This is a genomic window from Faecalibacter sp. (assembly GCF_057177045.1).
This window is the reverse complement of the sequence record NZ_CM169987.1, coordinates 2,941,242-2,998,912: the sequence shown is the minus strand read 5'-3', so window position 1 is coordinate 2,998,912 and position 57,671 is coordinate 2,941,242. Positions and strand designations below refer to the sequence as shown.

Genomic DNA, 57,671 nt, shown 5'->3' with positions numbered 1-57,671 from the left:
AGCGGAGGAAGCTGAATTAAAAATCCTAGATGTTCGTAAACCAGGAGAATTTGCAAACGGACATGTTGAAGGTGCTATTACTGCCCCATTGGATTTTATCAACGAATCCATGAAAGCAATTGATCCAGAAGAAACCTATTTAGTACATTGTGCTGGTGGTTATCGATCAATGATTTTCACTTCGATTTTAAGAGCTCGTGGATATGAAAACTTAATTGATGTTGCCGGAGGTTTTGGAAAAATAAAAGATGTTGAAGGCGTTAAATTAGTGGATGGTACATCTTCTTGTTCATCGACTTCTTGTTCACCTCAATAAAATATAAACTAAAATAATTGGTTTTGAAATAGTATCTCTTCGAGATACTATTTTTTTTATCTTCGCTCAAATTAAACTTCAATGAAAAACTTATTTTTAACGCTTGCACTTGCGATCGGATTTTCGATGTCAACTCAAGCACAAACTACCTTACAGGGCGCTGAATCATTTTCAGTTCAACTTCCTGTTGGATTCCAACGAACGGTTGGAGCAAATGATTTAGCTTCTGTCCAATGGGAAAACACCGAAGAAGAATTATATGGTTACATCATTTTCGAAAATGTAGATGAATTGAAAATGAATGAAATCGGTACCGATATTAAAACCTATGCAACATTGGCTTTGAATGATTTTAATTCTTTAAAAAATTTCAAATTAATCGATACAAAGACCTATAAAACAGATGCTGGGAAAGAAACTTTAGCTCAAGTTTTCTCGTATTATAATGAAGATTTAGAAATGGATATTTATTTACAAATCAATGTCTATAAAACAGATCAATTCATTTATAAGATGATTTCATACGGAGATGAAGCAACCTTTAAACAATCCAGCACTCATATTGACTTTATCACGAAGAAAATTAAATTTCCATCATAATACACAAAAACCTTCTTTAAAAGAAGGTTTTCTTATTTCATAATCATTTTATTTGACTTTTGGTGGGGATTTGATTACCTCAACGGAAGATAGGATTCAATCAGTTTATATAAACTTAACACTTCATGAACTTGATCTTTCTGATCAAATGCTTTCGTTGAATAAATCCCATTTTCATCTTTTATTATTAGAATAGACTTGACGTTTTTCATCATCAATCGTCCCTCTTCTCCCGCACTTGTTTCCTTATAAATGATATAATCATCAATCTTTTTATAATCGATTGATTCAATTTTTTTTAAAATCGAATCCCATTGAGGCTTAGTTAAAGGATAGGTATATACTTCGTTATTTTCTAAAATTTCGTATGTATTCGAAGAAAACTAAAACTCATTTTTTAATCATATTATTTTGTTGATATTCAATAGGCTTAATGTTAATATTTTTATTTAAAATATTGACCTGACAACCAATCACTAATAAATAAAGCAACAGGAATATCAGTCGTTTTAAATGTATCATAAGATTTATTTCTGTTCTTAAATTTACATGATAAAAATCAATCAACCTTATCTCTATGAAGAAATATTTTATTCTCTTATCTTCATTGAGTTTACTCAAATTTGGATACGAATTATAGAATAAGAGATGTACAAACCTTGAATGTTTCCGATTGGAATAAAGAAGTCAACCTTAACATCTACCCAAATCCATCGAATGGAGATTTTAATATTCAAGCAAAGAATTTAAAACAAGATATCATTTCTGTAACCATTTATGAACTTACAGGAAAAATTATCAAAACAGATGTTATTTCTCATAAGGGTGGGGAATTCATTAAAAACTATTCAATGCAATTACCAAGCGGAGTATATATTATCAATTTAGAAGGAGATTCTATCAAAACTTCACGAAAAATCATCGTAAAATAATGATTACAAAAAAAGTTCGGAAAATTATTCCGAACTTTTTTTATTCTTTTGTTCGATCCAAAGCGACATGTATTTGGTCCCTTGATTATAATGATGTTGTAAGATCTGCCCCATAAAATTTTGCTGACGATGCACTTCTAAATACGAAGTAATGGTATTAAAGTATTCTATGAAGTCCTTCTGAAAATTTTGCTTGGCATAATTGTGATTCAATAATGCAATTCCGTTGTGTTGTGCAAAATTCCAAATTTGTTCATTTTGATAGAGTGTTATTGCTTGAGCTATAAATTCTTCATCATCTGAAGCAACAAAACCATTCCATGCTAATCCACATTGCATCGCCTCCGCCCCTACAACAGTCGTAACATTTGGCGTTCCTGATTGCATAGCATCTACAAATTTACCTTTTACACCTGCACCAAACTGAATAGGAGCCAATAAGACTTTATATTGCTCCATCGTACGTTGCGCATCTATAGCACGACCTTTAATAAAAAATCGCTCCTTGGGATGATGCAATTGCTCGACTTTCTGAGACGCATATGCCCCATATATATGAAGTTCAGCTTTAGGCAATTTTTGACGTAAAACTGGCCAAATGACTTTTTTTAAATGTTGTACGCAATTCCAATTCGGGTCATGGATAAAATTACCAATAAACATAAAATGCGCTCGTTCATCAAAAGATTTCCAAGATTCTATTTTTTCTTGGTCTATAGGTTCTTCTAAGAAGGGTACATAATAAAGCAATGCAGGATTGATATTGAACTGCTGCATAAGCATATCCATTTCTTCTCTCGAAATCATCAACGAGACATCACATCGTAAAATGGACGCAATTTCTCGCTTCGCATGATCTGAATATAACATTTGATTAGAGAATGCAACACCTTTTTTAACTGCTTCTTGTCGTGCATAACGCAAAAAATGAAGATCTTCTGTATCCAGTACTTTCACCGCATTTGGACACTCAGCAGAGACGCGCCAACTGTATTGTTCCTCAACCATATAACGATCAAACAACACAACTTCAGGATTTAATTCTTTGATAAATGCATTAAATCGTTCATCATTTAATTGAATTTCAACTTCTTCTACACCCAAATCCCCTAAAGGATAGCTAAATTCAGATTTTGATGCAGCGCTTGCAAAAGTAATATGATAATTTTCCGATTGAAACAGTTGAATCAATTGAATCATTCGTGTTCCAGCAGCAGATGATGTTGGTTCGGGCCATACAAGACCTATAATCAGCATTTTCTTCATGCGGCAAAATTACACTTTCTCAATCTTTATTTTGAATAATAATTCATCAACATTCTTTATCGCTGAATTTCATCTAACTTTGCATTTTAATTTATAAATCATTTTAATGTCTTATCAAGCTGAATTCGAAGAATTCTATGAACAAGTAAAATCGAGTATCCAACAAGGAACTTTTGCGAAATTAACCATGGCAAAAACCATAGGGGATACAGATTTAAAAAATATATTTGTACGATTACGTCTATTAGAAGATCAAACGTATGATTTTGCCTTTACTTTTCGTTACAAAACAGAAGAAGTAGAACGTTTTCATAGTATAGAACAGACCTATTTGATTTTAAGTTCTTACATCCGAAATCCATTTCAAAGCGCACTATTGTTTACAACTGAAAAAGATTTAATTTTTAAAGTCAATAAAAAAGGAACAGGGAGTTTAGCCGAACAATTACCTACTTTCAAACATGCTTCGGATGTTATGTTGGAAATGGTTGAGAAAAAAATCGTATAATTTTTTCGCTTAATTTGTAGTATAATTCCCAATAAATCAATGGTTTTAAAGTTATGAATAAAGATTATCTTTAAAATCAGAATTAAATACATGAAAAACGTTTATCCTTTATTCGTGTTGTCGCTTTTGGCATGCTCTGCAATGGGGCAAATCAAAAAAACGGCTAATCATCAGATTACAGTTCAACCTCAATTTACGGCTGATACCCTTTATCATTACGAATTGTCGCTAAAAAAAGTGGTTCAAAAGGGTGAAGAAACAAGAATTGAAATTGAAAAAAACATTCCGGTTCAATTAACCTTATATAGTGTTGGTGAAGGATTTAATCTGTTTGAATGGGAAAGTCAACCCATGTTATTTTTTAAGAACAACGAAGAAGGCCAGCCGTATACCTTCCCAACTGAAAACATTAAAATTAACTATCGCACAGATGAGAATTATGTATTAGGAGAAGTAAGCAATTACGATGAAGTTATTCAGGATTATGCTACAGCTTATCAAAAACTATACGATGATCCATCGACTAATTATGAAGATTTAGCCTCAAAATCTGCATTGTACTTTGTTCAAATGTTTCATATGTTTTTTGGGCAGGAATTCAGTTCTAAAGAAAAGGAACAAATGATGAATTTGTTTTTCAATCCCATGAAAAATACATTCTCTGCGGCCGAAGATGAAATCAATTATGTTGAAGCGGATGGAAGATCAGGTTTTCAATTTCAACAAAAATACAATGCCGAAATGGACGATAATTCTGCAAAAATGATGAATCATAAAACCATTGATTCCTATCGTAGCAAACAAACGGGTGCTGATTACGAATTAAAAGCTTGGGGCAATCAAATGTTTCAATCCAATGGATTAATCGACCAAATCGAGCGCGTAGTACAAGTCAAACAAAATGACCAAGTCCTTCAATTTGTTTATACACTTACTAAAAAATAAAGGCATAATCGTTAAACATCAGGTAGCGATTCTGAAATGTATTTTTAAAATCCTATTTTTGCAAAAGATAAAAGAGTATAATTCATGTTAGGATTAAAATTATTAACGGATCCTCGTTGGGCCGATATCGCGGAAAGAAATATTGAAGAAATTTTAACTGATCATGCATGGTGCGAGCAAAAAGCCGCTACCAACGCTATTACCATTATTACCTACAATTCTGAACACGAAGAGTTGGTCCATGAAATGACTGCTATAGCAATTGAAGAAATGCAACATTTCCAAATGGTCATTGAAATCATCAAAAAGCGTGGTTATACTTTAGGTCGTGAACGTAAAGATGATTATGTGGGACAATTAATGAAATTCTGTCGCAAAGATGGTTCGCGTAACATGGCATTTATCGATCGCTTATTGTTTGCCGCTATGATTGAGGCTAGAAGTTGTGAGCGTTTTAAAACGTTATCACAAAACATTAAAGATGAAGAATTGGCCCAATTCTATTATGATTTAATGGTTTCTGAAGCCAATCATTATACAACCTTTTTAAATTTTGCTCGTAAATTATCGACGGATGTAGACGTGGATAAACGATGGAAAGAATGGTTGGATTTTGAAGGCCAATTGATACAATCATACGGTAATAAAGAAGCTATTCATGGATAGTAACACCCATAAATAAAAAATGAGTTCAATTTTCGATTGGACTCATTTTTTTTCTCAAATCTTATCATTCGAAATGTAGTTTCAGTGATCTAAAAAAATCTTTTGATTACGATTAATTCATTATTAATCCATATACTTATCATGTTGAACTTGTTTCAACATTTCATCCGATGACATGCAATCCTGGAAATGAATTCAGGAGGACTAGAAATAGTTAATTTGAACCTTTCGAAATATCTCTTCTAACAATCAATACCATACATCAATTAATTTCATATCAAAACATTGTAACTTTGTGTAAACAAATAAGATAATACTATGGAATTAGGAATCGGAATGTTCGGAGATGTACGCATCGATGAAAAAACAGGATATATTCAATCACCACAACAACGTCTTGCTGAAATTATCGAGGAGGTTAAATTAATGGATGAGGTTGGAATTGATTTCTTCGGCATTGGAGAACATCATCGTCCGGACTATGCCGTATCTTCTCCAGAAATTGTATTAGCTGCTGCTGCTGCTGTAACCAAAAACATCAAATTAGGAAGTTCAGTTTCAGTGATTAGTTCAGCAGACCCCGTGAAATTATTTCAAGATTTTTCGATGGTGGATAATCTATCCAATGGACGTGCAGAAATTATGGCGGGACGTGGTTCATTTATTGAGTCCTTTCCTTTGTATGGATTTGATTTAAAGGATTATGAAGCCTTATATGATGAGAAATTAAAACTCTTAATCACTTTAAATAAAAATGAAGTCGTGAACTGGAGAGGCCAATTTAGACCATCCTTACAAAAACAAACCATTTTTCCACGTCCAGTTCAAAATGAAATCCCATTATGGGTCGCTGTGGGAGGAACCACTTCTTCTGTTATTCGAGCAGGAAAATTGGGATTACCCATTATTTTTGCTATAATTGGTGGAGATCCGGCCAACTTTACACCACTTTTTGAAGTGTACAAACAAGCCTATGTGGATAATGGACATGACATTACCAAAATGCAAATTGGTGTGCATATGCATTCATTCTTTGGAGAAGATAATCAACACGTTGCAGATGATTATTTCCCTATCTACGCTGCTCAAATGGATCGTATCGGTAAATCAAGAAATTGGCCACCTTATCAACGTTCACAATACGATTTCGGACGAGGTGAAAATGGAAATTTGATCATTGGTGATGCCTCTTTAGCGGTTGATCGCATTTTAAAATACCAAGAAATGTTTGGTTTAACACGATTTTCTGCACACATGGATGTAGGAGCTCCAAATCACCTTGATATGATGAAATCCATTGAAATTTTTGGGACAAAAATCCTACCCAAAGTAAAAGACGCATTAAAATAACATTAAGTTTACATAAGATTCTCTTCATCAAAGAGAATCTTTTTTATTTTAGGCGGTCAAACAAATGAAATGAGGAAATTAGTAGGATGGATCGCCTTGTGTACAAGTCTATATGCACAAGCACAGGAGAAAGATTTTAGAACTTGGAGCATTTTAAATGTGAACCAAACGTTGAATGAGGATTGGACATTTAATTCGGATATTCAATATCGGATGTACGAAGATTGGAATCAATTGAACCAACTTTTAGTGCGTGGAGGTATAGGTTATCATATGAGTCCGAATAATAACACCATTTTATTAGGATATGCGTATGTCCTGACTCGTGTTCCTGTTGGAGAACATTAGTATTCGACGTTTAATGAGCATCGCATTTATCAACAATTCAACACCAAACATCTGATTAGTAAAGTCAATGTAAATCATCGTTTTCATTTGGAAGAACGTTTGATGAATGATGATATCTTTTATCGTTTCCGCTATCAACTCAATGCGACTTTACCCCTGAACAAACCCAATTTGCAAAAAGATGCTTGGTTTATAAAAGCTTCAAACGAATTGTTTTTAAACGCGATTAAAACCAACGAATTTGATCGAAACCGATTAAATTTTAATTTGGGCTATGTCCTATCCCCTATGCTAACTCTAGAGGCTGGGCTATATGAAACAACATGTTAAACATCTACAAACCGACCATTTGATGGTTGGATTGACCATAAATAATCCACGTACAAAAAAGCCAAGTTAAATTCTTGGCTTTTTTTATTTAGTGTGATGAAACTGCTTTTAATCCGACGATAGATCCAATTAAAGTAATGACGAAGAATAAACGCCAAAATGTTACGGGTTCTTTGAAGACAAAAATTCCCATTAAAACAGTTCCCACTGCTCCAATTCCTGTCCATACTGCATATGCTGTTCCTAAAGGTAAGGTTTGTGTAGCTTTCATTAACAATAGCATACTTACGGTTAAAAACAATAAGAAACCACCGTACCAACCGTACATTTCCATTCCTGTCGTTTCTTTTGCCTTACCCAAACAAGAGGCAAATCCTACTTCGCATAATCCTGCGATGATTAAGATAATCCAATTCATGATGTATTATTTTTTTACAAATGTAAGAGCGTTTTAACGACAATTATTTTACCTATGTTAAATTTTTGCACGAATTCGGCTCAACGATACTTGAGTAATTCCCAAATATGAAGCAATGTACTTTAAAGGAATACGCTGAATAATTTCGGGATAAGTGTCGATTAATTTGAGATAACGTGCAGTGGCAGATAATGACAAACGATCGATGAAACGTTGTTCCGTAAAATGTGCAAATTGATCGGATAAAGCACGTCCAAAATTAGCCAATTCTAAATCTGTGGTATACAACACCTTTAAAGCTTCTGTATTTAGTTCATACAAAACCGAATCTTCGAGCAATTCAATGTATTCATACGATGGTTTCTGATACAAATATCCGTCAAATGACAAGAGGTAATCCTTTTCTAAAAATAAAATATACGAAATTTCATTGCCTTCGTCATCAATGATGTAAACACGTGCACTTCCTTTGGCAATAAAATAGAATTTTGGTTCATATTGTTTGGGATCAAAGACAATGGATTTCTTGGGCATTTCGACTCGGGTAACCAAGGCATTTAGTTTCTGAAATGCGGTTTCGGATAATGGATAATAATGTTGAATAATTTCGCGAAACGAATACATATAAGGCTTTCGATTAGTTCAGCAATTTACGATTTTATCGAAAAAGAAAAACCCACTCGTTTGAGTGGGTTTGGAAATTATAAGATCCTAGTTATTGTATAATGAATTCTGAGAAAATGAACTAATTTATATATGATAAATAAAGATAATACTACATCACTAACTACGGTTAAAATTGGAATGTATAAGTTATACTTATTGACAAAATCAAACAATTTTAAACTTTTTAAAGTCTCATCTGAAGAAAAATAAAGAAAGTTTAAAACTCAAAATACACTTATTAATATTACACGAATAATTTTTTCATCTAATTTATCAATTAATCCATTCATTAAAATTAAGATTCACAAGAAGAACAAGAAACTAAGTTCGTTACTAATTCTTTGGATACCGACTGAGAACGTTGGTAGTATAATGTTTTAACTCCTAATTGCCACGCTTCGATCATTAAGCGGTTGACGTCTTTCACCGGTAAATCGGCCGGAATATTTAAGTTTAAAGACTGTGATTGATCCACAAATTTTTGACGAATTGCCGCTTGCTGAACAATCTCTAATTGAGATAATTCTTTAAATGTTTTGAACACGTCTTTTTCTTCTTTCGTTAACTCTGTCATGTGTTGTACCGATCCACCATTTAACATGATTCCACGCCATACATCCTCGTTATCTAACCCTTTTTCTTGTAATAACTTCGTTAAATACTTGTTTTTACGCATAAAGTTACCCTTCGATAAACCTGCTTTATAGTAATTCGAAGCAAATGGTTCGATTCCTGGCGATGTTTGCCCTAAAATAGCTGAAGATGATGTTGTTGGCGCAATAGCTAAAGTTGTGGTATTACGACGTCCATATCCTTTTAACACTTCTGGTTCACCATATATACGTGCTAATTCTTCAGTTGCACGATCGGCTTTTTCTTGAATGTATTTGAAAATTTCAGTTGTACGTAATTTAGCTTCCATCCCTTCAAAAGGAATCATATTACGTTGTAAATACGAATGCCATCCCAATACTCCTAATCCAAGTGCACGGTGGCGTTTCGCAAAACGGTTGGCAGATGCTAAATAGTGATTTCCTTCAGTTTTTTCAATAAACTCTTGTAATACAGCATCCAAGAAGAAAATCGCTAATTTCACCGCTTCTGTATCCTTCCATTCATCATATAATTCCAAGTTCATTGATGATAGACAGCAGATAAAGGATTCATCTTCTGAAGAAGGCAACATGATCTCCGAACATAAGTTAGATGCATTAATGCGCATTCCTAAGTCTTTATATACTTGAGGTTTGTTCTTGTTGACATTATCAGAGAAGAAAATATAAGGTAATCCTTTTTCTTGACGAGACTCTAAAACTTTAGCCCAAATTTGGCGTTTTTCAACATCCCCATCAATCATTTCTTGCATCCAATAATCCGGTACACATACCCCATAGAAAAGATTTTGAATTGGGTTACCAATTGATTTGATTTTTAAGAACTCTTCAATATCGGGATGATCGATATCTAAATATGCCGCAAATGCCCCACGACGCGTTGACCCTTGGCTCACCACATTCATTGCAGAATTAAATAATTCCATAAAAGAAACAGCACCACTACTCTTTCCATTATCTGTGATTGCCGCACCACGCTCGCGTAATTCACCAAAATAACCAGAAGTACCACCACCAATTTTGGTTTGCATGATCACCTCTCCTAATTTGTGTGTAATTCCTTCAATACTATCTGGAATATGGACATTGAAACAAGAAATAGGTAATCCTCGTTCTGTTCCCATATTCGCCCAAATTGGTGAGGATAAACTCATCCAACCTCTTTCAATCATTTCTTTAAACGATTCTTGTAATTCAGGTTTGTATAAACGTTTAGCTGCTGCTGCTGTAATACGATCGATTGCGCCTTCAACTGTTTCTCCTTTTAAAAGGTATCCACGGTTTAAAATTTGCTCTGACTCTGAATTTTTCCACCATAATTTAGGTGCTGTTCCGTCAAAAAAAGTGAATTCTTCGTGTTGTGGTGTATTTTCCATCCGTTTGGGGTTTAAAATTTTTAGGTACTAATTCGTTAAATTTTCTAGGTCTTCGATTGATTCTATGGTTTAGAATAAATCGTCTGCAGAAATACTCTTATCGTGTTTCGTATAATCTACAGGGCGTTTTGCGAAGAAATCATCTAAAGTATTCGCAAAAACTTCTTCTTCGAACCACGCCATTGGGCGGTACTGTTCTTGGCTGATGTGAAATACCTTTTGATAACCAATTTTTACAATGGCTTCATCTAAACGGTATTTCATGTAGTTTAATAAATCTTCTTTGGAATAATGTTCTAATTCACCTTTCTCAAAAATCCAATCCAACATCAATTGTTCTTGTTCGATGTATCCCGTAACTGCTGTATTGACCCAATTTTGATCTAAAGCTTCTGGTAACAATCCTTCTTCTTTAATCTTATTGATCAAGAAAATACCTGCATTGGCATGAATTTGCTCATCTACAGAAGTCCATGCAATAATGTTCGCCGTATTTTTCATTAATCCTTCGAATCGCGTAAAAGATAAAATGTTGGCAAATTTTGAAAATAAGGAACTATCCTCAATGACTAAAGCAAAGAATAATAATTTCTCAACAATGCTTTTCTCTTCGTCTTTTAAAATATTCGTTACGAAATTATTGTAGCTTTTGAATACTGGATTCTCTAAGGCAACCGTAAATTCGTCCAAATATCCATTAACTTCTAAGATGCGAGAATAAGCTTCACTGTGTCTAAATTCACTTTCTGCGAATGTAGCACCTAAACCATTCAATTCTGGTTTTGGGAAATAACGGTATAAGTCACCCCAAAAGTTCTTGACACATACTTCGATCTGAGCAATTGATAAAATAGATCGCTTATGAATTTCTCTTTTTACATCATCCAAATTCGCTCTGTAATCTTGGACGTCTGATGTAAAATCGACTTCACTGTGTACCCAATATGCTTTTTGTATTGCTTCCGTAAAAGTTAATACTTCAGGATATTCAAATGGTTTATAATTGATCCTTTTATCAAAGATAGACATAATGAAAAGTGTTTTATTTTATATTAATAATTTAGAAATAGGGAAACTCGATGGTAAAAAAATGGCTCAAGCCTTTAGTATAAAGCGATTAAAAAATGGAGCATTTTCCACATCGATTTTTTCAAATTTAGGATAAGATTTTACAAATTAAAATTATTGAATCTTAAAAATTAAAAAGGTTATCAACAAGTTGTTAATTATTTCATTTTCATGGTTTTATTAAAATTCATCTGCTTCAAAATTAGGAGTAAACATCACCTATAAAAAGGTGCACATTTTTAGCATAAAAACAAAAAAAAGGACCAACTTTCGTTGATCCTTCTTCTATATTGGATGAATAATTATCTCGCAATATTAACAGCACGCGTTTCGCGGATTACTGTTACACGAACCTGACCTGGATAAGTCATTTCGTTTTGAATTTTGTCTGAAATTAAGAAAGATAATTCAGCTGCTTTAGCATCATCTACTTTATCACTTTCAACAATCACACGTAATTCTCTTCCGGCTTGGATAGCGTAAGCTTTTTCAACACCATCAAAATTTAATGCCGTACTTTCTAAATCTTTTAAACGTTGAATATATGATTCAACCACTTGGCGACGTGCACCAGGACGAGCTCCTGAAATTGCATCAGCAACTTGAATAATCGGTGATAACAAGGATGTCATTTCGATTTCATCATGGTGAGCTCCGATCGCGTTCACTACATCCGGATGTTCTCCGTATTTCTCTGCCCACTGCATACCTAAGATAGCGTGTGGTAATTCAGATTCTTCTTCAGGAACTTTACCAATATCATGTAATAAACCAGCTCGTTTAGCTAATTTAGGGTTTAATCCTAATTCAGCAGCTAATGTTCCAGCCAGGTGAGCAACCTCACGTGAGTGCTGTAACAAGTTTTGTCCGTAAGACGAACGGTATTTCATACGTCCAACAATCTTCACTAAATCTTTGTGTAATCCGTGGATTCCTAAATCTAAGATTGTTTTCTTCCCAATTTCAATGATCTCATCCTCGATTTGTTTCGTTGTTTTCGCAACAACTTCTTCAATACGAGCAGGGTGAATACGTCCATCTGTTACTAATCGATGTAAAGATAAACGAGCAATTTCACGTCTTACCGGATCGAAACAAGATAAAATAATTGCCTCTGGTGTATCATCCACGATGATTTCAACCCCAGTAGCCGCTTCAATAGCACGGATATTACGACCTTCACGACCGATAATACGTCCTTTAATCTCATCAGATTCGATGTTGAATACTGAAACCGAGTTCTCAATAGCTTGCTCTGTACCGATTCGTTGAATCGCAGATACCACAATTTTACGAGCCTCATTTTTCGCATTCAATTCTGCATCTTCCATAATTTCTTGGATATGCGCTTGTGCTTTCGTTTTCGCTTCATCTTTTAAGACTTCGATTAACTCAGCACGTGCTTCTTCAGCAGAATAATTTGAGATTTTTTCCAAGATCTCTACTTGTTTTCTGTGCATCGTATCGACTTCCTTCTGTTTGATATTTAGTTTATCGATACGCGACTGTAAATTACCTTTTTCAAACTTAATATTGTCTTTTTGTTTTTGAATTTCAGAAAGATCTGCTTTGATGCGATCTTCTCTCTCTTTCACTTTAAGTTCAGCGTCTGCAACCTTACGCTCACGTTGATTGATTACTTCTTCGTGTTTCGTTTTTAATTCTAAAAATTTTTCCTTTGCTTGTAAAATTTTCTCCTTTTTAATGGCTTCGCCTTCCTTTTCAGCTTCATTAATTAAAGTTTGTGCTTTACGAGTTGCTTCATCAATAAGTTCTTGGTTTTGTTTGTCTACCGATTTCTTAGATAAGAAATAACCCACTACAGCTCCTATAATTAATGTAACAAGTGCAATAATAATAGCAATTGAATTCATAGCGTTTTGTAATGTTATATATATAAAAAAACCTACATTAGTCCGTTTAAAATTGAGTTAACTCCTGTAAACAGGATTTGAGTTATCTTATCCCTCAAGTTTCCACTGTCATCTTAGAAGATGTTCCCGGAGGATGTGGCCTACTTTTAAAATAATGTTCACTCGGTAACAATATAAGTGTTGAGTTAACCAAAATAGCTAGAACTAATGTAGGAATATTTTTGTCCACCTTTTCCACTTGTGAAAAGATGTAAGAACTTCTCTTATTTTGCGATTGACTGATCAATCAATTCCAATAACTTCGCGATACGTTCTGCCGTGATCTCTTCGTTATCTTTCATTTGTTTCTTTAATTTCGCTTCACGAATGGCTAACTGAATCGTTACCATCGCTAAGGCATCTTGTTTGTCGGTTACAGAATATTTTTCTTCGAACTGACGTAAGATCCCGTTTATCTCTTGCGCACACTGCTTTACCATCTCTTCCTCTTCAGGATGAATGTTTAATGGATAGTTGCGTGAAGCAATTTTAATCTCAATTCGTTGAGTTGACATTCTTATTAACTGTTTGTTTTAATTTGAGCGATACACGAGTCGACCTCCTTTATCAATTTATTCATTTTGAGCTTCATCATTTTTTTATATTCTTGATTGCCACTCATTGCATTCACCACTTTTAATCGTTTCACCTCATCGGTAAGGTTTAGATTATTTACTTGTGAATCTCTCAATTTATTTTTTAATCTGGTATTCTCCTCTTGGAGTTTCGCCAAATCTGATTTTATGTTTTGATAATTCTCTAACAGGTCTAAAACTTTGCTTTCAAGCGCGTTAAAATTTATTTTTTCTTCCATCATCAGAGAACCACTTTAATTCTAGCTTCTATTGCAAAAATAACATTTTTTTAAATGTAATCAATACAAAAACTAAATTTTATCAGTTTTTTTATATCATTTTGACAAACAGTGATTTAGTTATTTTTCATTTTTTTTGCTTTGGATTTTATGACCAATCTTCTCACTAAACGTATCCCAAAAAATAAAACCACAACACCTCCTATACTTGGAGTTAATTTCACCAGATAAACCGTCAACATTTTCAACCCGTAGATGCCATCATTCCATGCTTTTTTAAAGGCTAATCCCCAATTCAATTTATCACACAAAGGCTTATTCCTATTTGGAGCATTATACTCTTTTATAATTATTTCTTCTTCCAATTTGTATGTTATTGTGGCATATTTTAATTGATCACCTAAAAGTGCTTTCCATACCTTATCTTCCATTTGGTCTTCTGTCTTTCGATCACCCGATTGTTCAAGATTCAAATCATTTTCAAGTTTTTTAAAAGTCAATTCTGTATTCTCTACTTTCAACGTTTCAACATATATACCTTGCTTAATTGCAAATCGAACATGGTCCCGAAGAGCATCTGTTGGAACTTTCAACGTAATCGTATTTCTCTTTTGCATTTCAACAACTTTTACAATACTATCTTCTGATATTTCTTGCTCTTGTGTTTTTATTATATGATTCGATAAATCACTAGATATTACAAATCCGCCTTTAGCAATCGCATCTTCTTCTAAACGAAACGAGCGCTGTTGTACATCCTTTACTTTCATTTTAATGACCGCTTTAGTTTCGAAAAGTTTATCTTCCACTTGAATACCGATTGCATTTGTTACAACCGAATCAACTCCTATAGGTTTTGATAAAACTTCAACTTTATGCTCTTCATCATTTTTACATCCAAATAAGAAGACAAATGCGACTAAAATACCTCCTAATGTTTTTTTCATGTTTAGATTTTTTAATTAACTGAAATAAAATTAGATGCATTTGATCACAGAGTTTGGTAAATTCATTCTTAAATCTTACACGAATAATTTTACAAATACAAAGCTTTGTATTTCAATTTGTTAATTCTATTTTACAAAGATTTTATGGTCCGATATTTTCAGGTTTTCAAAACTTTAAGGAAGTTTGTACGAGATTTACCTTATTTTAGATATAAAAATTCCAACAGAGAGAAAATGAAAGTGATTAAACCAATTTGTCTAAGCCTATTTATTGCATCATTCGTATTCGGACAACGTGCTGAACAACCTCATGCCGATACTTACCCTAAAAATGATTTCATCAATCCATTAGAAATTAAAAATCTTTTAGCTGGTAATTTTGGAGAGCTACGATCTAATCACTTTCACAGTGGATTAGACATTAAGACCCAACAAAGAGAAGGATTAAAAGTCTTTGCTGTTGGAGATGGCTATATCTCACGTATCAATATATCTCCTACTGGATATGGGAACGCCATTTATATTGATCATCCCAATGGATACACCACTGTTTATGCCCATTTACAACAATTTGAAGGTGCTATTAAAGAATATGTTCGTCGAAAACAATATGAACAACAACAATTTAAAGTAGAATTATACCCAGAGCCTCACGAATTTAAAATCGCGAAAGGGGATTTAATTGCTTTATCTGGAAATTCAGGTGGTTCGGGTGGACCTCACTTGCATTTTGAGATTCGTCATACCCAAACTGAGGAACCAATCAATCCTTTCTATTTTGGTTTTGACATTCCAGATTCACGAAAGCCAAACATTCTTGGAACCTATGTCTACCCTATTAACGGACGTGTGAATCAAATGAATCAACGGATATCGGTCGCCAATGGTGGAACGATTAAAGCTTCGGGAGCCATTGGATTTGGTCTAAAAGCTTATGATAAACAAGATGGAGCTGACAATAACAATGGAGTTCATGAAATTGAAGTTTTGGTGAATGACGAACCAATTTACAACTATAAGGCCAGTCGTTTCTCTTTTGATGAAACCCGAGCTATAAATAGTGTGTGTGATTATTCTGATTTAATGCGCAACAACAGTTGGGTTTATCAAGCTTTCGTTAAAGAAGGTAATCCCCTGCGTGTTTTTTCTAATTTAAAGAACAATGGCATCTTAAACATTGAAGAAGGTAAAACGTATGCCGTAAAAATTATTGCAAAAGATTATGCCAATAATGCGTCCACAGTCAACTTTACAGTTATTGGTGAAGCTGCACCTGAAAATATATCTTCTCCAACCTTTAAGAATCCGATGTATTGGAATAAAGAAAATCATTTTCAATCGGAGGGAATTGAAATTTTCTTTCCGAAAGGAATCTTCTATGAAGATTTTGATTTAGCTTATAAAAAGGAGGGAAAAAAGCATCATGTTGGAAATTGGAATATTCCCGTTCATCAGTATTATACTTTAATGATGCAGCCGACAGAAGATATACCAGCTGCTCATTTAGAAAAAGCAGTGATAATTCGTCAATACCAGAAAAAAGGAGCTTGGAAAAAATCTTATGAAAAAACGGAATTAAAAAACGGGAAATTAATGGCTGAAGTTAGAGAATTTGGAATATTCTCCATCGAAATCGATTATACTAAACCAACAATTACTCCGTTAAACATCAAAGATCATAGTCAATTTACTCGTGCCAACTCGAAAATTAACTTTACCATTAATGATAGTCAATCCGGAATTAAGGAATATCATGCTTATATTGATGGAAAATGGGTTCTTGCCGAATATGATCAAAAAATAAAACGCCTTTCGATTGATTTAAATGCTGAAGGAATCGAAATCGGCGAACACCAATTAGAACTAAACGTAAAAGATGAAAAAAACAATACTTCTACCTACAATGCTACATTCAAAAAAGTATCTTAGCATCTTAGGATTTTCCTTATTAGGAGGAGTTTTATTGGCTCAAACCGCACAAATTTCTGGAAAAGTCGTTGATGAAAACAAACAACCGCTTGCCCATACTCATATTCTTTGGAATGATCAAGAAGTGTATACGGATGAAAATGGAAATTTTAAAGTAGATATTCCATCCAATCAATCGGTAACACTGACTTTTCATTATGATGGTCGAATGACGTACCATCAAACTTTTAATCTGAAGGATAAAAATAAACGTGAAATTTTTGTGCTTTTAGCTCCTGATACGGAAGCTGGAGTAAATTTAAATACCGCAGAAATTAGTTTTCAATCCAATAAAAATAAACCTTTCCAGAGTACTGTGCTTAGTGCAGAACAAATGCAACAAGGACCAAGCTTAACGGGGGGAGTTAGTGATTTATTAAAAACTTTACCGTTTGTGAACTCCAATACCGAATTGAGTTCACAATACATGGTGCGCGGAGGTAACTATGACGAAAACTTAATTTATGTCAATGGAATTGAAATCTACAAACCTCAACTGATTCGGAATGCCGAACAAGAGGGATTAGGTTTTGTAAATCCAAACATGACGCAATTTGTTAATTTTTCTGCGGGTGGATGGGAAGCCAAATATGGCGATAAAATGTCGTCGGTTTTAGACATCTATTATAAACAACCCAAAAAATTCGAAGGTCAATTCGAAGCTAGTTTAATGGGTGGAAGTTTAACGTTAGGAACGGGATCTAAAAATCAAAAATTTAGTGCGATTGTAGGGGCCCGCTATCAGAACCGTAATCTAGTTTTAAATACATTAGATGGTGACACCAACTTTAATCCTGAATATTATGATGTTCAAGCCAATCTGCATTATAAATTGAGTGATAAATGGAACGTTAATTTCTTAGGAACTGTATCGCGTTCCCGTTTTGAAATGGTTCCAAATAACCGCGAGACGTATTTCGGAACCTTAGAAAATCCTCTTTTATTAACGGTTTATTATAATGGTAAAGAAGATGATCGTTTTGGAACTGAAACTGGAAGTTTGTCGTTTAATTATAAACCCAACGCCAATTTAGATTTAGGGTTTGATGTATTTGCTTATTACTCGAAAGAACGAGAATATTTTGATATTCAAGGCGCTTATTTAATTTCAGAAGTGGATGATGAGGGCAATGCAAGCCAAACGTATGATGTAGGGGCACAAATAGATCATGCCCGCAATAATTTCGATGCGTTAGTTGCAGGTGTTCAACACAAAGGAAAATATAAAATCAATTCTAATAATGATCTGGAGTGGGGATTCAAATTTCAACAAGAAGACATTCGTGATTTATTGAATGAATGGCAAGTTATTGATTCGTTAGGATATTCCGTATCGAATCCGAATTTAGGAGATGGAATGCAATTAAATTATTATGTGAATTCGCGTAATAATGTTAAATCGAACCGTATTTCGGGTTATGCTCAATATTCCACAAAATTGATGTGGAATGATGCAAAAGTCATGATCAATTTAGGTTTACGCAGTTCTTATTGGGATTATAATAACGAAACTACTATTTCGCCTCGTGGTCAAATAGCGATTAAACCCAATTGGGAGAAAGATATGTTGTTTCGATTTGCGACAGGTGTTTATTATCAACCTCCATTCTATCGCGAAATGCGTCGTTTAGATGGAAGCTTAAATCAAGACATCAAATCCCAACAATCGATTCATTTCATTTTAGGTCATGATTACGAATTCACATGGATGAATCGTCCTTTTAAATTAACGACAGAAGCCTATTACAAAATCATGAATGATTTAAATCCTTATTTTGTGGATAATGTACGTGTACGCTATCAAGCTCATAATAATTCAGAAGGATATGCTTATGGTTTAGATATGCGCTTATTTGGACAATTTGTACCTGGTATCGATTCGTGGTTCTCTGCCTCTTATGCCAGAGCTTATCAAAACATTGACAATCGTGGAGATATTTCTTTACCAACAGATCCTCGATTCAAAGTATCCGCATTTTTCCAAGATTATATGGATTTCTTACCATCATTCAAAGTGAATGTCAATTTAATTTATGCTTCGGGATTACCAAATGGAGCACCTCAATTTACAGACCCTTACAATTACACTTCTTATTTACAAGATTACAAACGTGTGGATATTGGATTCGTAAAAGAATTTGTGAATCAAAAAGATTTGAAACCATCCGCAGGATCTTTCTTTGGAAAATTTAAAGAAGTTTCTGTGGGATTGGATGTCTTCAATATCTTTGATATCCGAAATGAGATTAGTAACACATGGATCACAGATGTTAACACATCAAACGTTTATGCGGTACCTAATCGTTTAACAGGACGTTTCTTAAACGCGAAAGTGAATTTTAAATTCTAAATTGATAAAATCATCATACATTTACAGGCACTTCTCCGACAAGAAGTGCCTATTTTATTACTAATTCTGTCAAAAAGTCACACTATGCGCATTGGCAAACTATTTGATTCTTTGAAGGGCAAATACAAGAATACTATGTCTGAACAAAATATAAACGAAGAAATCCAAGATCAAAATATTAATTCTGAAACGCCAAACGAAGAAAACACGGCAACTACAGCATCGAATGAATCTACAGAATCAACAGAAACAGTTGAAGAACAAGTAGAACAAAAATCTGAAGTAGACGTTTTAAAGGAAGAATTACAAAAGGAAAAAGAACAATACTTACGTTTATTTGCTGAATTTGATAACTTTAAAAAACGTACATCACGCGAACGTATGGACATTTTTAAAACAGCTAACAAGGAGGTAATCACCGCTTTATTACCTGTTTTAGATGATTTAGATCGTGCGATGCCACAAATTAAAAAATCAGAAGACGAGGCATTAGTAACTGGTGTGGAGTTGATTCAAAACAAATTGAACGAAACTTTACGTGGAAAAGGGCTTATTGCCATGGAAGTAAAAGCAGGTGATGATTTCAATACGGATTTACACGAAGCTATTACTCAAATTCCTGCTCCTACGGAGGATTTAAAAGGAAAAATCGTTGATTGTGTAGAAACTGGTTACTTATTACAAGATGTCGTAATTCGTTACGCTAAGGTTGTAGTAGGAATGTAATAGTAATATTGTTATGTCAACAAAAAGAGATTTTTACGAAATATTAGGTGTAGACAAGTCTGCATCTGCTGCTGAGATTAAAAAAGCTTACCGCAAATTAGCCATCAAATATCACCCTGACAAAAATCCGGATGACAAAGAGGCAGAAGAAAAATTCAAAGAAGCTGCAGAAGCTTATGAAGTTTTAAGCGATGACAACAAACGTGCTCGTTATGATCAATTTGGTCATGCGGGTATGGGAGGTGCTGCTGGCGGAGGTGGATTCGGCGGTGGCGGTATGAACATGGAAGACATTTTCTCTCAATTCGGAGACATCTTTGGTGGTGGTTTCGGTGGTTTTGGAGGTGGATTCGGTGGTCAATCTCGTGGTCCTCGTCGCATGAAAGGTTCTGACTTACGCATTCGTGTTAAATTGAACTTAGAAGAAATGGTTAACGGTTGCGAGAAAAAAGTAAAAGTTAAACGTTTCAAACAAGCACCTGGAGTTACTTCTAAAACATGTCCAACATGTAACGGATCAGGACAACAAGTGCGTGTAACCAATACCATTCTTGGACAAATGCAAACGGCTACAACTTGTGGCACATGTCAAGGAATTGGAAAAGTGGCTGATAAAATTCCATCGGGAGCAAATAATCAAGGGTTAATTAAAGAAGAAGAAACTATTGATTTACAAATTCCAGCTGGAGCACGCGAAGGTATCCAATTACAAGTTCGTGGAAAAGGTAACGATGCCCCATTTGATGGAATCCCTGGTGACTTATTAGTCGTTATCGAGGAAGAAGAACACGATACACTAAAACGTGATGGTAATAACTTACATTACGATTTATATATTTCTATGCCTGATGCTGTATTAGGTAGTTCTCAAGAAGTTCCAACAGCCAATGGTAAAGTAAAAATTAAAATTGAGAAAGGAACGCAATCTGGAAAAGTATTACGTTTAAAAGGTCAAGGTTTAGCCGATCTTAACGGATATGGAAAAGGAGACTTATTGGTTCACGTTAATATTTGGACACCAACTAATTTAACAAAAGAACAAGAAGCCTTTTTTGAAAAAATGAGAGATGATAAAAATTTCTCTCCTGAACCTTCTAAAAATGAGAAATCATTCTTTGAACGTGTAAGAGATATGTTTCAATAAATTCTTCAAAATAGTTTAAAAGTGCATTTAGTAAAATAAATGCACTTTTTTTATGTTAAAATTTATTTAATTCAATAATTATTCAATTATCTTTAGATAACACTAATTCGAATTAAATATACTTTAAATGAAGAAAAATTTTACGCTTTTAATTGCAGCGTTCTTGATGTCATGCTCTGCATTTGCACAAGACTTTAATCAAATGGTTGGAGAGCATCTATCAAAAACAAATGCTCAAATTACAGAATTTGAAATTGTACAAAATAATTTTAGTAATTTAACACAAGCCAATCAACTTCACGTTCAACGCTTACATCAAGGTTTACCTGTTTTCTCTACATATGCGAATTATGTCATCAAAAACAATCAAATCGTTTGGTCTACAAATTCTGAAAATTTCGATACGAATTTAGACCATGTTAATATCAATCCAAGTTTAACCTTCGAAAACGCATTATCTAAGTTTGCACAAACAGAAGGAAAACAATTGATTCAATCTTCATACGATGATTTAAATACAACACAAGAAGGAGTTTATTATTTCTCAGAAGATCAGCCTCAATTAACCATTTTTATCGACGACCAAAAAGAAGCAAAATTAGCTTATAACTTTCCTGTAAAAATTTTATCTGGTCAACACAATGAAATTTTTGATTTAATCGTAGATGCCCACACTGGTGAAACATTATTAAAACATAGCCATACGTTATCATGTGGTTTTGATCATCAATCGTTTGCCAATGAAAATGCAGCAACATTCAACAAAGCAGATTGGGACTGGTTATATGACACTTCTGACAATACGCTAAATAACGGGACTTATCGTGTTTTACAATTGCCTTTAGAAGCGACTACATTTGGTGAAAGATCCCTTTATACACAAGGAGCTTTTAATCCTACAGCTTCACCTTTTGGATGGCATGACACGGATGGTGTTGCAGGACCTGAATATACAACAACAAGAGGGAATAACACAAGAACAGTGAACGATCATCAATCGGTTGGATACAGTACTTACAATGGAGCAAATGCTACGACAACAGATTATATCGATGGTGGTGAAAACTTAGTATTCGATTTTCCGTACGATAATTCAAGACATCCTTATGTTTATGGGGCAGCATCAGCTACAAACTTGTTTTATTTAACAAACATGATGCACGATATCTATTATCGTTATGGATTCACAGAACAATATGGAAATTTCCAACAAAATAATTATGAAAAAGGGGGAACAGGAAACGATCCTGTGATTGCCTTATCACAAACAGGATTAAGCATTGGAAATTCTAATAATGCTACATTCTCCACTCCTATTGATGGAAGACATCCATTAATGTCGATGTATTTATGGGATCCACCTGCATCATTTGTGGGTAAACCTTTAACAATTAATTCACCTTCTAATTTAGCAGGTAATTTTGAAGCATTATCTGGTAATTTTGGTCCACAACTTCCAAATGATCCCTTAACGAGAGACTTTGTTTTAGTGACAAAATCTGAAACAACAGGAACACCTTATGATGGCTGTGGATCAATTACAAATGCTGATCAAATTCAAAATAAAATTGCAGTTATACTAAGAGGTGATTGCTCATTTGTCGAAAAAGTTCAAAATGCTCAAAATGCAGGAGCCGTTGGTGTAATTATTGTTAATAATACTGCTGGAGCAATAAATATGGGAGGTGAATCAACTACAATTACAATTCCATCTGTTTCTGTAACACAAGCCGTTGGTAATCCAATTATGTCAGCATTACAAAACAATACTGTGGTTAATGGAACGTTAAAATACATTGAAATTCCTTACATTGATGGAAGTTTTGATAATGGAATTATTGCACATGAATATGGACATGGTATTTCAAACCGTCAAACTGGGCCAACGACTAACTCTTCATGTTTAAGTAACTTAGAACAAATGGGTGAAGGATGGTCTGATTTCTTTGGTTTAATGATCACACAATTACCAACAGATACTTCTGTAACACGTCGTGGAATCGGAACATTTGCCGTGGGTCAACCAACAACAGGCGTTGGAATTCGTCCAACAGTTTATTCGACAGATATGGCGGTTAACCCTGCAACTTATGCACGTGTAGCTTCTTACGGAAACTCTGATTCTCCACACCGTACAGGATATGTTTGGGCAACAATGTTATGGGATTTAAACTGGAAATTAATTGATAAATATGGTTTCTCTCCAGATTTATTAAATGGTACTGCAGGAAATAACAAAACAATTGAATTGGTAATGGAAGGTTTACGTTTACAACCTTGTCGTCCAGGATTCGTAGATGGCCGTGATGCTATTTTACAAGCAGATGAGTTATTAAATGAAGGAGCAAACAAATGTGATATTTGGTCTGTATTTGCACGCCGTGGTTTAGGTTATTCAGCTGATCAAGGAAGTAGTAACAGTAGAACAGATGGGACAGCAGCATATGATATGCCTCCAGCAGAAGTTCTAAATTGTGATTTAAATACTGCAGAGATTGCATCAAACGAATCGTTTAAATTATTCCCTAATCCTGCAAAAGATATTGTAAACATTTATGATGAAACTTTAAAAGGTGATGTAAAAGTTGAAATTGTAGATATGGTTGGTCGTGTAGTTTCTACTGAAACAGTAAAAATGCAAAACAATCGAAATGCGATTGATACTTCTCGTTTACCAAAAGGAGTTTATGTATTAAAATTCACAACAGAAAACGGAGTGATTACGAAAAAATTAATTAAAAACTAATCTTCATAAAAAAACCTCATCGAAAGATGAGGTTTTTTTTCTTTTAATGGTTATGAGTACTGTGATCAGTGGGTTGTACCCCATCACCTTTAACATTAGTTTCTGCTAAATCACGATCATATAAGCAACACGTATGCAAAGATTGATAGACTTTGTCATCCGCACGTTTTTCGTTTGTATCGTGTCCTACTTTTACAATCGCATCTTCAACAGCTTCTACATTATTTTTCTTTTCATTTAAAATAATGCGTAAAGTATTCGATTCAGCATTCCAATCCGCTGTTTTTACTCCAGCTACACTATAGGCTGCTTTTTCAATACGCTCCTTACACATTCCGCAATTACCTTTGACATGTAATTCATGTTTCGCATTTTTATTTTGAGCATTTGCACTGATTCCCATTACAGCAATTAATGCCATCGTCATTAATGTTCTCATTATTTTATATTTTGTGTATTATTTATTATGATTAAAATTCTAATGTTTTTTAATTATCAATCTTCTACTTTAATGTAAAGCGTAAACCTGCATAAATCATACGACCAAAAATTGGAGCATATACAATTGTACTATCGAAGTTTGAACCAAAAGGATTTTCTCCTCCCAAGATAACACGATTTTGCTGATAATTCGCTAGATTTTCGCCTCCGACATAGACTTCAAATTGATCTGAAAACACACGTGTCACTTGTGCATTTATTGTTCCAAAAGGATTCGAATAAGGGGCCAATTGATTTTCAAGTGAATTTATTGTCGTATCAGGAAGACGTTGTTTACCGATCCAATTGTAAGTGGCATCAAATCGCCAATATTTCCCATTTTTATCATGGGTTTGATATTCCATATTTGCAAAGAATCGATGCTTCGCTTGTAAAGGTTTTTCCAAACGACCTTCTTCATAATCCGATTGAATGTCATAATATTTGTAAGCTGCTCGAAGATTAAAATGGGTGAAGGGGTTATAATTAAAATCGAACTGAAAGGAATTCGCAAATGATTTCCCCTCTAAATTGTAAAACCGAACTTCTCGTGCCGAATAATCAATATCCGTTACAATTTGATTTTCAAAATCTGTACGATAAAAATCAGCAGTCACATCAGCATTTCGACCAAATAATTTAAATTTCTGCCCAATACTAATTCCATAATTCCAAGCAATCTCAGGGTTCAGTCCATAGATACTCCCCCCTTCTCCTAGAATATGAAATTCTCTTGAAGACGCAAATAAATGCTGATTTTCAGCAAAAATATTATTTAAACGTTTACCACGGCCAAGCGATGCTTTAATTGTTGTACTCTCCCAAGGGGTATAGCGCATATGAATTCGAGGCGTTACAAATACCCCCATTCGATTATGATAATCAATTCGACCTCCTACAATAGCATTGAAATTTTTTAAATTATCATACGTATATTCAAAAAATCCACCTAAACTGTTATCGATACGATCAAATGCTTGTTCTTGAGGTAATGCCACAAACTCTTGGTACCGATCCCATGTAAAGCTTGCTCCTGTTGAAAATTTATTCTTCGTATTATTAATAATAGAATTAAAAATATAGTTCGAATAAAAACTTTCGTGGGTAACATCATACAGATTTTTTCCAAAATATGAGTCTTGATTATAATAACTAAATGCCGTTTGTAATCCCATGCTTTGAAAAGGCATTTCTGGAAATACATACCCTAATTTTGCAGAGACATCGGCTTTTTGAGTTTCAATATTTGAACCCCATTTCGTCTGTGAGAAACGATCTGTTTTTTGGTTATAACCTACTTGACCTCCTTGTTTTAAATCTGTTAAATATCTTCCAGAAATAAATGCTACAATACCTTTTTCTGGATTTTGATATTGCCAACGGTTCATGATATTGACTTGACTCCCGGTTGGATTATCCAAGAAACCATCATCATTCATATCATTCTCTTTGGTGCGCGCATTTCCATGTATAAATAACGAAGTCGCCCACTTTTCTGAAACTTTTTTATTCAAATGAACATTCGCCTCAAATCGAGAGTCAGTTGATCCATATACATTTACAAACAAAGGGACATCATTCATAGGCTTAATCAATTCGGTATTGATTTGTCCTGAAAAACTTTCATACCCATTCACAACTGTTCCAGCACCTTTGGTTACTTGAATACTTTCTACCCAAGTTCCAGGTGTAAAACTTAATCCAAAAGCTTGTGATGCCCCACGAACTGAAGGTATATTTTCTTCTGCAATTAAAATATATGGTGAATTTAATCCCAACATTTTAATTTGTTTATTCCCTGTAACCGCATCCGTAAAATTCACATCAATAGAAGGATTCGTCTCAAACGATTCTGCCAAATTACAACATGCCGCTTTTAAAAGTTCTTTATGCGTCATTACGGTCATGTTGGTTGCATCAGTTGATTTACGTAACGAATTTCTTGTGTCTGTAATTCGAACCTCTCCTAAAGCATTTTCCTCTAAAGGTTGTAAAGCGAATGTAATGGTTTGAAATTGGCTTTGCGTGGGATTAAATGTGATGGATTGTTGATCGTAAAAGATTTCTAAAATTCCATCGGATTGTTGAGGCAATTCGAATTCCCCTATTTCATTGGTTATTGTGGCAATGGATGTCGATTTCCAATTGACTTCAGCACCAATAATTGGTTGATTGTTTTCATCAACGATTTTACCTTTGATTTTATCTTGCGCAAATGCTAACGCAGCACTCAATATGACTATTGAAGTGAATATCTTTTTCATTTTTCTTGTTTTGAGATTTAAATAAAGTACACAGTAAAGCTTTTCGAAGTCCTTAAGAATTCAAAAAGAATAGACAATGAATTTAAATCTCGTACAATACAAGCTGTCGATGGAGGATATAAATGGGTGGAGCATTGGATTCTACATAAGAATCCAAAATAGAATCAACCAATTTGGAGTGAATCTCAAACGGGATCTCAATTTTAAGAACAGAGGCTAAAATCGCATAATCTATTGGCGTGATTTTAAGCACATCAACCGAATGCTGTTGTTGCAATTCATCCGCATACGCCAAATCTTTACAACAATCATCATCTTTATCCTCCGCTGGAATTTCACAATGCTTTGATTCATTTTTTTCAGCACAACACGAAGTTGGCATTTGCATTTTACAGACTTGATTATCGAAATGATTTAATTTAATCCTTTCCACTTGTCCTTGACAAAAATGCATTGAAAATGCGACTCCTAAATTTGATACTATTAGGAGAAGTGATAACATTACACGGATGTACGTTTGCATTTTCATTCAGACAAATTTATACAATTTACTTTAAGAAGATGAGTTAAAAATTTTAAAAAATTTAATCTGTTAAAAATTTCAAAGATTTCGTATGGTATTCCTTTTCATTAGTCATCAAAAATCAATAATATTGCACTTTAAATAAGAATACACATAACTATGTCAGAAGATATTTTCAAGAAAGTAGTTTCTCACGCGAAAGAATATGGATTTATTTTCCAGTCGAGTGAGATTTATGATGGATTATCAGCCGTTTACGATTACGGTCAAATGGGAGCTGAGTTAAAAAATAACATCAAACAATATTGGTGGAAAGCAATGGTACAAATGAACGAAAACATCGTTGGTATCGATTCTGCGATCTTTATGCACCCTACTACTTGGAAAGCTTCCGGCCACGTTGATGCTTTTAATGACCCTTTAATCGATAATAAGGATTCAAAAAAACGTTACCGTGCAGATGTTTTAATCGAAGATTATTGCGCGAAAATCGAAACTAAAATTGATAAAGAAGTTGCTAAAGCAGCTAAACGTTTTGGTGATGCTTTTGATAAAAATGAATTTGTTTCAACGAATGCACGTGTATTAGAATATCAAAATCAAATCAACACGATTTTAGCTCGTATGGGAAAATCATTAGAAAATAATGATTTAGAAGATGTAAAAGCGTTAATCGAAGAATTAGAAATTGCGGATCCAATGACAGGTTCTAAAAACTGGACAGAAGTTCGTCAATTCAACTTAATGTTCGGAACGAAATTAGGTGCGACTGCTGATCAAGCCATGGATTTATATTTACGTCCTGAAACAGCGCAAGGGATTTTCTTAAATTACTTAAACGTTCAGAAAACGGGACGTATGAAGTTGCCTTTTGGTATTGCTCAAATTGGTAAAGCTTTCCGTAACGAGATTGTAGCACGTCAATTTATTTTCCGTCAACGTGAGTTTGAACAAATGGAAATGCAATTTTTCGTAAAACCAGGAACTGAGTTAGAATGGTACGAAAAATGGAAAAATGTTCGTCTAAATTGGCACAAAGCTTTAGGTTTAGGAGAAGATAATTACCGTTTCCACGATCACGAAAAATTAGCTCATTATGCCAATGCCGCAGCTGATATTGAGTTCAAATTCCCATTTGGATTTAAAGAATTAGAAGGAATTCACTCGCGTACTGATTTCGATTTAAAAGCACACGAACAATATTCAGGTAAGAAAATTCAATATTTCGATAACGAAACGAATGAGTCTTATGTTCCTTATGTAGTTGAAACATCTGTAGGATTAGACCGTATGTTCTTAGCAGTATTCTCTAACTCTTTAAAAGAAGAAAAATTAGAAGACGGATCTGAACGTGTAGTTTTAGCTTTACCTCCAGCATTAGCACCAATAAAAGCAGCAGTTTTACCATTGGTGAAAAAAGATGGTTTACCTGAATTTGCAGAGAAAATCTTAAAAGAATTACGTTTAGATTACAATGTAACCTACGAAGAAAAAGATTCGATCGGAAAACGTTACCGTCGTATGGATGCGATTGGAACACCTTTCTGTATTACAGTTGATCACGATTCATTAAACGATAATTCTGTCACTTTACGTTACCGTGATACGATGGAACAAAAACGTGTTTCTGTCGATGAATTAGCTCAAATCATTGACAAAGAAGTGAACATGAAATACTTATTAAATCAAATCTAATTAGATTTTACATATCATATAAAGGCACTTTGATTCATTCGAAGTGCTTTTTTTATAGCCCATTATTCAAACTATTATACCCATGAAAAATTTAATCATCAAATTATTAATTTCTGCTCTCCTCCTTATTGTAGGCGATTTTTTATTTGATAGCGTAACCATTAATGGATTTTTATATGCTATTTTATTAGCGATCATTCTTGGGGTATTGAATTCTTTTGTAAAACCTGTTTTAAAAATTTTAGCTTTTCCATTAACCATTATAACATTTGGTTTATTTTCATTTGTAATCACTGCTATTATTATACTTATCGCTGATGGATTAATGGGAACTCATTTCGAAACTTCTGGATTTTTATCTGCACTAGGTTTTGGAATTGTCATTGGTCTGTTTAATTCATTTGCTGATTTGTTTATTTCAGACAAGGAATAATGATAAAATAAAATTCAACAGAGGTTTGGCAGACTATTTGATTGTATTTCAACATTAAAACCCAAAACTTATGAATTTTATTATTAATTTATTGATTTCAGCCTTAGTAGTCTTTGGCCTTGCGAATATCCTACCAGGTGTATCCATTTCTGGTTATGGTAGTGCGATTATTGTCGCTATTGTTATTGGACTTTTAACAGCATTTGTACGTCCAATTTTAGGTATTCTTACTTTACCCATTAACATTCTTACATTAGGATTATTTTCATTTGTAATTACTGCAATTATTATTCTCTTAGCAAGTACACTTATGGGCGATAGTTTCCATGTGGATGGTTTCTGGTATGCCTTACTATTTGGTGTAGTATTAGGAATCGTTAATTCGGTTGTTGGAGGATTCTTATCAAAAGACTAAAAATCATTTACAACATATCAGCCTGGTTTTCCAGGCTTTTTTTATACTCTTAATTTAAAAATTCCTGTATTGATGTATTGAATTGGTGTATTATTTGCATGCTATCAGCACGAAAACACCACTTTATGAAAATAGAAGTACGTAAACTTACACTGGAAGATTATGATGATTTGGCTCAATCTACTATGGAAGCCTATGACAGTAAATTAGGAATATGGACCCGAGAGGAAATCACATTGCTATTGGAAAAATTTCCTGAAGGGCAATTTTGCATTACAGTAGATGATAAAGTTGTTGCTTCAGCTTTAAGTTTGATCATCGACTCCAAAAAAACAAATCTGCATTCCAATTACGACACCATTACTTCAAATGGAAAATTTCTTAAACACGATGAGGAGGGAGATATCTTATATGGTATAGAAGTTTTTGTCCATCCACAATACCGCAAATTGCGATTAGGACGCCGTTTGTATGATGCACGAAAAGAATTTTGTGAGGAACGAAATTTAAAATCCATCATGGCAGGTGGTCGTATTCCCAATTACCATACCTATGCCGATCAAATGAAACCGCACGAATACATTGATAAAGTTAAGCGCAAAGAAATCTTTGATCCTACGCTTGCTTTTCAATTGTCCAATGACTTTAAGGTGGTTAAAATATTAAAGAATTACTTGAAAGATGATCAGGATTCGATGGAATATGCAACCCTTTTGGAATGGAATAATATTTATTACGAACCCAATTTGTATTCGAATTCACCCACAAAACGAAATATTCGATTAGGTTTGGTGCAATGGGAAATGCGTCATTTTAATGGTTTACAAGATTTTTACGATCAAATTGAATTCTTTGTTCAAACGGTGAGTGATTATGGTTCTGACTTTATTCTATTCCCTGAATTTTTTAACACGCCTTTAATGAGCCCTTTCAACCACTTGAAAGAAATTGATGCGATGCACCAATTGGCACAAATGACGGAGGAAATAGTGGTTAAAATTCAAGAATTTGCCATCACTTACAATGTGAATATCATCTCTGGATCAATGCCACAACTGAAAGAGGATAAATTATATAATACGAGTTTTCTTTGTCACCGCAACGGGAAATTAGATGCTTTCAGTAAAATTCATATTACACCAAACGAATTTAAATACTATGCCATGACCGGTGGAGATGAACTTAAAGTATTTGATACCGATTGTGGTAAAGTGGGGTTATTGATTTGTTATGATGTCGAATTCCCAGAGTTAAGCCGTTTATTGGCCGATCAAGGGATGCAAATTCTCTTTGTTCCTTTTATGACGGATACGCAAAATGGTTATACTCGTGTGAGAAGTTGTGCACAAGCACGTGCCATTGAAAATGAATGTTATGTGGCCATTGCAGGATCAGTAGGAAATTTACCGAAGGTCAATAATATGGATATCCAATATTCGCAATCGGCTGTCTTTACACCTTCCGATTTTTCATTCCCGAATAATGGTGTTAAATCAGAAGCAACGACAAATACCGAAATGGTTTTAATTTCGGATGTCGATTTGTATTTATTAAAAGAATTGCATCAATATGGAACAGTTAAAAATCTAAAAGATCGACGAAACGATTTGTACGAAGTTCGATTGAAAAAATAAATCCAAGCCCGAATTATTCGGGCTTTTTCATTTGTTCATATTTTTCGTGCGCTTTACACAGACGCGCCTTAATCACTTTCTTTAATAAACGAGGGGCAATAATTTCCAATTGTTCTCCAAATCCCAAAATTTCTCTTTCTAATTCAAAATTATGAATCACCTCCATCACAAATGTTACTCCTGTTTCATCTTCAGCAATTACTTTTTGTGTCGCGTGAATGGGCTTTGTAATCACATAATCTGCGAATTTCTTATCCACTTTAAAAACGACACGTTGCTCGCGTTGATTGGGCGATTTCGTCACACCTAAAACATTATCGTAATAATGTTCTAAATCCAATTCGTGGGCTTCTATAAAAGGTTCATTGGCCAATTCATAAAATTCCACGATTCGGTCCAGCGCCATGGTGACAAATTCTTTCTTCTTGCGCGATTTGCAAAACAAAAACCAACGGTTGCGGTATTCCTTCAACAGATACGGGTAATATACCGCTTGTTTGGGCGCTTGCGCTTTTCTTAAGTTATTGAACGATTGATAAGCAATCAATAAAGGTTGTTTTTTCACGATGGCTTGGTACAACCGATTCAGATGCTCTAATCCTTTTAATAAAGGATTATCTTCAAACTGAATATAAGAAATCTGTTGTTGATTTTGTTTGGATAAATTATTTTCTAAACGAATGATCATTTCATTCATATCCTCAAAATAATTGAAACCATTCAATTGCTTCATTACCGAAATCACTTCTTTCATTTTATCAAGATCAGCTGCTGAAATAGGCGATTGATTGATACTAAAATCTTCGGTTTCGTAGGTGTAATATTTTTTATCCACCACCACTATTGGTGCATTATACCCCAATTTATCACTGCGCATGACTTGGATATCCCCTTGGATTGTTCGTTTCGAAACCCCCGACGTAATTCCTTCGTATTCGTATAAGGCTTCTGAAACTTTTTCGATGATGTCTTCTAATGTCCATTTTCTGTAGCGATTTTGGAGGCATTTATCAATGGTTTGGTAACGGATTAATGCAATTTTATTGGTAGCCATAGTTGATTTCTTGGTTTAATATTACAAAATTTAAATGCAACTGCGCAACTTATCTGCGTAGCATAAAAAATACTTCATTTATTTTTCAATCCATTTTCTCCTACACTCCTCTATTTAACGAGGATCTTAAAATAATTTCTAAAATTCTTCAATTGCGCAAATGTACCGCATCGTCTTGCTCCAACTTTGTATCAGGTTCAACAACCTACTGGTTTTAAGCTGTCTTTGTCTTGTGTTTCGGTATAGCACGGAAGTAGAACATGTTTCATTTCTTCTATTCTGACACTTCAAACCGCCCATTGATGTCGTAGGTTCGAATCCTACTTTCAGGCAACTGAAATCGCTTAGTTGGTTAGAGCAATCAAGGAAACAGATTTTCCATCTGTCATTCTCGCCCGCGAGGGCCCATTTTGAATAAAGCTGAAACAAGTTTTCTTTATGTCTTTTGATTTTCGATAAGGATTTAAAAAGGACATTCAAAAACGGGTAATCGACCTGGATGTATTTCTTGTTAAGGATGATTTGGAGGACATGATTTATCCATCGATGGATAAACATCCCTCTAAAGAGAAGCCTTTACAACAATAGGTTCCGTCGAATCGAAGGATCACCTTTCAGCTTTTGATTTTAACAACCTAAAAAAAGAAACGATGAAAAAAATTACGATTAACAACCAAGAAATTGGATTAGCCATTCAAGCAAACGAAGTTAAACATATCTATCGAAAAGGTTCGTATTGGACTTTCTTTGGACCATCGATTGAAAAATTTCAGTTGAATGAAATCATCGATCCAAAATACCATACTCTATTGATCGCCGATGAAAAGATTCGTCCATTGGTGGAATGCATTGAAGTTGGACATCACCAAGTATTGATGCTTTATAAAAACAATCAGTATTACAAATGTTTTTACAATACCAATGTCATGCTTTGGAAAGAGGCCACACAATTGAAAGCTCGACTTTATGATTTGAGTGATTCGAATCAAATCCAAGCCTTATCACTCCAAGAAATTGAACAATTGAAAAAAGTGGGTGCCATTAAAGTTATTTCGGTACAACCGTTTTACGAAGCATTATTATTTAAGGACAATCAATTCGAAACCGTATTAACTGCCGGAGAATATCCCTACTTTCATAATACGACTAAAATTGCTGTGGTCAGTTTTGATCAACGTCCACAGACCCTTGAAATTTTAGGACAAGAAATCTTGACGAAAGACAAAGCCCAAATCCGCATCAATTTTATGGTGAACTATCGTATTACTGATGTCTTAAAAGCTTATCAATCGAACAAAGATTTTGAAAAAATGATTTATCAATCGATTCAATTGGGATTACGTGAGTTCATTGGTAATTTAACATTGGACGAATTGATGACGGATAAAAATTCGGTCACAGATTATATCCTCCACAAATATCAAAACCAATTTGAAGCCATCGGGTTACAATTGGTCGATGCTGGAATGAAAGATATTATTCTTCCAGGAGAAATTCGTGAGATCATGAACCGCGTTTTAGTCGCAGAAAAAACTGCTCAAGCCAATTCGATTATGCGACGTGAAGAAACTGCTTCAACCAGAAGTTTGCTGAACACCGCTAAATTGATGGAAGAAAATGCGACACTTTGGAAATTGAAAGAAATGGAATACATCGAGAAAATAGCCGATAAAGTGGGCGAAATTAGTATTTCTGGAGGATCAAATGTCTTAAATGAATTAAAAACCATGTTTACGAAATCGTAAATAACGATTTTAAATAAAAAAATTATGAAAACAACTGAAAAACAACATACACCGATTAACGGAAACGATTTAATCGCTTTGGGTTATCCGGAAAACGAAATTTTAGGTATTGCTTTAAAAATCAATAAAAAACGAAATGGCTATACCAAAACGGAAATGCTTCAAAAATATGCTGAAGTATTGGCACATCCTGAAAACTTCCTCCATGATCAAGTTTTTAAAACGTTAGCGCAAGGATTTAGAGATGGGTTGCATTTACCAAAACATAACGAAATTCTGTTGAACGAACATCCCAATACTTACCCGATCTACGGAAAAGAACATATCGAAAAAGGTGCATTGAAACAAATGAATCTTGCGATGCAATTGCCTGTTACGGTAGCCGGTGCCTTAATGCCGGATGCGCATCAAGGGTATGGATTACCAATTGGAGGCGTTTTGGCGACTAAAAATGCCATTATTCCTTACGGTGTAGGTGTCGATATTGGATGTCGAATGGCTTTATCGGTGTATCAATTACCGGCAGCGTATTATGAACAACATCACGATACTTTAAAAGATATCATCGTGAAAAACACCCAATTTGGTGCTGGTCAAGGCTTCCATGGACCATATAAAGCTGACCATGCTATTTTAGAAGATTCAAAATTTGAAACAAATGCGTTGATCAAAAACTTGAAAGACAAAGCCTGGTCACAATTGGGTACATCGGGTGGAGGCAATCATTTTGTTGAATTTGGATTCATCGATTTTCAACAAGATGATCAAGCACTGAATATTCCAAAAGGAACCTATTTGGCTTTGTTGACCCATTCAGGATCAAGAGGATTAGGTGCAACGATTGCAGGGTATTATACCAAAGTTGCGAAGCAAGTATGTTCCTTGCCTTACAAAGCGCAAAACTTGGCTTATTTGGACTTGAATTCGGAAGAAGGCATCGAATATTGGTTAGCCATGAATTTGGCGGGAGAATACGCTTCGGCTTGTCACGAAATTATCCATCAAAAAATTACAAAAGCTTTGGGAGCTGAAGTATTAGCACAAGTGGAAAATCACCATAATTTTGCATGGAAAGAAATGTATCAAAACGAGGAAGTCATCGTGCACCGAAAAGGCGCAACACCAGCAGCAAAAGGTGTTTTAGGAATTATTCCAGGTTCGATGACTGCTCCCGGATTTTTGGTTCGAGGAAAAGGAGAAGAAAAATCAATTCAATCTGCTTCGCATGGTGCGGGCCGCCAAATGAGCCGAACACAAGCCATCAAGTCGTTGAACCAATCGGCTATTAACTCGTATCTGAATGATTTTGGCATTACTTTAATTGGGGCAGGAAAAGATGAGGCACCCATGGCCTATAAAGATATTTATGAAGTGATGAATGCGCAACACGATTTGGTGGATGTTATCGCAACCTTTACCCCAAAGATGGTGAAGATGGCCGATGATGGTTCACGAGAAGATTAAAATGATCATCAAATAAAAAGCCTGAAGAAAACTTCAGGCTTTGGTTTTTAACGTATGGTTTAAATCCAATCTTTTGGATTTCTTAAAACGTCAACTAATTTATATTCTTCCGATCCCTCTTCTGGGTGATGGTTGTAATGCCATTGCACGTGTTTGGGTAAACTCATTAAAATGGATTCAATACGTCCGTTCGTTCTTAACCCGAATAACGTTCCACGATCGTGAATTAAGTTAAACTCTACGTAACGACCTCTTCGGATTTCTTGCCATTCCTTTTGTGCTGGCGTATAGGCTTCGTCTTTGTGTTTTTCTACAATCGGGATATAAGCTTCTAAGAATGAATTCCCCACTTCAGTTACAAATGCATACCATTGCTCCGCAGACATTTCTTCTGTTGGTTTTAAGTAATCGAAGAATAACCCTCCAATTCCTCTTGCCTCTTCACGGTGTGCATTCCAGAAATACTTGTCACATTCCTTTTTATACTTGTCGTAAAATGCAGGATTATGCGCATCACACGATTTTTTACATACCGTATGCCAATGAATTCCATCGTTTTCATCCAAATAATAAGGTGTTAAATCTTGTCCACCACCAAACCATTGGTCTACAACATTTCCTTCTGCATCGTACATTTCAAAATATCTCCAATTGGCGTGCGTTGTAGGGATATGTGGACTTTTAGGATGAATCACTAAACTTAATCCACAAGCAAAGAAATTACCTGAATTGACATTTAACGCTTTTTGCATCGCCACGGGTAATTCTCCGTATACTTTAGAAATATTCACACCTGCTTTTTCAAAAACAGCTCCATCCGTTAATACACAAGACAAACCTCCACCGCCTTCTTCGCGTGTCCAATTGTCTCTTAAAAAAGTAGCTTGTCCATCGACTTCTTCCAATTTAGCAATAATTGTATTCTGAAGTCCTTGTATATAATTGAAAAATTGTTCTTTCATTTGAATCTTTTTGCAAATATAGGAAGGTTCTGACGATTCGACCAATTGATTTAAGTGATGATGGGATCACTCCACTCAAGTTTTTAATGATTCAAAATTTTAAATGGAATATTAAAACGGAACAATGCAGATTCCCCAAGTTTAGATTTTGATACTCACCTTCTGAATTGATTTCGTTATTTATTTTTGCATTAAAATTGACGTTACTGATAGCCAAATGATGTTCACGAAGAACTTTTTTGACTTCTTCCGTAAACAATTGATTGAACTTATTACCATGACAATCAATTCATTTTTGATTCCCTTTCGATTCAAATTTTTCACAGCCCGGGGAAAACTAGAAATTTTACAGCAGATTGACCATAAAGCAACGGATTTCCTAAAATTAATAAATGATAAGAAGTCGTCAATTTTTCATAGGATTCGAATTTACAATAACTTAGATTTTATTATTATTATTTTTATTTATTATAAAACATAATGAAATAGATATATACTATTGTTTAGCTGTAGAATTATTTCTTACAAATTAAGAACACAAACATTAATTATCAATACTTTACACTAATTCAACCTTGTAATATTCAATATTTTAGTTTCATTGCAATACTTTAAAACAAAAGTTATCAACAAAATTATTCACATTTAAATACTTTATTTACCTTTGCATTATTAATTCATACAAATAGAACATATCATAATGTCACAAACTGGAATACCATCAGTTAATTTAGCAGACTTCTTATCAGAAGATCCAGCAAGAAAACAAAAATTTGTCAACGAAATTGGAAAAGCATATGAAGAGATTGGATTCGTTGCTTTAAAAGGACATTTTTTATCTGACGAGTTAGTAGAAAATCTATACAAAAACGTACGTGATTTCTATGCATTACCAACAGAAACTAAAAATAGCTATATCATTGAAGGTATTGGAGGTCAACGTGGGTATACTGCTTTTGGAAATGAGCATGCAAAAGGTCGCACAGTTGGTGACTTAAAAGAATTTTGGCACTTTGGACAATACGTTTCAGCAGAGGAAAACGAAAAATACGGTTACCCTGAAAATGTAGAAGTAAAAGAAGTTCCAGAATTTAATAAATACGGAGAAGAAGCGTACAAACAATTAGAAAAAACAGGAGTTTACGTATTACGTGCGTTAGCTTTATTCTTAGGTTTAGACGAAATGTACTTTGACGATAAAGTGAAAAATGGTAACTCAATTTTAAGAGCAATCCATTATCCACCGATTACAGAAGAGCCTAAAGATGCTGTTCGTGCAGGTGCACACGGTGATATTAATTTAATCACTTTATTAATGGGAGCGCAAGGTCGTGGTTTACAAGTACAAAAACACGATGGGACTTGGGTTGACGCTATTGCAGAAGACGATGAGTTAGTGATTAATGTTGGAGATATGTTATCTCGCCACACAAACAATCGTTTAAAATCTACAATCCACCAAGTGGTTAATCCAGAAAGAGAATTATGGGGAACTTCTCGTTATTCTATTCCTTTCTTTATGCACCCTGTTTCTGATATGGACTTATCTGTTTTAGAAAACTGTGTAACTGAAGAAAATCCAAAACAATTTGAGGATATCACAGCAGGTGAATTCTTAACTCAACGTTTAAGAGAAATTGGATTAATTAAATAAGACATTTCATTATATCACTATTTCAATAAAAAAGGGATTCAAAATTTATTTTTGAGTCCCTTTTTTCTTATAATCCTCGAACATACATATTGTAATTAAAAATATCTAAGCACAGTAATGTATACTTATAATCGTTTTTATTGATATTAAGTTCAAAAATAGGTTCCGAATTATAAAACCTTACTTTTAGATTATCATTTTTATCCAACATCAAATAAATATTTGAGATAGTCGGCTTGATCTCTAGCATCCATTGCATAATTGCCTCTTTTGAATCTTTAATGGCTTGAAATCCATTGAAACGTTCCTCGAAATATTTTTCCAATCGCTGTACTTGTGTTAAACGATCCAATTCGCGATATAAATCAATAAACATGCACAAATGATCCCGTTTTGGGCAAACACATGGGTAAGGATTTTCTCCTTTATAAAGCCATCTTGACCATTTTTTACAAGTGGTTAAATTGATCGCTTCTTTGAATTCTTCTTCATATTTTAACAACCACCAATTCATTCGGCAAATGCGAAGATTTCCCTTTGCTAACGTTTTTAATTCATCAATATATAAATTTACATCTAACATCATCGTCTTAATCTATACGTTAAATTTACATATTAATCCTAAAACTTTTATAATTTAATACGATTAAAATGATTGATTTTAAAATCTTTATCTAATTCTATTGCATATATAAAATGTTCTTCTTTGACTTCCTCTTGATCAAAATACAGGTGCTTAATTGGTAGATAAATATTGGTTTTCATCGGTTTTTCTTTTAGCATTTGATTTTTTATCGCATGAAGAATTAATTGATGCCATTGATCAATTGCAGGATAAATGCCATAAAAATCATAATTCTCTCGATCGATGTGATTTTGATATATTTTAATCAATTGATAAGTATTGATTTCATTCGTATTTACACATTGTATTTGTGGAAGAAGTTTACAAATTTCTTGTTTTGGATTGGGTTCTGGATCACGCAATTGAATTCCATCAATAGACATCTCTACATCATGATATTGAGGCATTGTGGCGTCAACAAAAAAATGTTTTAAAGGGTAATGAGGTAAATTTTGCTGAAGATCAGAAATAATCCTTTGATAAATTTCTAAACGAACATCATTGGGATGAATTGACTGAGCCCATGAAATAGATGCGATAAAAAAAACTATATAAAATATGCGTTGCATGAAGAATGTGTTATTGGTTTTCGCCCAAAGTTAAGTATAATTGAGAGCCGGTAAAAATCCTTTTAAGCAAATGAATTTATCCAGAAAATTATAAGAAAAAGTTAAATTATTAAAGAATGTTTTTCGGTTAAACTTTAACAATACCTTATTGAAATACGATTAAACGCATTAGCAATAAAACATTAAAAAAATAAGACGCAAAATGAATAGATTTAAACTATGGCTGTATAAATCAAATTAATGTATATTTATTAATTTAAGCCTTTTTTGCTCTACATTTGCACTACAAATAAATTTATTCATAGATAGTAATACAAGGGAGTTCACCGAGAAAAATGATGTTGATTTATGTTGATAGATAATTCTCGAACTCTTTTACTTTTTAGAGTTTTTTATAGTAGTTTAGGTTGGTTAGTAATCCGTTCTTTCGAGAACGGATTATTTTTTTTACAATTGATTGATAAAATCAATTAAAAGCCCTTTCACTTTTGGGGCGTAAGATAAGTCTAAATTTTCATAGGTATCATAAATGTTATGGTAATTTCCTTTACCACCTAAGGTATAAATGAAAAAAGAAGGAACTCCTTTATGATCAAATGGGCAATGATCCGAATTGCATGATTCTCCCCTAACTTTTACCTGCTTGAGATAATTCTTATCCTGATTAATTTTTACCAATTGATCGAATTGTTTAGAATATTTGCTTCCATTCACCACTTGTATTCCATCTTCACCTGCTCCCATAATATCCAAATTCACTAAAAATTTAATTTTCTCTAAAGGAAACAAGGGTTGCTCCACATATTTTAGTGCCCCAACAATTCCAGCTTCTTCCGCTCCGAAAAACATAAAGACGATAGAATAGTTGGGTTTATTTTTCGAATAATATCGTGCCAAATCCAATGCCATGGCTGTACCACTCGCATTATCGCTGGCACCTGGGAAATAAATATCATTCACACTCCCCAAATGATCATAATGCGCTGAAACAACAAGAATTGAATCCTTATACTTCCCTTCGATCAACCCTATGATATTATTAAATTCAAATTGAGGATTAAACGTAGCATCCACATGAAAATTTGTAATCGATAAATCATTACGATAATAGTGGTCCTTAATGATAAATTCAGTAACATTGGCTTGACGTTGACTAAGACTTGATGTTAATGAATCTGAAACAAACCGAAAAATCGCTCGATTTGTATTATCATTTATTTCATATGTATTTGCCCATTGCTTGTAGTAGTTTTTTATAGAATCTACTGATGATTGCAATGGAGGCATGATAATATGCTTCCCTTTTTGTTTTTCCTCATCTTCTCGAATAAACTTAATGGTTTCTTCCTTTGATTGAAATGAGGAGATATATGCATTGGTATCAAAAATATAATTCTGCTTATCAGCAGTGTAGCGTATTGATTTTGAACTTGGTTTTACTATGAAATCTTTTCCATATTTTAATCGTTGACCATTAATCTCTAAAGAAGCAGAGTGAATTACATTAATGGGGAAATTATGTCGTTGAAAAAATTTTTCTTGGACCGGTTTTACTCCCATTCTTTTTAATTCTTTCGCTATATGTTGCGATGCATTTTCCATTCCTTGATGAGTGTATCCTCTTCCATAAAGTTTTTCTGATGTTAAATACTTGACTTGCTTTTCAAAATAACTCTTCTGTGCCCAAGTAGGCAACGAATACATGATCAATAACCCACAGATTAGGATGGCATAATTCTTTTTCATAAGAATTTCATTTATTTATAGTTACGAATTTTATAATCAATTGATAAGAACTTTGAAAGAAAATCATCAATATTGGCTTAAAAATAAATATTCATTCTGAATAAAATTTTTATTTTTTTCTATATTGCAATCATTAAATCACAAAAAATAAAATGAAAGAAGTTGTTATTGTCTCAGCTGTACGTACAGCAATGGGATCATTCTTAGGAAGTTTATCTTCTATTCCTGCGACGACATTAGGTGCTACAGCAATTAAAGGTGCCTTAGAAAAAATCAATTTAGACCCTTCGTTAGTTGACGAAGTCTATATGGGAAATGTTTTACAAGCTGGTGAAGGACAAGCGCCGGCAAAACAAGCTATGATTAAAGCAGGTATTCCAAATACTGTTCCAGCTACAACAATTAATAAAGTATGTGCCTCTGGAATGAAAGCCGTAATGATGGCCACACAAGCCATTCGTTTAGGTGATGCTGATATTGTAGTTGCTGGAGGAATGGAAAACATGTCGATGGTTCCTTTTTACTCTCCTAGCGCTCGTTCGGGAAACAAATATGGTAATACCACCTTATTAGATGGTATTGTAGCCGATGGTTTACAAGATGCTTATTCAAAAGAAATGATGGGTACTTGTGGAGATGCAACAGCCGCTAAATACAATATTACGCGCGAGCAACAAGATGAATTTGCAATTAATTCTTATAAAAAATCTGCTGCTGCTTGGCAAGCGGGTAAATTTGAGAATGAAATTGTTCCAGTAGAAATTCCACAACGCAAAGGTGATCCAATCTTATTCAAGGAAGATGAAGAGTATAAAAATGTCAACTTTGATAAAGTTCCAGGGTTACGTGCGGTTTTTTCAAAAGATGGAACTGTTACCGCAGCAAATGCCTCAACAATCAACGATGGAGCTTCTGCCTTAATTTTAATGTCAATGGATAAAGCCACTGAATTAGGTCTAAAACCATTAGCAAAAGTAACTGCGTATGCAGATGCAGCTCATGAACCAGAGTGGTTTACAACTGCTCCTGCTAAAGCCGTTGAAAAAGTTTTAGAAAAAGCGCAGTTGGATAAATCGGCTATTGATTTTTGGGAATTTAACGAAGCTTTCTCAGTCGTTGGAATTGTAAATACACAATTACTAGGATTAGATGCCGATAAAGTAAACGTGAATGGTGGAGCGGTTTCATTAGGACATCCATTAGGGAATTCTGGATCTCGCATCTTAGTCACATTATTAAATGTTTTAGAACAAAATAATGCGAAATACGGTGGTGCAGCCATTTGTAATGGTGGTGGTGGCGCTTCTGCGATGATCATTGAAAAATTATAAATCTGACACAACACAATAAAATAGACGCCTTATTTTAAGGCGTCTATGCTTTTTAATGGGCATAATTTATCATTATAAAATCGTAAAAACAAAATTATATTCATCAGCTGGTATAAAAAGCTTTTATATATTTGTTGTACTAAATAAAAACGCATTATGGAATATTTAGATTTTGAACAACCAATCCAAGAGTTACAAGAACAATTAAAAAACTGTGAACTTTTAGGAGATGGTGGAGCTGTAAATATCAAACAAGCGTGTGTTGAGATTGAAATTGCAATAGAGAACAAAAAGAAGGAGATCTATGGTAATTTAACACCATGGCAACGTGTGCAGTTGTCACGTCATCCTTCTCGCCCATATACTTTAGACTACGCTTACGCTATTACCGACAATACCTTTGTAGAAATTCACGGAGACCGTACTTTCGGAGACGATAAAGCCATGGTTGGTGGAATGGGTAAAATTAATGGTCAGACTTTTATGATCATTGGTCAACAAAAAGGAAAAAACACGAAAGAACGTCAATACCGTCGTTTTGGAATGTCAAATCCTGAAGGTTACCGAAAAGCTTTACGCTTAATGAAATTGGCTGAAAAGTTTAACATCCCTGTATTAACCTTAATTGATACTCCTGGTGCATATCCTGGATTAGAAGCTGAGGAACGTGGACAAGGAGAAGCCATTGCAAAAAACATTTACGAAATGTTAAAACTGAATGTTCCTATCATTTCTGTGGTCATCGGAGAAGGTGCTTCAGGAGGTGCATTAGGAATTGGTGTTGGAAACAAAGTGTATATGTTAGAAAACACGTGGTATTCGGTTATTTCACCAGAAAACTGTTCTACAATTTTATGGCGAACTTGGGAATACAAGCAACAAGCCGCTGCTCAAATGAAATTAACAGGACCTGATATGCTAGAACTAGGTTTAATTGAAGACATCATCCAAGAACCCCTTGGAGGTGCTCACTATAAACCAGAAGTAGCATACAATAATTTAAAAGACAAAGTATTATCAACATACAATGAATTAAAAAAATTAACGCCTACAGAATTACAAAGACAACGTCAAGAGCGTTTCATTAAATTTGGAGAATTTGTTGGCTAATTCGTATTAAATATTAATACTTTTTTATAACTTAATCGAGATGTTCAGATAAAGAATATCTCGATTTTTTTATGTAATTTTGCGAACTTATGGAACAAGCAAATAGTTATCAAAATACAAGCGCAACGCCTAATAAGGTTGTCGGTCTTGAGCGTGGAAAAATTCCACCACAAGCCGTAGACTTAGAGCAAGCGATTCTTGGTGCGATGATGATTGATAAAAAAGGGTTAGACGATGTCATTGATATATTATCGCCCCAATTTTTCTATCGTCCAGAACATCAAGCAATTTATGCTGTGATTCAAACATTATTTAATGAATCTCAGCCAATTGATTTGTTGACTGTTGCGAATGAACTGAAGAAAGAAGGAAAGTTAGACATGATTGGTGGGGATTATTACCTGATCCAATTAACGCAACGTATTTCATCTGCTGCTCACGTCGAATATTATGCGCGTGTGATTCAGGAAAAATATATTTTACGTCGTTTAATCGAAATTTCTTCAACCATCATCGAAAAATCGTATGATGACAGTGCGGATGTTTTCGAGCTGCTAGACGAATCCGAAAGTAAACTTTTCGAAGTTGCTGAAGGTGGAATTAAACGTAGTTATACAGATGCTAACTCGTTAGTAAAGGATGCGATTGAAAAAATCAAAACCATGTCCACCAAAGAAGGAATGTCAGGATTACCTTCAGGATTTACTGAAATTGATAAAATCACTTCGGGTTGGCAAGAATCAGATTTAATTATCTTAGCCGCTCGTCCTGGTATGGGAAAAACAGCCTTTATCCTGTCGATGGCAAAAAATATGACGGTGAATCAAAATATTCCCGTAGCTGTATTCTCCCTAGAGATGTCTTCTGTTCAGCTGATTACACGTATGATTTCGGGTGAAACAGGAATTTCAGGGGAAAAATTACGTAAAGCCAAATTAGCGGATCATGAATGGAAACAATTGTATTCGAAAGTAAAAGGTTTAGAAAACGCGCCTTTATACATCGATGATACTCCCGCTCTATCCATCTTCGATTTAAGAGCAAAAGCACGTCGTTTAGTTTCCCAACATGGTGTAAAAATGATCTTAATCGACTACTTGCAGTTAATGACTGCTGGTGGTAAAGCCAATGGAAATCGTGAACAAGAAATTTCAATGATTTCACGTTCCCTAAAAGCCATTGCGAAGGAATTAAATATTCCAGTGATTGCCCTTTCTCAGTTATCACGTTCGGTTGAAACACGTGGAGGAAGCAAACGTCCTTTACTATCTGACTTACGTGAATCAGGAGCCATCGAGCAAGATGCGGATATTGTATCTTTTATTTATCGTCCAGAATATTATAAATTAGAATTTTGGGATGATGACAATGTTCCTTGTGCGGGGCAAGCTGAATTTATCATTGCAAAACACCGTAACGGTGCTTTAGAAAATGTACGTTTACGATTTATCAATGAGCAAGCGAAATTTGACAATTTAGAACCAAGTTATGGTAGCGATTTCGAGATTCAAAGTTCAATGAATGAAAATGAAATGCCTTCTCAAATTGGATCAAGTATGAACGGAAACTTCGGTGGAGATAGCGATTTTGTTTTTAATAGCGCTATCAATCTTCCAGTTTCTAATCCTGAAGATTCATTTAGTGATTTAGGCAGTTTTTCGAGTTCGATGAATGATGATGACGATTCATTGCCTTTTTAAAAAAATATCATTTTATATCAATACTTTAAAAGGGATAGCGTTGGCTCTCCCTTTTTTTAACCCATCTGATGCGATTGATAAAATTGTATTTATCAATTTTATTCCTCAGATTATCATAAATATTTATCCGTTTCCTTTCCGGATCAATGGAAATAATATCAATTTTGTAAGACAAATTAATTCATCGAATTATGGCAAGTTCAATTAGAACATTAAATCCTGCAACAGGAAAAATTGAAAAAGAATTTCAACAACATACAACTGATCAAATCAATCAAAAAATCCAATTAGCTGATACAACCTACTCCACTTGGCGTTTCGAAAGTTTCGAAAATCGTAAAGAAGTGATTAAAGCTGTTGCTGCTGAAATGCGTGTTCAAAAAGAAGCATTAGCAACATTAATTACATTGGAAATGGGGAAACCTATCCGCGAAAGCCGTATTGAAATTGATTACAGTGCTAATATTTTTGATTATTATGCTGATCATGCAGAAGAATTTTTACAACCTACCCCTTTACAAACGGAAAAAGGTGATGCATTGGTATTTTCTGAAGCAATTGGTGTTTTATTAGGAGTAATGCCTTGGAATTTCCCTTTTTCTCAAATTGCACGTTTTGCTGCACCTAATATTATGGCTGGAAATACCATTGTGTTAAAAACGGCATCTAATATTCCACAATGTGCACAAGCATTCGAAGATTTGTTCACAAAAGTTAATGCGCCACAAGGAATCTATCAAAACTTATTTTTAAGTGGAAAAGATACTTCTGCCTTGGTTGCTGACGAACGCATTAAAGGGGTTTCTTTAACTGGTTCTGACGCTGCTGGAGCTAGTATTGCTAAAATTGCAGGTGAACATATTAAAAAATCAGTTTTAGAATTAGGTGGTACCGATCCTATGATTGTATTAAATGATGCAGATATTGAAAAAGTGATGGCTGGAACGATTAATGGGCGTTTGCGTAATGCAGGACAAGCTTGTACTTCATCGAAACGCATCATTGTTCAAGAAGAAATCTATCAGACCTATTTGGAGAGAATTACAAATCATGTGAACCAATTGAAGGTAGGAAATCCTATGGAAGAAGATACAGATATGGGACCTGTGAGTTCAGCTTCAGCCTTAGAAACTTTATTGGATCAAGTATCATCTTCTGTTGAAAAAGGTGCTACTTTAATTACAGGTGGTAAACAATTGGGTACAGAAGGATCTTTTATGACACCTACCATTTTAACTGATTTAAAACCTGGAATGAAAGCTTATGATCAAGAAGTTTTTGGACCAGTAGTTTGTATCATTAAAGTGAAAACTGTAGACGAAGCAATTGCAATTGCCAATGATACAGTGTATGGTTTAGGCGCTTCAATTTATACTGAGGACATCGAATTAGCACATACGATTGCACGTCGTATCGATAGTGGAATGGTATATATCAATAAACAGGTTTCTTCTAGTCCTGAACTTCCCTTTGGAGGAACAAAACGTTCAGGTTATGGAAGAGAGCTTTCAAAAGCAGGAATCTTAGAATTTATCAATAAGAAATTGGTTTTAACCACTAAATAAAATATAAGCGACTCAAATGAGTCGCTTTTTTTATTGAATAATATTCCTGTCTTTTTGTTGCTCTATTTTAAATAGAATTAAATCCTTCATAATTTTCGCGCGATTTTTTGCTTCTGTAGCAATAGGTCCTTCGAAATGTTCATCAACAATAGTATTCCACAGTGTTACCCAACGCTCAAAATGTTCGGGTTTCATCGGTTCTTGCTTATTAAGCATCAAATGCGTACGCATTGGCCACCCTTCAAATGTACCAGCTCCTAACAATACGGTATCCCAAAACTGCACCATATGAGGTAAATGCTCATCCCAATTGACTTTCGCTACTTCATTAAAAAAGTACCCTATCAACTCATCCTTTACAACTAAATCGTAAAACGTATGGACTAATTGCTCAATATCATGATGATTTGTAATGTCATTTTTCATGTTACAAAAATACAGCAAATTGTATTCTTTTCAATCACAAAAAAAAGCAGTAATTTCGCTCTTAATAAAAACGTAAATATTTTGGATAGTAATAGACAATTAAAAGTAGGAAAATTATTTCAAGAAGAATTAGCAGAAGCGTTCAGAAAGTGGGCTTCAGAAGAATTTGCAGGGAACATCATCAGTGTAACTGAGGTGAAAGTTTCTCCAGATTTAAGTGTGGCTAAAATCTATGTAAGTATTTTCCCAAACACTCGAAAAGAAGAAATCTTAGCAGCTATCAAAACAAATACGCCTTTATTCCGTGGAATTTTATCAAAAGGAGCTGCAAAAACGATGCGTATTACTCCTGAATTAGTTTTCAAATTGGATAATTCATTAGACGAGATTGAAAAAATCGATAATGCATTAAAAGGAAAAGGGAATAATCCGATTTTATAATTCGAGAGAATGCGAAACATTTCTTTTTACATTGCGAAACGCTACATCTTTTCGAGCGCAAATACAAATGCTGTAAATATTATTACTTCAATTGCCGTTGCTGCAATTATGGTCGCTACAGCTGCGTTATTTGTGATTTTATCCGTATTTTCTGGATTAGAACAGATGAATCTCAAGTTTTATAGCAATGTAAATCCAGAAATTAAAATATCACCTGCCAAAGGAAAAGTTTTACCTGAGATCGAAAATCTAGAACAACAGCTAAAACAAAACCAATTGGTAAAATCGTATGCTAAAGTTATCGAAGAAAAAATTTATATCGATTACAATGGCATGCAAGATATCGCTTATTTAAAAGCTGTGGATTCTAATTTCACAAAAGTTACTCGATTGGACACTGTGGTCTATGGTGGTGATTATATCGATTTTTCTTTTGATGATAATTTTATTGTTTCCAATGGTATTGCTCAGCGCTTGCAATTGTATATAGACCCTATTAACCCTGCGACATTGATGATGCCGAAAGCAGGTACAGGTTTAATAAAACAAGAAAGTGATGCCTTTACTAAAACAGAAGCTTACAGTACCGGAGTTTTTGTATTAAATGAACAATATGATAAACATATTTTTTCGACGCTAGGATTGGCTCAAAATTTATTGCGTTTAGATTCAATTGATGCCTATGCCATCGAGATCAAAACCAATAGAGCGCATGATTTAAATGCTGTTAAATCGCAGTTATCCAAAACTCTAGGCGAAAAGTATAAAGTGGAAACCAGACAAGATTTAGATTCGGCATTTTTAAAAGTGATGAATATGGAAAATCTAATCATTTATTTGATTTTCACATTGGTTATTATCATTGCTTGTTTTAATCTTGCAGGAACAATCATCATCATTATTCTGGATAAAACGAAAGAAATCCAAACCATGTACAGTTTCGGATTATCACGTATACAAATCCGAAGAATTTTTGCTTATACCGGATTAATTATCACATCGATCGCGATGATTACTGGTTTATTAATTGCATCGGTATTGGGATTATTACAAATTAATTTTGGATTAGTGATGGCTTCGGCAACCATTCCATTTCCTTTTGAGTTTTCTATTATCAACTATTTAGTGGTGATTGGAACGGTATTAGGAATCGGGGGATTTGTCTCATGGCTAATGTCAAAACAAGTCAAATAAATTAAAAAAGGGATTCATAATGATTCCCTTTTTTTTATCATTGTTTCCAGGTCAACTTAACTTTCCCTTTGAATTTTTTTCCTTTCAGAACGAAGTAATAATTATGATTTTCCTCTAATGCAATCGCATAATCTTCTGAATAATGCATTTTTGTGGTTATGGTTTCTTCTAATTTCACTTTACCATTCTCATCGAGGAAAAGCACTTTAAGCAAACCCTTTTTACTAATAGCTTCCAAGTTAAAGTAATAGGTTTGACTGAACTGAGGTAAAATTTTAAATTGCATCGAATCACTTAATCGTATAAATGATGTCTCCAATTCTTCCTCATTGATTTGAATTTTAGTAACCAAATAGTTTTGATTTTCTTCTTCCATTCTTTGCATCGACGGATGCTGTCCATATCCAACGTTTAATCCAAACATAAATAGGAAGATTAAAGCAATCTTTCGTATGAAATCATTTCTCATCGTTAATAGGTTTTATAGTAAGACGTTAGAGATTTATAAAAGTTATAATCAATCCCAACGATTCCAACGGATATATGAGGGTTTATCAAAACTAAAATTCATTAAATTAAAATCCCGGTTATCAATCACGTTACTTTTAAAGATATTATTTCCTTCACCAGGTATTCGTGGATAAAATGAGAATGAAAATTGAAAATTATTAAATACAAAATAGTCATTGGTAAACATCACTCCTAACCCAACACGTGCTATAATATTATCTGAATCAAAAAAACGATCTTCACGATTAGCTACAATTCCTAATGCTGCATTAAAGAAAGGAGAAATCCTAAACCCTAAAAATTCATAAGGCGAATATGATTGTGTTTGTAATTCGACCATCAATTTTTGATCTCCAAAAATATTACGTGCTCTTCGGATCCCATCAATGCCCATAAAATCATGCTCATGCATAGTCAATTCGTCTGCAGGAGTATCTAAACGGTGAACTCCAGCGGTATAATTAACCTTCGCAAATTGACGTATTCTCCATCGGCTAATGTTTAATAGTCTTGAAAAATATAAGCTTTGAATATTTAATGTAGTTTGTTCTGATTTTCCTTCTCGAAAAAAACTTCCGTATTGAACTTGTGCTCCTAAAAAATTTTTATTGGGAAAATATCGACCAAATGATGCAATTCCCGAAAGATAAAATCGTTCACTATTCGGACGGGTTTGATACCCTCCGACAACTCCCAACACATGTCCTTCAGCGACATCTTCTTCGATATTAAAGTTGAAAATATATTTATCTTTTACATATCGACGAGACGAAATCCCTATTCCTCCAAAATAATTTTTTTGATCCGAAAAGAACTCATAAGGATCATCAATTCCTACAGGAGCTTCTCTGTAATTTCTCTCATAAAAACGTCCTGAAACAATAAGATTAGAGATTAAACCATTTTTACTTTCCCCTAATCGTATAGCTTTAGCTGTCCAAATATCACTGTAATTGTATTTAAAGTTATGGAAGAGCAATTCATCCCGATTATAATCAAGGGAATCTTGAAAGTAAATTTGGCCGAATGCTATTCCCCCCGCTAATTTTGCTAAAGGAGAATAAAATGGACGGGTTAAAGAAATTCCTTTATTAAAATGCTCATCTTCGTTTTTAGAATAATGAATATTTCCAATCACACGAGTTTTGGCAATATTAGGAACAGTATAATTAAATTGATAGAGGTTCTTACCTGTTTCGTAATTATGTCGAAAACGATTATCGAACACATGACCTAAACCAAAGAAATTTCGTTCACGAATACGAACACCAAATTTAGAGGTTGAAACTGATCCCGTCACAATCATACTCCACGAGTCAATCGCATTAATATAGATATCGACCGAATCTCCTTGAGCCGACAATTCAGGAATGATTTCTACGCGACGAAGAATCCGTTGCGAACGAAGTAAACGTTCAGACTCCTTGATTTCCATCGAATCGACTTTATCACCTTTTTTAAATAAAAGTAATTCCCGAATGACGTAAGGTTTGGTCTTTCCGTGTAAAGAGTTTCCCGTCCGTTCGATCCATTTTTCAGGTCGACGCGTAGTATCTTGAAGCGAATACCCAAACGGATCCTGAGATTTTATGTAAATATGACGAATAGGTTTACCTACCACCTTACGATCAATAGGTCTTTCTTCTAATGGTGTAACGGAACGTTTGGTTTTAAAGAGGTGTTTGGTATATAGCTTTCTGAATTTGCTATATTCCTTTTTAGGAATAACGGTATCTTTTTGGGATTTAAGTTCTTTATTTTGAGCATATGCCCAAGTCCCTATTAACATTACCATTAATAGAAAAAACTTTCGAATACAATACGTTGCTTGGGCTTTACTTTTCACTTACTTAATTTATAAAAGTCTTACGGCTTTTACAAATCTAGTTTTCCAATAATTTTCATCCATAGAAGAGATGATGACCCCTTTGGAAGTTGAGGAATGAATAAATTTAATTTCACCCGTTTTTTCGATACTCTCGATAATGCCAACATGTGAAATGGAAGAACCAGAAGTATTAAAAAATACTAAATCACCTTCTCTAGCTTCAGAAATTTTAATTTCTTTTCCTTCCGAAGCTTGTTTCGCTGAATTTCGTGGCAATTTGAATCCCAATTCATCGAAGCTTACCATTACAAGTCCTGAACAATCAAATCCTGTTCGATTTGTTCCACCAAATTTATAAGGTACGCCTAAATAGGATTTGGCTGTTTTAAGAACATATGAAGCATCTTTTGAGGTATAGGATTTGTTATTCGAACGATAGACCGATTCCGAAGCAGAAGATTTTGATGTTGAACTTTTGTGATGGTTAGATTTAGAATACACTTTACTCCCTACCTTTCGATAGCTCGTCACTTTATTTGAAGAGCCACAAGAGGCTAAAATAAAAAGAGAAAACATTACAAATACACCTAAAATCTTTTTCATCATCCTAAATTCTACTACTAACTTATAATTAATAACTCTAATTTAAGTAAAATCGTATACTTTTTTTAATTTTCTAGTGCTTCAGCAAGTAATTGTCTCGCGCGTAAAACTCTTACTTTTACATTTGGAAGGGATAAATCAAGATCTTCAGCAATTTCTTTGTACGTTTTATCTTCCAAAAATCGTAATTCAATAATACGTTGATATTTTAGAGGAAGGTTATTAATTGCCTTAATCACCTTATCATTATCTTGTTGTAAAATCAGATAATCTTCAGGAGATTTTTCACTGTCAATAATTAAGGATTTATTGAATTCATCATCGATTGAAATGTTCAGTTTGGGTGAACGTCGAATATGATCAATCATGGTATTATGTGCTATCGAAATGACCCATGTTTTAAAATCGAAGTCCGAATTATACAATTTTAATTTGGATAATACTTTCGTGAATGTCTCAATGGTAATGTCTTCAGCTTCTTCTTCGTTTCTTATTTTTAGAAACACATAATTATAAACTTGTTGCCAAAAAAGCTCAATCAAGTGATTTTGAGCGGCACGTTTTCCTTTTTTAGCGTCTACAATTAATGATTCTAAAGCCATATGCACAATACGATATTATATTAAATATAATACATTTAATGATATAAAAAAAGCTTCAATATAAAATATTGAAGCTTTAAATTTTTGTAGACCCACAGGGATTCGAACCCCAACTAGCGGCACCAAAAACCGATGTGCTACCGTTACACCATGGGTCTAACTTATTGTTTTTTTAAAATAGAATAAAATATAGTAGACCCACAGGGATTCGAACCCCAACTAGCGGCACCAAAAACCGATGTGCTACCGTTACACCATGGGTCTATATAATATTGCTATTTCAAATGTTTAAAATTTTGTAGACCCACAGGGATTCGAACCCCAACTAGCGGCACCAAAAACCGATGTGCTACCGTTACACCATGGGTCTATTATATTTTAAACTTGCAAAGAAAACTTGTAGACCCACAGGGATTCGAACCCCAACTAGCGGCACCAAAAACCGATGTGCTACCGTTACACCATGGGTCTATGTCTTAATTGCTGTGCAAATATAGAAAGGTTTTTTAATTCACCAAAACAAATTTTAATGAAATTAGGCTAAAATAGGCGACTTAAACCTTAATTGATTGAAAATGAATTTTAAAAATTTAATATTTTTTTCTTAAAAAAATAATGTGAGATTTCTCTTTTTAAAAAAATCTCACATTATTTCGATTAATCTACTAATTAATGGATATAAATTGCATTACGCAACGAATGATAAATATCTTGTGTAACCAATTGAATGTTTCGATCTTCTGTAGTTATGACGTTAGACCATACAGTAGATTTAAGATTTGCAGATGACAATATATATTGATCAACTATTTCATTGTTTAACTGCAATGATTTATCAGCCATCTTCACATGAGCAGAATAGTTTATAATATTATTAAGTTCTAAATAATTGATGGTTTTATTTTTTAGAACTTCATCAAAATGATCTAACATAGCTGTCGTAAAGTTTTTAGTATTAACTTGTCCAAATCCTTTTGTATTATTAAATTCTACTTCATAAGAATTATGAATAACATCGTTAATTACAGCACCATTTTGGAGATGTTTTTTAACAAATGATTGATGATTCATTTGATCGACACTTAAATTTACAATTAAATCACTTTGCGCTTTATCGTCCGTAATCTCGATTAAACGATCATTATTCTTTTCAATGATTTGTTTAAAGTTTTTAATATATTGTTTGCTACCTTTTGTATTATTAACTAAAAGATAAATTTTTGTTTTTGCTTTTTCAATTGCTTTGTTAATATCGGCATCGAGATTTAAACTATTGTTTAAGTTTTGAGCTTTATTCAATGCTTTATAACTTACAATAGCATCTAATTTTTCTGATGAATCATTATATTTTTTCCCAACTTGATAATAAAAGTTTGCTAGTTCATTTTTTATCTTATTTAGCTGTTCAAACTCTGGGATATTATATTTTTTATCAATTGATTTTAAGACTAAATTTCTCTTATTTATTCCTTCAATCAAATTATAAACTTGATCAGCATTCTTAAAATCTTCTTGATGTAAAGATTGAATCTCTTCTAAATCACGTAAATTATTAATATGCGTCGCTTGTTCTAATTTCACGAATTCAGATTTTGTTTTAAAAATATTATAATCCATCAAAGCTGATTCAAATGAAATTTGGTTGATTGGATCTTGAGCTGATAAGTGTATTGAACCCAATAATAAAATCGATAGTAGTATTTTCTTCATTGTATAGTGTTTTTATTGAGTAAGATAACCAATTAAATAAATAAAAAGCACTATTATTAGTGCTTTTTTTTTATTCTTCATCTACTGTATGAACAAACTCTATTGAATTTTCACTTAACCAATCAATGCGTACCAACGATTCGACACGTACCCCTTGATCCATTAATCGACCACGACCTTCTTGAAAAGATTTTTCAATGATAAAGCCCATTCCCATTAGATTTGCTCCTGCTTGTTTTATTAAATCTCTTACGCCCAATGCAGCATTTCCATTTGCTAAAAAGTCATCGATGAAGATAACATTATCCCCTTCTCCTAAGAATTGATTGCTTACACAGACATCATACGTACGATCTTTCGTAAAAGAATAAACTTGAGTTGCATAAAAATCTTGCATGGTTTTAGGTTTTGCCTTTTTCACAAAAACTACTGGTAATTCCAATTCTAGCCCCACTAAAATGGCAGGTGCTATTCCGCTGGCTTCAATGGTGATTATTTTATTAATATTTAAATCTGAAAAGCGTTTGACAAACTCAGCTGCGATACTTTTCATAAGAATAGGATCCATCTGATGGTTGATAAAACTGTCTACTTTTAAAATTCCACCATCGAAACTTTTTCCATCCTTTAGAATACGTTCTTTTAAAAGTTCCATTACTGCTATATTTAGTTTTTAAAGTTTACAAAGAAAAAAGTCAGCACGAATGCTGACTTAAGATAACTATTTTTATTTATTCCCACTCAATAGTTGCTGGTGGTTTTGAACTAATGTCATAAGCCACACGATTAATACCCTTCACTTCGTTAATGATTCGGTTAGAAACCAATTCTAAGAATTCATAAGGTAATTTAGACCATGTAGCCGTCATAAAATCAATCGTATTGGCTGAACGCACAACCGCTGTATATTCATATGTACGCTCATCTCCCATTACTCCAACAGATTTTACGGGTAATAACACCACAAAAGCTTGAGATACTTCGTCATATAAATTATGTGCATATAACTCGTCGATAAAGATTTGATCGGCTTCTTGTAAGATGCGTACTTTTTCTTCGTCCACTTCCCCTAACACTCGAATTCCTAATCCTGGTCCTGGGAATGGGTGACGGTATACTAATTCGCGTGGAATACCTAATTCAACTCCTACTTTACGTACTTCATCTTTAAATAACTCACGTAAAGGTTCTAATAATTGAAGTTTCATATCTTCTGGTAATCCTCCTACATTATGATGTGATTTGATTGTTGCTGAAGGTCCTTTAACCGATTGAGATTCGATTACATCTGGATAAATTGTTCCTTGGGCTAAGAAAGATGCATCATCAAATTTCTTCGATTCTTCATCAAATACAGCCACGAAATCACGTCCAATGGCTTTACGCTTCGCTTCTGGTTCATCGATTCCTTTTAAACTATTTAAGAAACGAGCTGACGCATCTACCATTTTGATGTTCATGTTGAAGTGTTTCCCGTAATTTTCCATTACTTTCTTTCCTTCATCCTTTCTTAATAATCCTGTATCAACGAAAATACACGTTAATTGATCTCCAATTGCGCGATGAATTAACACTGCTGCAACCGATGAATCTACTCCACCAGAAAGTCCTAAGATAACTTTTTTATCTCCAACAACTTCTCGAATACGCTTGATTTCTGTTTCAATAAAATCGGTTAATACCCAATTTTTCTCTGCTTTACAAATGTTAAAAACGAAGTTTTCTAACATTTTAGAACCAAATTCAGAGTGTGTAACTTCTGGATGGAATTGAACTGCGAATATATTTTTTTCTTCGTTTGCTAAAGCGGCAATATCAATATTTGATTTTCCTGTAATTGTAAAACCAGTTGGCGCTTTTACCACCTCATCAAAGTGGCTCATCCAAACAGTAGATACTTCAGGAACATCAGTAAATAAACTGTTTTGTGCTAAAACTGTTAATTCCGATTTTCCGTATTCACCTTTTTCTCCTTTCTTAACTTCTCCACCTAATAAATGTGAAATTAATTGCATCCCGTAACATATTCCTAAAACAGGAATACCTAATTCGAATAATTCTTTTTCTACCAAAGCAGCTTCGTCTCCAAATACTGAAGATGGTCCACCTGATAAAATAATTCCTTTAGGATCGTGTTTTTTGATTTCTTCCACAGAAGTGTGGTAAGGGATGATTTCAGTATAAACTCCGAATTCTCGAATTCGACGGGCAATTAACTGATTATATTGCGAGCCAAAATCTAAAATGATAATTCCTTGCGTCATTGTGTTTGTCTTTGCGCAAAATTACATTATTTATACGTTTTATTAAAATCAATTTACAAATAAAATCGTAGAATATCGAATGCATATCAATTGGATTGAAATGAAATAATTAAACTAAAAAAGGCCTGAAATACATCAGACCTTTATCTTTTATTGCTCACCGATCGCTTCAGCTAATCCTGGAGAACCTTGAATATTTCGCATTTGTCTTTCAATATGTCTTGCTCTCGAACTAATATACGACGAAGGTGGATTGACATTGTATTTTCTTGGACTAGGTAAGGCTGCAGCAATACGTGCTGCCTCATTTTTTGTTAAATCTTTAGCCGGCTTATTAAAATAATATTCAGAAGCAGCTTCAATCCCAAAAACTCCAATTCCCATCTCCGCGACATTTAAGTACATTTCTAAAATTCGTTCTTTTCCCCAAATTTTTTCAATCATAAATGTAAAATATGCTTCTAAACCTTTTCTAACATATGAACGCCCTTGCCAAAGAAATACATTTTTAGCAACTTGCTGAGAAATGGTAGAACCTCCTCTTAATTTTTTTCCTTTTTGATTATGCTCAAATGCTTTTTGAATTCCATCCAAATCAAAACCATTATGTGTCGGAAATTTTTGATCCTCAGATCCAATCACTGCTAATTTGATATTCTTCCCCATTTCATCACTTGAAATATAATCACGTTTGAACTTATTTTGTTCAACCATTTGAGTAATTTGAGTAATGGTGATAGGAGGATTAATCCATTTTAAGGCAACAATATAAAGCAAATGACCTACAAAAATGAATAGAAAAATCTTTCGAATAAATTTAAACATTGTACTAGCTATAATTTGAAATCAAATTTAATTGAAATATTATATTCCTTCCAATTTTATTCTTTAATAAATACTTTTAAAGATTTATTTATTCCTCTATTAGTTTAAATACACAATCCTTTTAATTTTAACATTTTTATTTTTAATAACTACCTATTATGATGTAATTTAGTGTACCAACCTAAAAGCAATCCGTATGAGAAAAATTCTACAATTTTTCAATCGTACCTATATCTTCTATAAAACCGATAAAAAAAGATTCATTTTTTGGATGTTTTTCTTATGCGG

At 33.9% G+C, this 57,671-nt stretch carries 53 protein-coding genes, 4 tRNA genes and 1 pseudogene (2 of these 58 cut by a window edge); 28 read left to right on the top strand and 30 right to left on the bottom strand.

All coding sequences use genetic code 11. From position 1 onward, the window contains the following. From AC1QSP_RS13995 to AC1QSP_RS13985, 3 genes are all read left to right on the top strand, one after another. A protein-coding gene (locus AC1QSP_RS13995; RefSeq protein WP_484079205.1) for an MBL fold metallo-hydrolase crosses the window boundary here: on the top strand, nucleotides 1–316 show its final stretch. Its footprint begins 1,118 nt before the window's first position; the window shows 316 of its 1,434 coding nt (coding positions 1,119–1,434); its start codon lies off the left edge, out of view; it ends in the stop codon at nucleotides 314–316. An 81-nt stretch (nucleotides 317–397) separates the two neighbouring features. Further along, complete coding sequence (locus AC1QSP_RS13990) at nucleotides 398–916, top strand: hypothetical protein (RefSeq protein WP_484079204.1); 519 nt, start codon at nucleotides 398–400, stop codon at nucleotides 914–916. A gap of 623 nt (nucleotides 917–1,539) precedes the next feature. Continuing rightward, nucleotides 1,540–1,848: a T9SS type A sorting domain-containing protein gene (locus AC1QSP_RS13985; protein WP_484079203.1), complete on the top strand. Its 309-nt coding sequence runs from the start codon at nucleotides 1,540–1,542 to the stop codon at nucleotides 1,846–1,848. A gap of 24 nt (nucleotides 1,849–1,872) precedes the next feature. Here AC1QSP_RS13985 and AC1QSP_RS13980 read toward each other — a convergent pair whose 3' ends face one another. Then, entirely contained in the window at nucleotides 1,873–3,114 is a 1,242-nt protein-coding gene (locus AC1QSP_RS13980; protein WP_484079202.1) for a glycosyltransferase, read from the bottom strand. A 106-nt stretch (nucleotides 3,115–3,220) separates the two neighbouring features. Between AC1QSP_RS13980 and AC1QSP_RS13975 the strand changes: the two genes are divergently transcribed. The 5 genes and pseudogenes from AC1QSP_RS13975 (at nucleotide 3,221) to AC1QSP_RS13955 (ending at nucleotide 7,261) form a co-directional block, all read left to right on the top strand. Beyond that, the gene (locus AC1QSP_RS13975; protein WP_484079201.1) at nucleotides 3,221–3,622 is read left to right on the top strand and encodes a hypothetical protein; all 402 of its coding nucleotides are present in this window, start codon (nucleotides 3,221–3,223) and stop codon (nucleotides 3,620–3,622) included. A 90-nt stretch (nucleotides 3,623–3,712) separates the two neighbouring features. Beyond that, a complete protein-coding gene (locus AC1QSP_RS13970; protein WP_484079200.1) occupies nucleotides 3,713–4,567 on the top strand; it encodes a hypothetical protein in 855 nt (284 codons plus the stop codon). 84 nt (nucleotides 4,568–4,651) lie between these two features. Next, a complete protein-coding gene (locus AC1QSP_RS13965; protein WP_484079199.1) occupies nucleotides 4,652–5,233 on the top strand; it encodes a MiaE family protein in 582 nt (193 codons plus the stop codon). A 318-nt stretch (nucleotides 5,234–5,551) separates the two neighbouring features. After that, nucleotides 5,552–6,583, top strand: coding sequence for an LLM class flavin-dependent oxidoreductase (locus AC1QSP_RS13960; RefSeq protein ID WP_484079198.1), 1,032 nt, complete (start codon nucleotides 5,552–5,554; stop codon nucleotides 6,581–6,583). Between the two features lie 69 nt (nucleotides 6,584–6,652). After that, nucleotides 6,653–7,261 (top strand): annotated as a pseudogene (locus tag AC1QSP_RS13955) (DUF2490 domain-containing protein). Between the two features lie 88 nt (nucleotides 7,262–7,349). On the opposite strand, the gene AC1QSP_RS13950 reads toward AC1QSP_RS13955, so the two are convergent. From AC1QSP_RS13950 to AC1QSP_RS13935, 4 genes are all read right to left on the bottom strand, one after another. Continuing rightward, on the bottom strand, nucleotides 7,350–7,679 hold the full coding sequence (locus tag AC1QSP_RS13950) for a DMT family transporter (protein WP_322970600.1): 330 nt from the start codon (nucleotides 7,677–7,679) through the stop codon (nucleotides 7,350–7,352). A gap of 57 nt (nucleotides 7,680–7,736) precedes the next feature. Beyond that, nucleotides 7,737–8,303, bottom strand: a complete 567-nt coding sequence (locus tag AC1QSP_RS13945; RefSeq protein WP_484079197.1) for a Crp/Fnr family transcriptional regulator — start codon at nucleotides 8,301–8,303, stop codon at nucleotides 7,737–7,739. A 337-nt stretch (nucleotides 8,304–8,640) separates the two neighbouring features. Next, complete coding sequence (locus tag AC1QSP_RS13940) at nucleotides 8,641–10,335, bottom strand: ribonucleoside-diphosphate reductase subunit alpha (RefSeq protein ID WP_484079196.1); 1,695 nt, start codon at nucleotides 10,333–10,335, stop codon at nucleotides 8,641–8,643. A 69-nt stretch (nucleotides 10,336–10,404) separates the two neighbouring features. Beyond that, complete coding sequence (locus tag AC1QSP_RS13935; RefSeq protein ID WP_484079195.1) at nucleotides 10,405–11,364, bottom strand: ribonucleotide-diphosphate reductase subunit beta; 960 nt, start codon at nucleotides 11,362–11,364, stop codon at nucleotides 10,405–10,407. 1 nt (nucleotide 11,365) lies between these two features. Between AC1QSP_RS13935 and AC1QSP_RS13930 the strand changes: the two genes are divergently transcribed. Next, complete coding sequence (locus AC1QSP_RS13930) at nucleotides 11,366–11,500, top strand: hypothetical protein (RefSeq protein ID WP_484079194.1); 135 nt, start codon at nucleotides 11,366–11,368, stop codon at nucleotides 11,498–11,500. 205 nt (nucleotides 11,501–11,705) lie between these two features. Here AC1QSP_RS13930 and rny read toward each other — a convergent pair whose 3' ends face one another. The 4 genes from rny to AC1QSP_RS13910 all read right to left on the bottom strand — a co-directional run bounded on the left by rny (nucleotide 11,706) and on the right by AC1QSP_RS13910 (nucleotide 15,077). Further along, nucleotides 11,706–13,277: a ribonuclease Y gene (gene rny / locus AC1QSP_RS13925; RefSeq protein ID WP_484079193.1), complete on the bottom strand. Its 1,572-nt coding sequence runs from the start codon at nucleotides 13,275–13,277 to the stop codon at nucleotides 11,706–11,708. Between the two features lie 263 nt (nucleotides 13,278–13,540). Beyond that, nucleotides 13,541–13,831: a cell division protein ZapA gene (locus AC1QSP_RS13920; RefSeq protein ID WP_322970608.1), complete on the bottom strand. Its 291-nt coding sequence runs from the start codon at nucleotides 13,829–13,831 to the stop codon at nucleotides 13,541–13,543. 5 nt (nucleotides 13,832–13,836) lie between these two features. Continuing rightward, nucleotides 13,837–14,133, bottom strand: coding sequence for a hypothetical protein (locus AC1QSP_RS13915; RefSeq protein WP_322970609.1), 297 nt, complete (start codon nucleotides 14,131–14,133; stop codon nucleotides 13,837–13,839). A gap of 113 nt (nucleotides 14,134–14,246) precedes the next feature. Further along, nucleotides 14,247–15,077, bottom strand: coding sequence for a hypothetical protein (locus tag AC1QSP_RS13910; RefSeq protein WP_484079192.1), 831 nt, complete (start codon nucleotides 15,075–15,077; stop codon nucleotides 14,247–14,249). 234 nt (nucleotides 15,078–15,311) lie between these two features. Between AC1QSP_RS13910 and AC1QSP_RS13905 the strand changes: the two genes are divergently transcribed. From AC1QSP_RS13905 to AC1QSP_RS13885, 5 genes are all read left to right on the top strand, one after another. Continuing rightward, nucleotides 15,312–17,006, top strand: coding sequence for a M23 family metallopeptidase (locus tag AC1QSP_RS13905; RefSeq protein WP_484079191.1), 1,695 nt, complete (start codon nucleotides 15,312–15,314; stop codon nucleotides 17,004–17,006). Continuing rightward, entirely contained in the window at nucleotides 16,954–19,395 is a 2,442-nt protein-coding gene (locus AC1QSP_RS13900) for a TonB-dependent receptor (RefSeq protein WP_484079190.1), read from the top strand. The genes AC1QSP_RS13905 and AC1QSP_RS13900 overlap by 53 nt, the downstream gene beginning before the upstream one ends. A 135-nt stretch (nucleotides 19,396–19,530) precedes the next feature. Beyond that, nucleotides 19,531–20,121 (top strand): nucleotide exchange factor GrpE, encoded by a 591-nt coding sequence (locus tag AC1QSP_RS13895; protein ID WP_484079189.1) that lies wholly within the window; start codon nucleotides 19,531–19,533, stop codon nucleotides 20,119–20,121. 13 nt (nucleotides 20,122–20,134) lie between these two features. Beyond that, nucleotides 20,135–21,265 carry a molecular chaperone DnaJ gene (dnaJ, locus tag AC1QSP_RS13890; protein WP_322970615.1) on the top strand — a complete coding sequence of 377 codons (1,131 nt, stop codon included), beginning with the start codon at nucleotides 20,135–20,137 and terminating at the stop codon, nucleotides 21,263–21,265. A 127-nt stretch (nucleotides 21,266–21,392) separates the two neighbouring features. Further along, nucleotides 21,393–24,011 (top strand): T9SS-dependent M36 family metallopeptidase, encoded by a 2,619-nt coding sequence (locus AC1QSP_RS13885; protein ID WP_484079188.1) that lies wholly within the window; start codon nucleotides 21,393–21,395, stop codon nucleotides 24,009–24,011. A gap of 43 nt (nucleotides 24,012–24,054) precedes the next feature. On the opposite strand, the gene AC1QSP_RS13880 is transcribed toward AC1QSP_RS13885, so the two are convergent. The 3 genes from AC1QSP_RS13880 to AC1QSP_RS13870 all read right to left on the bottom strand — a co-directional run bounded on the left by AC1QSP_RS13880 (nucleotide 24,055) and on the right by AC1QSP_RS13870 (nucleotide 27,284). Further along, nucleotides 24,055–24,450, bottom strand: a complete 396-nt coding sequence (locus AC1QSP_RS13880; RefSeq protein WP_484079187.1) for a heavy-metal-associated domain-containing protein — start codon at nucleotides 24,448–24,450, stop codon at nucleotides 24,055–24,057. Nucleotides 24,451–24,514: 64 nt separating this feature from the next. Next, nucleotides 24,515–26,755 (bottom strand): TonB-dependent receptor, encoded by a 2,241-nt coding sequence (locus AC1QSP_RS13875; protein WP_484079186.1) that lies wholly within the window; start codon nucleotides 26,753–26,755, stop codon nucleotides 24,515–24,517. An 82-nt stretch (nucleotides 26,756–26,837) separates the two neighbouring features. After that, entirely contained in the window at nucleotides 26,838–27,284 is a 447-nt protein-coding gene (locus AC1QSP_RS13870) for an HYC_CC_PP family protein (protein ID WP_484079185.1), read from the bottom strand. Nucleotides 27,285–27,437: 153 nt separating this feature from the next. On the opposite strand from AC1QSP_RS13870, the gene AC1QSP_RS13865 reads away from it, so the two are divergent. The 4 genes from AC1QSP_RS13865 (at nucleotide 27,438) to AC1QSP_RS13850 (ending at nucleotide 31,455) form a co-directional block, all read left to right on the top strand. Beyond that, on the top strand, nucleotides 27,438–28,973 hold the full coding sequence (locus AC1QSP_RS13865) for a glycine--tRNA ligase (RefSeq protein WP_484079184.1): 1,536 nt from the start codon (nucleotides 27,438–27,440) through the stop codon (nucleotides 28,971–28,973). Between the two features lie 82 nt (nucleotides 28,974–29,055). Continuing rightward, entirely contained in the window at nucleotides 29,056–29,406 is a 351-nt protein-coding gene (locus AC1QSP_RS13860) for a phage holin family protein (RefSeq protein WP_484079183.1), read from the top strand. 70 nt (nucleotides 29,407–29,476) lie between these two features. Continuing rightward, the gene (locus AC1QSP_RS13855; RefSeq protein ID WP_484079182.1) at nucleotides 29,477–29,821 is read left to right on the top strand and encodes a phage holin family protein; all 345 of its coding nucleotides are present in this window, start codon (nucleotides 29,477–29,479) and stop codon (nucleotides 29,819–29,821) included. Nucleotides 29,822–29,946: 125 nt separating this feature from the next. After that, entirely contained in the window at nucleotides 29,947–31,455 is a 1,509-nt protein-coding gene (locus AC1QSP_RS13850) for a carbon-nitrogen hydrolase family protein (protein ID WP_322970625.1), read from the top strand. Between the two features lie 13 nt (nucleotides 31,456–31,468). Here AC1QSP_RS13850 and AC1QSP_RS13845 read toward each other — a convergent pair whose 3' ends face one another. Beyond that, nucleotides 31,469–32,509: a helix-turn-helix transcriptional regulator gene (locus tag AC1QSP_RS13845; protein WP_484079181.1), complete on the bottom strand. Its 1,041-nt coding sequence runs from the start codon at nucleotides 32,507–32,509 to the stop codon at nucleotides 31,469–31,471. Between the two features lie 650 nt (nucleotides 32,510–33,159). Between AC1QSP_RS13845 and AC1QSP_RS13840 the strand changes: the two genes are divergently transcribed. Then, the gene (locus AC1QSP_RS13840) at nucleotides 33,160–34,254 is read left to right on the top strand and encodes a slipin family protein (protein WP_484079180.1); all 1,095 of its coding nucleotides are present in this window, start codon (nucleotides 33,160–33,162) and stop codon (nucleotides 34,252–34,254) included. 24 nt (nucleotides 34,255–34,278) lie between these two features. Continuing rightward, entirely contained in the window at nucleotides 34,279–35,718 is a 1,440-nt protein-coding gene (locus AC1QSP_RS13835; protein ID WP_484079179.1) for an RtcB family protein, read from the top strand. Nucleotides 35,719–35,777: 59 nt separating this feature from the next. On the opposite strand, the gene hemF is transcribed toward AC1QSP_RS13835, so the two are convergent. Further along, complete coding sequence (gene hemF, locus AC1QSP_RS13830; RefSeq protein WP_484079178.1) at nucleotides 35,778–36,680, bottom strand: oxygen-dependent coproporphyrinogen oxidase; 903 nt, start codon at nucleotides 36,678–36,680, stop codon at nucleotides 35,778–35,780. Between the two features lie 700 nt (nucleotides 36,681–37,380). On the opposite strand from hemF, the gene AC1QSP_RS13825 reads away from it, so the two are divergent. Continuing rightward, a complete protein-coding gene (locus AC1QSP_RS13825) occupies nucleotides 37,381–38,334 on the top strand; it encodes an isopenicillin N synthase family dioxygenase (protein ID WP_484079177.1) in 954 nt (317 codons plus the stop codon). Nucleotides 38,335–38,401: 67 nt separating this feature from the next. Here the strand turns inward: AC1QSP_RS13825 and AC1QSP_RS13820 are convergent, their stop codons facing one another. The 3 genes from AC1QSP_RS13820 to AC1QSP_RS13810 all read right to left on the bottom strand — a co-directional run bounded on the left by AC1QSP_RS13820 (nucleotide 38,402) and on the right by AC1QSP_RS13810 (nucleotide 41,274). Next, nucleotides 38,402–38,920, bottom strand: coding sequence for a hypothetical protein (locus AC1QSP_RS13820; RefSeq protein ID WP_484079176.1), 519 nt, complete (start codon nucleotides 38,918–38,920; stop codon nucleotides 38,402–38,404). Between the two features lie 44 nt (nucleotides 38,921–38,964). Next, nucleotides 38,965–39,528 (bottom strand): hypothetical protein, encoded by a 564-nt coding sequence (locus AC1QSP_RS13815; RefSeq protein WP_484079175.1) that lies wholly within the window; start codon nucleotides 39,526–39,528, stop codon nucleotides 38,965–38,967. 447 nt (nucleotides 39,529–39,975) lie between these two features. Next, the gene (locus AC1QSP_RS13810; RefSeq protein WP_484079174.1) at nucleotides 39,976–41,274 is read right to left on the bottom strand and encodes a M20/M25/M40 family metallo-hydrolase; all 1,299 of its coding nucleotides are present in this window, start codon (nucleotides 41,272–41,274) and stop codon (nucleotides 39,976–39,978) included. 152 nt (nucleotides 41,275–41,426) lie between these two features. Here AC1QSP_RS13810 and AC1QSP_RS13805 point away from each other — a divergent pair, with 152 nt between their 5' ends. The 4 genes from AC1QSP_RS13805 (at nucleotide 41,427) to AC1QSP_RS13790 (ending at nucleotide 46,980) form a co-directional block, all read left to right on the top strand. Then, a complete protein-coding gene (locus AC1QSP_RS13805; protein ID WP_484079173.1) occupies nucleotides 41,427–42,605 on the top strand; it encodes an acetyl-CoA C-acyltransferase in 1,179 nt (392 codons plus the stop codon). Between the two features lie 156 nt (nucleotides 42,606–42,761). After that, nucleotides 42,762–43,715, top strand: a complete 954-nt coding sequence (locus tag AC1QSP_RS13800; protein WP_322970638.1) for an acetyl-CoA carboxylase carboxyltransferase subunit alpha — start codon at nucleotides 42,762–42,764, stop codon at nucleotides 43,713–43,715. A gap of 89 nt (nucleotides 43,716–43,804) precedes the next feature. Next, the gene (dnaB, locus tag AC1QSP_RS13795; protein ID WP_484079172.1) at nucleotides 43,805–45,415 is read left to right on the top strand and encodes a replicative DNA helicase; all 1,611 of its coding nucleotides are present in this window, start codon (nucleotides 43,805–43,807) and stop codon (nucleotides 45,413–45,415) included. A 191-nt stretch (nucleotides 45,416–45,606) separates the two neighbouring features. Continuing rightward, a complete protein-coding gene (locus AC1QSP_RS13790; RefSeq protein ID WP_484079171.1) occupies nucleotides 45,607–46,980 on the top strand; it encodes an NAD-dependent succinate-semialdehyde dehydrogenase in 1,374 nt (457 codons plus the stop codon). A 30-nt stretch (nucleotides 46,981–47,010) separates the two neighbouring features. Here the strand turns inward: AC1QSP_RS13790 and AC1QSP_RS13785 are convergent, their stop codons facing one another. Further along, nucleotides 47,011–47,406, bottom strand: coding sequence for a group III truncated hemoglobin (locus AC1QSP_RS13785; protein ID WP_484079170.1), 396 nt, complete (start codon nucleotides 47,404–47,406; stop codon nucleotides 47,011–47,013). An 81-nt stretch (nucleotides 47,407–47,487) separates the two neighbouring features. Here AC1QSP_RS13785 and rbfA point away from each other — a divergent pair, with 81 nt between their 5' ends. Further along, nucleotides 47,488–47,847 carry a 30S ribosome-binding factor RbfA gene (rbfA, locus tag AC1QSP_RS13780; protein ID WP_484079169.1) on the top strand — a complete coding sequence of 120 codons (360 nt, stop codon included), beginning with the start codon at nucleotides 47,488–47,490 and terminating at the stop codon, nucleotides 47,845–47,847. Between the two features lie 9 nt (nucleotides 47,848–47,856). After that, nucleotides 47,857–49,041, top strand: a complete 1,185-nt coding sequence (locus tag AC1QSP_RS13775; RefSeq protein WP_484079168.1) for an FtsX-like permease family protein — start codon at nucleotides 47,857–47,859, stop codon at nucleotides 49,039–49,041. Between the two features lie 37 nt (nucleotides 49,042–49,078). Here AC1QSP_RS13775 and AC1QSP_RS13770 read toward each other — a convergent pair whose 3' ends face one another. The 12 genes from AC1QSP_RS13770 to mtgA all read right to left on the bottom strand — a co-directional run bounded on the left by AC1QSP_RS13770 (nucleotide 49,079) and on the right by mtgA (nucleotide 57,383). Beyond that, nucleotides 49,079–49,510: a hypothetical protein gene (locus AC1QSP_RS13770; protein ID WP_484079167.1), complete on the bottom strand. Its 432-nt coding sequence runs from the start codon at nucleotides 49,508–49,510 to the stop codon at nucleotides 49,079–49,081. A gap of 48 nt (nucleotides 49,511–49,558) precedes the next feature. After that, nucleotides 49,559–51,397 (bottom strand): BamA/TamA family outer membrane protein, encoded by a 1,839-nt coding sequence (locus AC1QSP_RS13765; protein ID WP_484079166.1) that lies wholly within the window; start codon nucleotides 51,395–51,397, stop codon nucleotides 49,559–49,561. Nucleotides 51,398–51,406: 9 nt separating this feature from the next. Continuing rightward, nucleotides 51,407–51,982: a C40 family peptidase gene (locus AC1QSP_RS13760; protein ID WP_484079165.1), complete on the bottom strand. Its 576-nt coding sequence runs from the start codon at nucleotides 51,980–51,982 to the stop codon at nucleotides 51,407–51,409. 65 nt (nucleotides 51,983–52,047) lie between these two features. Beyond that, a complete protein-coding gene (locus tag AC1QSP_RS13755) occupies nucleotides 52,048–52,584 on the bottom strand; it encodes an RNA polymerase sigma factor (protein ID WP_484079164.1) in 537 nt (178 codons plus the stop codon). Between the two features lie 87 nt (nucleotides 52,585–52,671). Then, nucleotides 52,672–52,742: transfer RNA gene (locus AC1QSP_RS13750), tRNA-Gln, on the bottom strand. Between the two features lie 35 nt (nucleotides 52,743–52,777). Then, a tRNA-Gln gene (locus AC1QSP_RS13745) sits at nucleotides 52,778–52,848 on the bottom strand. A gap of 35 nt (nucleotides 52,849–52,883) precedes the next feature. Then, a tRNA-Gln gene (locus AC1QSP_RS13740) sits at nucleotides 52,884–52,954 on the bottom strand. Between the two features lie 30 nt (nucleotides 52,955–52,984). Then, nucleotides 52,985–53,055 (bottom strand) — tRNA-Gln (locus tag AC1QSP_RS13735). A gap of 198 nt (nucleotides 53,056–53,253) precedes the next feature. Next, nucleotides 53,254–54,294: a hypothetical protein gene (locus tag AC1QSP_RS13730; protein WP_484079163.1), complete on the bottom strand. Its 1,041-nt coding sequence runs from the start codon at nucleotides 54,292–54,294 to the stop codon at nucleotides 53,254–53,256. Nucleotides 54,295–54,364: 70 nt separating this feature from the next. Next, a complete protein-coding gene (gene xpt, locus AC1QSP_RS13725; RefSeq protein WP_484079162.1) occupies nucleotides 54,365–54,949 on the bottom strand; it encodes a xanthine phosphoribosyltransferase in 585 nt (194 codons plus the stop codon). A 76-nt stretch (nucleotides 54,950–55,025) separates the two neighbouring features. After that, nucleotides 55,026–56,558, bottom strand: a complete 1,533-nt coding sequence (gene guaA / locus AC1QSP_RS13720; RefSeq protein ID WP_484079161.1) for a glutamine-hydrolyzing GMP synthase — start codon at nucleotides 56,556–56,558, stop codon at nucleotides 55,026–55,028. Nucleotides 56,559–56,708: 150 nt separating this feature from the next. After that, nucleotides 56,709–57,383 carry a monofunctional biosynthetic peptidoglycan transglycosylase gene (mtgA, locus tag AC1QSP_RS13715; RefSeq protein WP_484079160.1) on the bottom strand — a complete coding sequence of 225 codons (675 nt, stop codon included), beginning with the start codon at nucleotides 57,381–57,383 and terminating at the stop codon, nucleotides 56,709–56,711. Nucleotides 57,384–57,579: 196 nt separating this feature from the next. Between mtgA and AC1QSP_RS13710 the strand changes: the two genes are divergently transcribed. Next, nucleotides 57,580–57,671, top strand: the start of a protein-coding gene (locus AC1QSP_RS13710) for a hypothetical protein (protein ID WP_484079159.1). Its footprint extends 556 nt past the window's final position; 92 of the gene's 648 nt are visible here — the first part of the coding sequence; the start codon lies at nucleotides 57,580–57,582; its stop codon lies off the right edge, out of view.

Bases quoted from the DNA above. Each gene is read 5' to 3' on its own strand.
- AC1QSP_RS13990 (WP_484079204.1), top strand. From the start codon at position 398: ATGAAAAACTTATTTTTAACGCTTGCACTTGCGATCGGATTTTCGATG.
- AC1QSP_RS13980 (WP_484079202.1), bottom strand. From the start codon at position 3,114: ATGAAGAAAATGCTGATTATAGGTCTTGTATGGCCCGAACCAACATCA.
- AC1QSP_RS13975 (WP_484079201.1), top strand. From the start codon at position 3,221: ATGTCTTATCAAGCTGAATTCGAAGAATTCTATGAACAAGTAAAATCG.
- AC1QSP_RS13970 (WP_484079200.1), top strand. From the start codon at position 3,713: ATGAAAAACGTTTATCCTTTATTCGTGTTGTCGCTTTTGGCATGCTCT.
- AC1QSP_RS13965 (WP_484079199.1), top strand. From the start codon at position 4,652: ATGTTAGGATTAAAATTATTAACGGATCCTCGTTGGGCCGATATCGCG.
- AC1QSP_RS13960 (WP_484079198.1), top strand. From the start codon at position 5,552: ATGGAATTAGGAATCGGAATGTTCGGAGATGTACGCATCGATGAAAAA.
- AC1QSP_RS13950 (WP_322970600.1), bottom strand. From the start codon at position 7,679: ATGAATTGGATTATCTTAATCATCGCAGGATTATGCGAAGTAGGATTT.
- AC1QSP_RS13945 (WP_484079197.1), bottom strand. From the start codon at position 8,303: ATGTATTCGTTTCGCGAAATTATTCAACATTATTATCCATTATCCGAA.
- AC1QSP_RS13940 (WP_484079196.1), bottom strand. From the start codon at position 10,335: ATGGAAAATACACCACAACACGAAGAATTCACTTTTTTTGACGGAACA.
- AC1QSP_RS13935 (WP_484079195.1), bottom strand. From the start codon at position 11,364: ATGTCTATCTTTGATAAAAGGATCAATTATAAACCATTTGAATATCCT.
- AC1QSP_RS13930 (WP_484079194.1), top strand. From the start codon at position 11,366: ATGAAAAGTGTTTTATTTTATATTAATAATTTAGAAATAGGGAAACTC.
- rny (WP_484079193.1), bottom strand. From the start codon at position 13,277: ATGAATTCAATTGCTATTATTATTGCACTTGTTACATTAATTATAGGA.
- AC1QSP_RS13920 (WP_322970608.1), bottom strand. From the start codon at position 13,831: ATGTCAACTCAACGAATTGAGATTAAAATTGCTTCACGCAACTATCCA.
- AC1QSP_RS13915 (WP_322970609.1), bottom strand. From the start codon at position 14,133: ATGATGGAAGAAAAAATAAATTTTAACGCGCTTGAAAGCAAAGTTTTA.
- AC1QSP_RS13910 (WP_484079192.1), bottom strand. From the start codon at position 15,077: ATGAAAAAAACATTAGGAGGTATTTTAGTCGCATTTGTCTTCTTATTT.
- AC1QSP_RS13905 (WP_484079191.1), top strand. From the start codon at position 15,312: ATGAAAGTGATTAAACCAATTTGTCTAAGCCTATTTATTGCATCATTC.
- AC1QSP_RS13900 (WP_484079190.1), top strand. From the start codon at position 16,954: ATGAAAAAAACAATACTTCTACCTACAATGCTACATTCAAAAAAGTAT.
- AC1QSP_RS13895 (WP_484079189.1), top strand. From the start codon at position 19,531: ATGTCTGAACAAAATATAAACGAAGAAATCCAAGATCAAAATATTAAT.
- dnaJ (WP_322970615.1), top strand. From the start codon at position 20,135: ATGTCAACAAAAAGAGATTTTTACGAAATATTAGGTGTAGACAAGTCT.
- AC1QSP_RS13885 (WP_484079188.1), top strand. From the start codon at position 21,393: ATGAAGAAAAATTTTACGCTTTTAATTGCAGCGTTCTTGATGTCATGC.
- AC1QSP_RS13880 (WP_484079187.1), bottom strand. From the start codon at position 24,450: ATGAGAACATTAATGACGATGGCATTAATTGCTGTAATGGGAATCAGT.
- AC1QSP_RS13875 (WP_484079186.1), bottom strand. From the start codon at position 26,755: ATGAAAAAGATATTCACTTCAATAGTCATATTGAGTGCTGCGTTAGCA.
- AC1QSP_RS13870 (WP_484079185.1), bottom strand. From the start codon at position 27,284: ATGAAAATGCAAACGTACATCCGTGTAATGTTATCACTTCTCCTAATA.
- AC1QSP_RS13865 (WP_484079184.1), top strand. From the start codon at position 27,438: ATGTCAGAAGATATTTTCAAGAAAGTAGTTTCTCACGCGAAAGAATAT.
- AC1QSP_RS13860 (WP_484079183.1), top strand. From the start codon at position 29,056: ATGAAAAATTTAATCATCAAATTATTAATTTCTGCTCTCCTCCTTATT.
- AC1QSP_RS13855 (WP_484079182.1), top strand. From the start codon at position 29,477: ATGAATTTTATTATTAATTTATTGATTTCAGCCTTAGTAGTCTTTGGC.
- AC1QSP_RS13850 (WP_322970625.1), top strand. From the start codon at position 29,947: ATGAAAATAGAAGTACGTAAACTTACACTGGAAGATTATGATGATTTG.
- AC1QSP_RS13845 (WP_484079181.1), bottom strand. From the start codon at position 32,509: ATGGCTACCAATAAAATTGCATTAATCCGTTACCAAACCATTGATAAA.
- AC1QSP_RS13840 (WP_484079180.1), top strand. From the start codon at position 33,160: ATGAAAAAAATTACGATTAACAACCAAGAAATTGGATTAGCCATTCAA.
- AC1QSP_RS13835 (WP_484079179.1), top strand. From the start codon at position 34,279: ATGAAAACAACTGAAAAACAACATACACCGATTAACGGAAACGATTTA.
- hemF (WP_484079178.1), bottom strand. From the start codon at position 36,680: ATGAAAGAACAATTTTTCAATTATATACAAGGACTTCAGAATACAATT.
- AC1QSP_RS13825 (WP_484079177.1), top strand. From the start codon at position 37,381: ATGTCACAAACTGGAATACCATCAGTTAATTTAGCAGACTTCTTATCA.
- AC1QSP_RS13820 (WP_484079176.1), bottom strand. From the start codon at position 38,920: ATGATGTTAGATGTAAATTTATATATTGATGAATTAAAAACGTTAGCA.
- AC1QSP_RS13815 (WP_484079175.1), bottom strand. From the start codon at position 39,528: ATGCAACGCATATTTTATATAGTTTTTTTTATCGCATCTATTTCATGG.
- AC1QSP_RS13810 (WP_484079174.1), bottom strand. From the start codon at position 41,274: ATGAAAAAGAATTATGCCATCCTAATCTGTGGGTTATTGATCATGTAT.
- AC1QSP_RS13805 (WP_484079173.1), top strand. From the start codon at position 41,427: ATGAAAGAAGTTGTTATTGTCTCAGCTGTACGTACAGCAATGGGATCA.
- AC1QSP_RS13800 (WP_322970638.1), top strand. From the start codon at position 42,762: ATGGAATATTTAGATTTTGAACAACCAATCCAAGAGTTACAAGAACAA.
- dnaB (WP_484079172.1), top strand. From the start codon at position 43,805: ATGGAACAAGCAAATAGTTATCAAAATACAAGCGCAACGCCTAATAAG.
- AC1QSP_RS13790 (WP_484079171.1), top strand. From the start codon at position 45,607: ATGGCAAGTTCAATTAGAACATTAAATCCTGCAACAGGAAAAATTGAA.
- AC1QSP_RS13785 (WP_484079170.1), bottom strand. From the start codon at position 47,406: ATGAAAAATGACATTACAAATCATCATGATATTGAGCAATTAGTCCAT.
- AC1QSP_RS13775 (WP_484079168.1), top strand. From the start codon at position 47,857: ATGCGAAACATTTCTTTTTACATTGCGAAACGCTACATCTTTTCGAGC.
- AC1QSP_RS13770 (WP_484079167.1), bottom strand. From the start codon at position 49,510: ATGAGAAATGATTTCATACGAAAGATTGCTTTAATCTTCCTATTTATG.
- AC1QSP_RS13760 (WP_484079165.1), bottom strand. From the start codon at position 51,982: ATGAAAAAGATTTTAGGTGTATTTGTAATGTTTTCTCTTTTTATTTTA.
- AC1QSP_RS13755 (WP_484079164.1), bottom strand. From the start codon at position 52,584: ATGGCTTTAGAATCATTAATTGTAGACGCTAAAAAAGGAAAACGTGCC.
- AC1QSP_RS13730 (WP_484079163.1), bottom strand. From the start codon at position 54,294: ATGAAGAAAATACTACTATCGATTTTATTATTGGGTTCAATACACTTA.
- xpt (WP_484079162.1), bottom strand. From the start codon at position 54,949: ATGGAACTTTTAAAAGAACGTATTCTAAAGGATGGAAAAAGTTTCGAT.
- guaA (WP_484079161.1), bottom strand. From the start codon at position 56,558: ATGACGCAAGGAATTATCATTTTAGATTTTGGCTCGCAATATAATCAG.
- mtgA (WP_484079160.1), bottom strand. From the start codon at position 57,383: ATGTTTAAATTTATTCGAAAGATTTTTCTATTCATTTTTGTAGGTCAT.